Below are 57671 nucleotides of genomic sequence, written 5' to 3'. Positions count from 1 at the left end.
GGCGCAAAGGACAAGACCACCGGCAAGCGGGTCACCACCTTCCGCGTGGACAACACCCTCTACGGCTACAACGACGGCGGCGCTGTCCGGCACCGCGGCGAGTACAACCTCGACCGTGACAACGACGGCATCGCCTGCGAAAAGCGCTAACCGGACCTTTGCGCCGGGGCCCCGCCTGTCGGCCCGCGGCGACGCTCCAGCCCAGTTCTTGGCACCGTCACAGGTGCACTCCGCGCCAACCCGGGCTACACCTGGCTGCCGGAGTGCTGCGGGAGGTTACAACTGGGCGGGAACGTCGGCCGCCGTGCTGCGGGAGCGTCACGTGCGCCGCCGGAGCTGCGGGAGCCGGAGGCTAGCCTGCGGCTTCGACCTTGTCGATCGCCGTCAGGGCGCTTTCCATCGTCCCGGCGAGGTCGCTGGCCGGGGCGGGCTTAGCAAACAGGTACCCCTGCAGCGAGTCGCAGCCCAGATCCATCAGGTACTTGGCCTGCGCCGGCGTCTCGATGCCCTCGGCCGTGACCTTCAGTCCGAGGTTTTGCGCGGCGTTGATCATGGTGCGGAAGAACGGCAGGTGTTCCTTGCCCGTCTTGATCATCGCCACGAAGGAACGGTCGATCTTGACCTTGTCCAGCGGCAGTTCCTTAAGCCGGCCCAACGTTGAGTAACCCGTGCCGAAGTCGTCCATCGCGATCCGGACGCCGGCCTCGCGCAGCTGTGCCAACTGCCGGAGCACGTCCGAATCGGCGTCGAAGAACACGCTCTCGGTCAGTTCGAGCATGAGCTGGCGCGGGTCCACCCCGGTGGAGGCGACAATGCCCAGCACGTCGGTGGCGAAGTCCCGGTGCTGGAACTGCAGGCCGGAGACATTCACGGCCACGCTGTACGCGGCGTCGCCGGCCAGCCAGGGCCGGATCTCGGCACAGGCGCGGCGCATGACCTCGTCGCCGATCTCGCGGATCAGGCCGCTCTGTTCGGCCACCGGCAGGAACTGGTTGGGCGGCACCAGCTTGCCGTGCCGCTCCCAGCGCGCGAAGGCCTCGAACTGCACCACGGCGCCGAGCCCGGGGGACACCACCGGCTGGTAGTGGACCGAGATCTGCCCCAGTTCCACCGCCTGCCGCAGGCCGGTCTCGCCCTGGGCTTTGTTGGCGGCCGTGTTCAGCATCTCCGGCCGGAACTGCAGCCAGGTGTTCTTCCCCGCCGCCTTGGCCGCCGTCATGGCCGAATCCGCCTGCCGCAGCAGTTCAGCGCCGTCGTGGGTCTCCGGCGTCTTGGCCGCCAGTCCCATGCTGACCGCGGGCCGCACCAGCGATCCGCCGATCCGTGCCGGGACGTACAGGGACTCGGAAATCCGTTTCGCCACGGCTCCGGCATTGAGGCACTCGGTCAGCAGCACCACGAATTCGTCGCCGCCCAGCCTGGCCACGGTGTCGTGCGGCCGGACGCAGTTGCGCAGCCGGCTGGCCACCTCCACGAGCAGCTCGTCCGCGGCGGAACGGCCCAGCATGTCGTTGTAGCTCTTGAAATCGTCCACGTTGATCAGCAGCACGTCCACCGGGTCCGGCCGGCGCAGCGCCGCGGCGAGGCGCTCGTTGAACAGGGTCCCGTTCGGCAGCCCGGTCAGCGTGTCCCGCAGCACGGCCGCCTTGAGCTGGTCGTCGTGCTCCGCGGGAGTGAGACGGGGAAGCACGCCGGTGGTGCCGGGCACCAGTTCTGCCTCCAGCGAGCCGAATGTCCGACGGCGGGGAGCGGCTGCCGCCGCGGCGGCACCCGCCGTGGCTCCGCCGTCGTGCGGGGTTGCGGGTGGTGTGGCGCCGGGGCGGGCCGGGACTCCCGGGCGCACGGAGACTGCGACGGTCCCGGCCGTGCCGGGCGCTGCCGGAAGCGCGGCGCAGGTGATTTGGACCGGGAACTCGGAGGCGTCGCCGCGGCGGCCCGCGCCGGTGAAGGGCGTCCGCCCGGCGCCGCCTTCCAGTCCGGCGAGGACCTTGTGGAAGTCCTCCCGTGCCGACTCGGCAAGCAGCATGCTGTAGTCGGCGCCCAGCAGTTGCGCCCGGGAATAGCCGAAGAGCTGCTCCGCGGCAGTGTTCAGGAAAGCGATGGATCCATCCGGGCCAAGCAGCAAGAGGGCGTCAGGGCTGTGCTCCAGCACTGTCTGTGCAAACGCTGCGTCCATGATGTGTACTGCCCCCAAAAGCGATGGATCTGTGAATGGTTCCGCGCACCGCCGGGAACCGGATTGGGTTCGCCGCGGCCGCGCCTGCTGAAATCATATGTGGTCGCTAGCACAGTCTCATGCCGCCCCGACAGTAATCGTGAAAGCGTGCGAATATGTCGTCCGGTCGCCCAGACAAGGGGCCGAACTAGAGCGCCACTGCCGGCTCCTGTAGGGCCGTGATGGCCTCCGCGGACTGTGCGACGGCCGCCGCCCGGCGTGCCCCGGGCACAGGGCGGGAGAAGAGGTAGCCCTGCAGGGCGTCGCACTCGTGTTCCATCAGGTACCGTGCCTGGGTGGGCGTCTCGATGCCCTCCGCCGTCACCCGCAGGCCCAGGCTGTGGGCCATGTGGATCATGGACGTCAGGATGGGAAGCCGCTCCTCGCCGGTGTGCAGCATGGACACGAACGACTTGTCGATCTTGACCGCGTCCACCGGAAGCTCCTGCAGGCGGCCCAGCGAGGAGTAGCCGGTGCCGAAGTCGTCCAGCGCCACCCGGATGCCCGCGGCGCGCAGGGTGATCAGCTGCTGGATGACGTGGGAGTCGGCGTCGAAGAACACGCTTTCGGTGACCTCCAGGACCAGCTGGTGCGGATCCACCCGGCTCCATGCGGCGATGTCCAGCACCCGCTCGGCGAAGTCCTTGTGCTGCAGCTGCACGCCGGAGACGTTGACGGCCAGGGTCCGCCCGGGGTCCTCCGCCAGCCAGGACTGCAGCTCGGTGCAGCTTTGCCGGAGCACCTCGGCCCCGATGTCGCGGATCAGGCCGCTGCGCTCCGCGGTCTGGATGAAGGCGTCCGGCGCCATCAGCACCCCGTCGCGTTCCCAGCGGGCCAGGGCCTCAAACTGGATCACCTCGCGGCGGTTCGTGGAGATTACGGGCTGGTAGAAGACGGTGATCTGGCCGAGTTCGACGGCGCGGCGCAGCCCCGCGGTCAGCTGCGTGCGTTCCAGCAAGGTGGCCAGCATCTCCGGCTGGAAGTGCACGTAGCAGTTCTTGCCTGCCTCCTTGGCGGCGTACATGGCCACATCGGCCTGCCGCAACAGCTCGGAGGAAGACATGTCCTCGGTGCCGCGCGTCGCCACGCCCAGGCTCAGCCCCGGGCGCATCAGGGTGCCCTCGATGGAGACCGGGGCGTTCAGCGTGGCCACGATCCGCTGCGCGACCGCGTCCGAATCGCCGCAGCCGACCAGCAGCACCACGAATTCGTCGCCGCCCAGGCGGGCCACGGTGCCGTGCGGGCCCACGCAGTTTTGCAGCCGGCGGGAAATCTCCACCAGCATCTGGTCCCCGGCGTGGTGGCCCAGGATGTCGTTGACTTCCTTGAAGTCGTCCAGGTCCAGCAGCAGCACCGCCACCGGTCCGGGGGACTCCAACGCGGCGGTGGCGCGTTCGTTGAACAGCATCCGGTTCGCCAGCCCGGTCAGCGGATCCTGGAACGCGAGGGCCTTCAGCTGATCAGCCTGCTGTGCCAGCTCGTCGAGGGCGCGGCGGGCCTGGTCCTGCGCCACGGTGCGGGAGGTGATGTCGCGGAAGTTCCAGATCCGGCCCACCACCTCATCGGCGACCTTCTGCGGGCGGGAATACAGCTCCACGGTGCGGCCGTCCTGGAACTCGAGGACGTCGTGGCTGTGCAGCTCGTGGTTGGCGTAGAGCTCGGCGACCTTGGCCTTGAAGCAGTCCGGGGCAACCAATTTCTGGGCGATGAATTTGACCAGGGCGTAGGCGTCCTCCTCGGCGAGGATCTCCCGCGGCATGTCCCACAGCCGCAGGTACTGTTCGTTGACGCCGGTGATCTGGCCGGTGTTGGACACCACCACGATGGCGTCCGCCGTCGTCTCCAGCGTCGCGTCCAGGAGCGAGACGGCGCTGCGCCGGCCGGCGTCGTGGTCCTGGCGGTGCGTGGTGTCGCGGACTGCGACCGCCACCGACGTTCCGGCCGGCGTGGTCACGAGCGAGCAGGTGATTTCCAACGGCAGTTCGCGGCCGTCGCGGTGCAGCCCGAGGCCGGGGAAAGGCCTCGTCCCCGACGTCCCTGCGCGGCCGAGCCGGCTCAGAACCCGCAGGAAGCCGCCGCGGTCGTCCTCCACCAGCAGCCGGTTGTGCGCGACGCCGATCAGCTCCTCGCCGGAGTAGCCGAACAGGCGCTCCGCCGCGGGATTCAGATAGGAGATGACCCCCTCCGTGGTGAGTTGCAGCAACGCGTCAGGGCCCTGCGTCAGCAGGGTTTCCGCCAATCCTTGTTCCACGTCGATGCCAGCCCCCGGGCGTTCGTCACTCGAATCCACCGGCAGGGCGGTGGTCATTAAACTTCAAGCATCATAGGGCCATGAGACCCAAATCACAGCACCGACTGCGTTTGGGCGGCAGTGTCGTGGCGCAATGCGGTGATGGTCCGGGCCGACGCCGAGAGCGCAGCGGGCAGACCGGTCGCCGGTTGGGGCCGGGAAAACAGGAAGCCCTGGAGGGAATCGCATCCGCGTCGCATCAGGTACTCGGCCTGTTCCCGGGTCTCGACGCCTTCAGCGGTGACGGTCAGGCCCAGGCCGTGGGCCATGTCGATCATGCAGTTCAGGATGGGGAGCTCCTCGGTACCGGCGTGGATCAAGGCGACGAAGGACTGATCGATCTTGAGCGTGTCCACCGGGAGGTCCTGCAGGCGGCCCAGCGAGGAGTAGCCGGTGCCGAAGTCGTCCAGCGCCACCCGCACCCCGGCGCCACGGAGCTGCACCAGCTGGCGCTGGACCTGGCAGTCGTCGTCGAAGAAGACACTCTCGGTGACCTCCACGACCAGCTGGTGCGGATCCACCCCGCAGGAGCCCGCGGTCGCGAACAGCAGCTCCGGGAAGTTGCCGTGCTGGAGCTGCACACCGGAGACGTTGACGGCGAGGGACCGGGTGGGGTCCGCGGAAAGCCAGGGCTCCAGCTCCGTGCAGCCGCGCAGCAGGACCTCGGTGCCGATTTCGACGATCAGGCCGCTGCGCTCCGCGGCGGGAATGAACTGATGCGGCGGGACGAGGGCACCGTCGCGTTCCCAGCGGGCCAGCGCCTCGACCTTGACAACGGTGCCCAGCCGGGCGGAGACGATTGGCTGGTAATGCACCGCGATCTCCCCGCTGTCGACCGCGGTGCGCAGCCCGGCCTCCAGGTCGGTGCGCTCCAGCAGTGCGGTCATCATTTCCGGGCGGAAGCGCAGGTAGCGGTTCTTGCCGGAGGACTTGGCAGCGTACATGGCGATGTCGGCGCGGCGGAGCAGCTCGGAGGCATCGACGGCGTCTTCGCTGATGGACGCCAGCCCCAGGCTCAGGCTGGGCCGCAGCATGGTGCCATCAATCCAGACCGGCAGCTTGAGGGATTCGACGACCCGCGCGGCGGCCGCGTCGGCGTCGAGCGACCCGACCAGCAGGACCACGAATTCGTCGCCGCCCAGCCGTGCTACAACGTCGTTGGGCCGGACGCAGGCGCGCAGCCGGCGGCCGACCTCGATCAGCATCTGGTCCCCGGCATGGTGGCCGTGGATGTCGTTGACTTCCTTGAAGTCGTCCAGGTCCAGCAGCAGGACGTCGACGGCGGTCCCGTAGGGTCCGGCCAAGGCGTGCGCCAGACGGTCGTTGAAGAGCTGGCGGTTGGAGAGCCCGGTCAGCGGATCCTGGAACGCGAGGGTCTTCAGCTGGCTGGCCTGCTGCGCGAGGTCCGCCATTGCCTGGTTGATCTGGTCCTGGGCTCGCCGGGCCGCGGTGACGTCTCGGAAGCTCCAGACGCGGCCCACCACGCGGTCCTCGACCTTCTGCGGGCGGGAATACCGTTCAAAGGTCCGCCCGTCGCGGAAGCGCAGCACGTCGTGGCTCTCGGCTTCCGGATCGGCGTAGAGGGCCGTGACCTTTGCGAGGAACTGCTCAGGGTCCGTGAGCTGGCCCAGGACGAAGCCCATCACGGACTCGTCGTCGCCGGTGTCCACGAGTTCGCGGGGGATGCCCCACATCGAGAGGAACTGGTTGTTGACGGAGGAGATCCGGCCCTCGGCACTGACCACGAGGATGCCGTCCGCGGTGGATTCCAGTGTGGCTGAGAGCAGGGACATGGCTTCGCGGAGCCGGGCGTCCTCCTCGGGGCGCGCTGAAGTGCTCACGCGGCCGTAACCGGACAAATATGAGACCAACGATGCTGCATTCTGAATCCTCCCCTCAGAAATCATAGGGGGCGAAGAACGGGCCCAGCGCCACGGCGCGGGCGTCCGGCGGGTTGCCGCGCTCCCGCTGGGGCCGGGCCGCTCAGTCCGGGCCGCTGGGTCCGGGCCGCTGGGTCCGGGGGCGCTGGGGCCGGGCCGCTCAGTCGGCGGTGGCCAGTCGGCCGGCGGCGGCCGCGTCCGCGCCAATTCCGGCGTCGGCCCTTCCCAGGCCCCGCACCGTCCACCCCGCCGCGGTCCAGGCGGCGGCGTCGAGGGCGTTCCGGGCGTCCAGCACCGTCCGGCGTCGGACCAGCTCCCCGGCCGCGGTCGGGGAGAGCGAGCGGTAGGCCTCCCACTCGGTCAGCAGCAGCACCAGTTCGGCACCGTCGAGCGCCTGCTCGACGGCGGCCTCGAAGCGCAGCTGCGGATAGCGCAGCCAGGCGTTGTTGATCGCCGCCGGATCGGTGACGGTGACATGCGCCCCCGCTTCGGCCAGTTGCTGGGCCACATCCAGGGCGGGGGAGTCGCGGATGTCGTCGGTGTCCGGTTTGAAGGCCGCCCCGAGCACGGTTACCCGCCGGCCGCCCAGCTGGCCGCCGCACAGCTCCCGGGCAGCCTCCACGGTGCGGGTGCGCTGGCCACGGTTGATGCCGTCCACCGTGGCCATCCAGGCGTCCACCGAGTCCACACCCAACGCGGCGGCCTGCACCCGGAGGGAACGGATGTCCTTGGGCAGGCAGCCGCCGCCAAAGCCGAGGCCGGCATGCAGGTACCGGCCGCCGATCCGCGGATCCAGGCCCATCGCCTCGCCCAGCTCCGTCACGTCCGCGCCGGATGCCTCGCAGAGTTCGGCCATCGCATTGATGAAGCTCAGCTTGGTGGCCAGATACGCGTTCGACGCCGATTTGATCAGCTCAGCGGTCGCGAAGTTGCAGACGAGCCGGGGAATGCCTGCGCAGAGCAGCGGCCCGTACACCGTGTCCAGGGCGGCGGTGACGGCGGCGCCGGCGCTGTTCGGGTGCCGCGCGGATTCCTTGCCGCCCGGCACGCCGTACACCAGCCGGTCCGGCACCAGGGAATCCTTCACCGCCGTGCCCTGGCGCAGGAACTCGGGGTTCCAGCCGAGGAGCACATCCGGGCGCCCGGCCAGCACACCGCGGAGCATGTCCACCGTGCCCACCGGCACGGTGGACTTGCCGACGACGGCGGCACGCGGCGCCAGGAACGGGAGCAACGCTTCGGTGGCGGAGACCAGGTAGCCCAGGTCGGCGCCGTCGGAGGTCTTGGACTGCGGTGTTCCGACGCAGAGAAAATGCAACTGCGCGCCGGCGGCGTCGGCGAAGCTGGTGGAGAAGGCGAGTCGGCCGTTGGCGCGGCCGTCGCGCAGGAGTTCGTCCAGGCCCGGTTCGTAGAACGGGGCGGCGCCGCGGTCCAGCTGGGCCACCTTGGCGGCGTCGACGTCGATCCCCACCACGGTGTGCCCCATCGAGGCCAGGGTGGCGGCGTGCACGGCGCCGAGGTAGCCGCAGCCGATCACAGAAATCTTCACAGGGTTGCTCCTCTGGTGGTTGAACGGGGGCTGGCGGAACCGGTGCGGGTGGGACCGGGGCTGGCGGAACCGGTGCGGACCGCTTCGTAGTGCCGCACGAGCTCCTCGCCCAGCGCGTGCCAGGTCCGGCCCTGCACCGAGGCGTGGGCGGCGGCGGCGAAAGCGCGGCGCTTGGCGTCGTCGCCCGTAAGGTCTGCCACCCGGGACCGGAGCGCTGCGAGATCACCCGGTTCGTAAAGCCAGCCGGTCCGCGAATTCTCCACCAGGTCCAGCGGGCCGCCGCGGCCGGTGGCGACCACCGGGACGCCGGAGGCCATAGCCTCCTGGATGGTCTGGCAGAAGGTCTCGAACTCGCCGGGGTGGACGAACAGATCGAACGAGGCGACGGCCCGCGCCAGTTCCTCGCCGCCGAGGAACCCGGTGAACAGGGCGTCCGGGAGCGCGGCTTCGAGGGTTTCGCGCTGCGGCCCGCCGCCGACGATCACCAGCCGGGTGCCGGGAATATCTGCGAGCACGGCCAGGTCCTCCACTTGTTTCTCGACGGCGAGCCGGCCGACGTAGCCGATGATGCGCTCGCCGCCGGGGGCGACCGAAGCCCGCCACGCGTCGTCGCGCTTCTCCGGGCTGAACCGCCGGGTGTCCACGCCGCGGCGCCACATGTGCACCCGGGGAATGCCGCGGCCCAGGAACTGGTTCAGCGCAAAGGTCGACGGGACCAGGGTGCGGGTGGCGAGCAGGTGGATCTGCTCCACCCGGTTCCAGGCCCAGTTTTCCAGGAACGGGACGCCGTAGCGGCCCGCGTAGCCGGGGACCTCGGTCTGGTAGACGGCGACGCTGGGGATCCCAAGCTGGTGCGCGGCTTGGGCTGCCCGCCAGCCGAGCACGAACGGCGAGGCGAGGTGGACGACGTCGGGGGCGTAGTCGGCAAGGATTCGCTTGACCCGGGCCACACCGCCCAACGCCACCCGTACGTTCGTGTAGCCGGCCAGCGGCACGGACGGGAGCCGGTGCACCCGCGCGCCGTGGACCTCGCCGGGGACTTGGGGGTCCTGCGCGGATGGCGCGATCACCAGCACCTCGTCGCCGCGGTCCTGCAGATGCTCCAGAACCCTCAGGATGGAGTGCGTGACCCCATTCATCTGCGGCAGGAATGATTCGGCGACTAGTGCGATCCTCACGCCTCCACCGTGGCCGCGGCGGCTGACGGCGCGGGGTTCCCGGTGTGGCCTGCGGGGGAAGAGTGGGTTAACAGGCGTGGGTGGGCCGCGGGTTCCGGGGCCTGGCGGGCCCTTCGGTGTCCCACTGTGCATGCCCGTCGGCCGGACGCGTGTCCGGACATCATCCCAATACGCGCGCTCGCTGCCGCGCCGAATGACGATTATCCAAAAATGGCCGCAAACCAGCTGCCCAGGCGGCCGCTTCTGGCAAGTGGATGGTGCCGGAGTGCGCTGGTTCCCGTGGTCCTTCCAGTCCAGGGCCGCCCGTTTGCCGGAGATGGCCGCCAAGCCGGGCCTCGGAGCGGCCATCTCCGGCAAAACGGGCGCGGTTCGCGCTCGGGGCCGGAGTGCCCGGCGCCCAGGAGCTCCCCGGAGCTCCCCGGAGTGCCCGGTGCCCCGGAATGCCCGCAGTGCCAGGTGCCGCGCCGGCCAGCGTCAGCGGCGCGGATCGTGCCGCAGCACGTCCGGGAGTTCGTCCACGTAGACCGTCTGGGGCGGCTCGTAGTAGATGACCAGCACCTCGTCCCCGACGGCGAAGACGCTCTCCTTGTCGAACGGGTGGGCATGGAAGGCACTCGTCCCGCCGCGGAAGGGCAGCATGACCTCCCCGATGGTGCCGGGCCCCACCCGCCCCGTCACCCGGCCGATCCGGCCGGTCAGGCTGCGGTCGACTTCCTTATGCATCCGGGGCTTTCGGTGGCTGCTTGGCTGCCTGCCGTCCATCCTGCCGGCCATCTTTCAATGCCGTCCGCAGCGCGGGAAGGTAGTCGCCGACCTGCGCCAGGATGCCGCCGATCATCCGGTTGATGCCCTCCCCGCCGTTGAGGACGGTGAGCTGCCCGACGTGGGCGAACGGCTCCGCGGCCGCGGCGATGATGGCCGGCATGTTCTCGGCCAGCTGCTGCGAGATGACCGCGTCCTGGTTGGTGCCGAGGGCTTCGCCGCGCGCCTTGATGCCGTCGGCTTCGGCCAGCGCTTTGGCCTTGATCGACGACGCCGTCGCGTCACCGCGGGCCTTCGTGGCGGCGGCCTCGGCTTCACCGGTGACGCGGGTGGCCCCGGCGGCGGCCGCGGCAGCTGTCGCATTGGCCTGCGCCTGGAGCTCGGTGCGCCGGGCGTTGACCTGCGCCTCGAGTTCGGTCCGGCGGGCCAGCGCCTCGGCCGCGCTGATGTCCGCGGATTTCTGCCCCTCGGCCTCGGTGCGCTTGGCGTAAGCCTTGGCGTCGGCGGGCTTGCGGATGGTGGTCTGGAGTTTTTGTTCCTCACGGTCCGCCTCGAGCTTGGCGACCTCGGTTTCCTGCACCACCACCTGCTGCCGCGCGGTGGCCTCGGCCAGCGGTCCGGCCTGGGCGGCGTTGGCCCGGGCCCGTTCGGCGTTGGCCTGCGCCTCCGACTGTTTGATCGCGGAGAGGCTCTGGGCGTCGGCGATTTGCGCGGCCGCCTCCGCCTCCCGCTCGGCCGCCTCACGGTTCCGGGTGGCCTCCGCGATCCGGGCTTCCATCTTTACCTGGGCGATGTGCGGCTTGGCGATGTTCTGGATGTAGCCGGTGGGGTCCTGGAGGTCCTTGATCTGGAGCGAATCCACCACCAGGCCGAGCTTTTCCATCTCCACCCCGCTCGCGCTGCGGACCTGCGAGCCGAGCTTGTCGCGCTCGCGGATGATCTCCTCCACGGTCATGCTGCCAATGATGGAGCGCAAATGTCCCTCGAAGACGTTGTAGACCTGGCTCTGCATCTTGGGCTGCTGGCCGAGGAAGCGGCGCGCAGCGTTCGCGATGAACGGCGGCGCGTCGCCGATCTTGTAGATCACCACGCCCTCGACGATCACCTGGATGCCCTGGGAGGTCACGCAGGAGACCTTGAGCTCCGTCTCGTTCAGGGTCAGGGACAGGGTCCGCACGGTCTGCAGGCCGGGAAACACGAGCGCCCCCTTGCCGGTGACGATCTTGAAGTCCATGCCGTCCCGCGTCTCGAGGGTTCCGCGGGTCAGGCCGGAGATGATCAGGGCCTCGTTCGGTTCGGCCACCTTCCACATCAGCTTGATCGCAATCCAGATCACGGCGACGACGACGAGTGCCCCGGCGAGGACCGCGAGGAACGGGATAAAAGCTGAGAAGTCCGGCATGGAAACTCTTTCAGGTCGTTGGGTCAGGCCAGTCTGGGGTGCTGCCGCCGAATAAGTCCAGCATTTGGCGGAACGGCTGGGGCAAAAGAAAGCTGGTGCGGACACCCATGAAGCTCCAGGCGCCCGCACCAGCAGGTAGTACGAATTTGTTGGATTACTGAGAATCGGTCCTCATTCGCGGCTCCCTTTTCCCGGTGTTCGCTTACCGGGTTTGTGCGTCATCGGCCAGATGCCTCGAGAGCAGCCAGCCGGCGCCAATCATTGCCACGCCCAGCACCATGTGGGTCCAGTTGTCCATGGTGTTGAACGCCAGGAAATTGGCCGCCGACCCCACGCCGACGATCAGCCCGTAAACGCTAAAGACGATGTACAGCAGGCCGAAGCCCATGAGGAAGTTCCGGGCTCCCATGCCGTTGCGGGACATGGTCAAGCCCGCGGCGCCAATGGCCAGCTGAACGATGTTCAGCAGCATGGACACCTGGAACAGGCCAAGGAACATGGCCCTGGAATCTGGCCCGAAGAACCTCAGCTCGCTGTACTGCGTGGTGATGCCCGGGATGAACCCCAGGACACCCACGACAAGAAGGACAATACCCACACCCATGCCGACGTTTTGGACATCAGTCCGTCCGAAATGTACGCCGTGTGCATGTGGGGATGCGGTAGTCATTTTCTGCCTCCAACCACTGATTGCGGACACCTTAAATTTTACGGCGGGGTAGCGGAAAAAGCGCCGCCGCGGGGCCACCTGCGGTGGTGCGCTCGGGGCGCGGCGGGCGGCGGCGGCAACGTTTCCGGCCGGCTGAAATCGGGGGCGCAAGAGCCTGTCGGAACCCGGCGGAAGGCCCCGCGCGTGGCACCATGGAAGACGATGAAACTGCGCGCTGATCAGACCGGGAACCGTGGCCTTCCGATGCCTCTATGGCTGCAGGGGGCGCTGGAGTCCGCGCAGGCCGCCGTGATCTCCGCACTCGTCGTGATCGCACCAATTATCGCGGTCTGGGCCACGGCCGGATTCCGCGAGGGCGGCTTTGAATTCCTCGCCCGGCTGGCCGGCCAGGCCTGGCTGCTGATCCACGGCGTCCCCTTGCTGCTCGAAACCGTCGGCGCCGGAACCGCGGGACGGCCCGAATCCGGCACCCTGTCGCTGATCCCGCTGGGCCTCACGCTCCTCCCGTTCCTGCTCGCCTGGCGCGCGGGGCGGCGGCTGGCCCGCGCCTCCTACACGGACCAGCTCTGGCAGGCGCTGCTCGGCTCCTGGATGATGTACGGCGCCTTCGGATTCGCCACCGGTTTCGTCTGCCGCACCTCCGAGGTCGGTGTCAGCCTCTGGTACGCCTCCATCGTCCCGCTGATCCCCTTCGCGCTCGGCATGGTGATTGGTGCCCGCCGCGAAGCGGGCTCCTGGAGCCGGCTGATCGGCGTCGACGCCGTCGCCTGGCTCTCGCGCACCAGCCAGCACTCGCGCTGGGCAGGCTCCTACCTGGGCTCCGCCGTCAAGGCCGGCTTCGTGGCCGTGATGGCCAGCCTGGCCATGGCTGCCGCCCTCCTCACCGTGGACCTCATCATCCACTGGAACCTCATCATTGCCGTCTACGAGGCGCTCGACGCCGGCCCGGTGGGCGGCGCGGCGCTCACCATCGCGCAGTTGGGCTACCTGCCCAACCTGGCCGTGTTCGCGCTGGCCTGGACTTCCGGCTCCGGGTTCGCGCTCGGCGTCGGATCGCAGGCCGGGCCGCTGGCCACCGCCGTCGGGCCGCTGCCCTCCATCCCGGTGTTCGCCGCACTGCCCGCCGGTGCGCTGGAGTACGGCTTCGTGGCCCTCGTGGTTCCTGCGCTCGCCGGGCTCCTGGCGGGCTGGTGGTTCCTGCGCGAAGGCGAAAACCACTTCGACGAATGGCTCTCCATCAAGGTCAAGGCGCGCTGGTTCACGGCCACCGTCTCCACGCTGGTCCTGGGCGCCATGATCGGCGCCGTGGCAGGTCTGCTCGCGGCGGCGCTGGCTTGGTTGGCCCGCGGTTCCGCCGGCATCGGACGGCTCACGGACATCGGCCCGGACCCCCTGACGACGGCGTTGTTCGTGGCAGCTGAAACGGGCATCGGCGTCGTGATCGGCTACGCGGCCGGGCCGTGGCTGGAACGACGGCAGAAACTGCACGAAGCGGATCTGGAACTGGCCGCCGAAGCCGATTAAACGGCGACGTTCCGGGCCTGGCGGGTGGCCGGCGCTAGCGCAGCTGCGTGGGCAGCGAATTCTCCAGCTGGGTCCGGCACGCCGAGGCAGCCTGCTGGGTCAGGGCATGGCGGGCGCACTGCTGGTAGTCCCGGATCTGGTTGAAGAACACCGCGGAGGCCAGCACCATCAGCACCATGACCGCGGAGACCACCAAACCGGAGATGGTGCCGAACAGCACCAGGCGGGATTCCTTGAGCTTCGCCGCACGCACGAGCAGTACGATGCCGAGCACCAGTGCGGCCGCGGTAAGGATTGCGGTGAGCCAGAGGTAGCTGACGTCCAGCTGGAAGACGAAGAACGCCCCAAGCACCGTGACGATAAACGCGCGGAACAGGTTGTGCGTCCGGAGCAGCGATGCCTTGGCCGCTTCGCTCCGGGGATTCTGTCCCCGCTGGGCTCCGCCGGGGTCCTGGGGGGAATTCATATTTTCCAGCGTACGCGAGTGGCCCCATAAGCTAAGTCAATGCGCATAGTTGTCCTCGTCTCAGGCACCGGCTCCAATCTCCAGGCAGTCATCGACGCCGTCAGGGCCGGCGAGCTGGACGTGGAACTCGCCGCCGTTGGCGCCGACCGGCCCGGAACGTACGGGGTGGAGCGCTCCGCGGCCGCCGGGATCCCGACCTTCGTGGTGGATTTCAAGGCCTACCCGGACCGGGCCGCGTGGAATGCCGCGCTGACCGAAGCCGTTGCCGCCTACCGGCCCGACGTCGTCGTGTCCTCCGGGTTCATGCGGATTGTCAGTGCCGACTTCATCGACGCGTTCGGCGGCAAGTACCTGAACACCCACCCGGCGCTGCTGCCGGCCTTCCCCGGCGCGCACGGCGTCCGCGACGCCCTGGCCTACGGCGTGAAGGTCACCGGGTGCACGGTGCACTGGGCGGACGCGGGCGTCGACACCGGCCCGATCATCGCCCAGGAAGCCGTGAGCGTGGACGACGGCGACACCGAGGACACCCTGCACGAGCGCATCAAGACGGTAGAGCGGCGGTTGCTGGTGTCGACCCTGAAGTCGCTCGCCGCGGGAGCTAAGACCCCCAACTAGCTCGCAGTTGTTGTCGTTTTGAGCCCTCAAAACGACAACAACTGCGAGGCAGTTGGGCCCTCCCGACGCGGCGCCGACAGCCGTTTTTCGACGGGGAAATACCCAACCAAGTAGTCGGCTCGACAAAAGCGAGTACTCCGCGAATAAGTCGGGTAGTGACTGGCGAAAATCGGGTATCTCGCCGCCGGTTGAGGGGCCGTCCGGGGCCATAGTCTGACGCAGTCTCATTCGTCTCTTGCGTCCCTGGGGGTCCATCGTGTCACAGTTCAGCTTTGCCAAAACCAGCCCGAAGGTTCTCTGCCTTACTGCGGCGCTCGTCCTCGGAACGGGCGCCGTTTCTGCCGCCTATGCCGCTTCGACGACGTCCGGCACCGGCGAAATCAGCGGCTGCTACAACATCAACAACGGCGGCCAGCTCCGGGTGCTGGCAGCCGGCCAAACGTGCGATTTGAAGAAGGAAACCGCCATCTCCTGGAACATGCAGGGGATCCAGGGCATTGCCGGCCCGCAGGGGATCCCAGGGATCGCCGGCCCGCAGGGGATCCAGGGGCTCGTAGGCGAGGCCGGCGCCACCGGCGCCACCGGCGCCATGGGAGCCACCGGAGCCCAGGGCGAGAAGGGCGACAAGGGTGATACCGGCGCCACCGGAGCCCAGGGTGAGAAGGGCGACAAGGGTGATACCGGCGAGGCCGGCGCCATGGGAGCCACCGGAGCCCAGGGCGAGAAGGGCGACACCGGCGAGACCGGTGCCCAGGGCATCCAGGGCGAGAAGGGCGAGACCGGAGCTACCGGTGCCGTCGGTGCAACAGGCGCCACCGGGCTGCAGGGCGAAAAGGGCGACACCGGAGCCATCGGCCCCGTTGGACCGGCCGGTGCCAGGGGGGCCACAGGTGCGACCGGAGCCACCGGAGCCACCGGAGCCACCGGGGCGGCCGCGTCGACCAGCGTGACTGTCGAGTCGAACAGCGGCTCAACGCTCGTGGTTCAGGTCAACTGCCCGGCCGGCAGGACCGCCGTCTCGGGCGGCTACTCGCTGGGCTCCACCACCGGCAACAACGGCGCTGTTGTCAGCCAGCCCGTCATGACCGGCGGGACGCCTACCGGCTGGACCGTAACGCAGCGGACAACTACGGCCATGACGGTCTACGCGACCTGCATCCAGTAGCCACACCCCCCGAATGCCCTATCACTTGTGGTGCTTCTGAGACCCTCAGGACAACCAAAAGGGATAGGGCATTTCGGCGTTCCGGGCCGGCGGGGGAGCGGCGGCGGGAAAGCTACTCCAGACGGCGCTGCTTGGTTTCCGGGGCAAAGAACGCCATCCACAGCACCGAGATCAACACCAGGCCGCCGGCCAGGGCGAAGGACGTGGCCAGCCCCAGTTCAGGCCACAGGAACGTGGCGAAGATCAACGGCCCGAACCCGGCGCCGAGCCGGGAGAACGTCGAGGCCCAGCCGAAGCCCGAGCCGCGCAGCTCGGTCGGGTAGAGCTCCGACACGTAGGCGTACAGCACCGGGATCGCCACCTGCACCACGAAGCCGAACACCAGCAGCCAGAACACGGCCGCCGTCGGGATGTCCACGACGACGGCGACAATCACCAGGGTCAGCGCCGACAGCGGGCCGGTGATGGCAAGGATCCACTTGCGGCCCGTCCGCTCCACCAGCAGCGCGGCGACCACCACGCCCAGCAGGCCGACGGCGGCCATCGACGCCGTCGTCAGGAACGCCTTGTACTCCTCGAAGCCGGCGCCGATCAGGATCCGGGGCATCCAGGTCAACGACAGGTAATAGACCAGCAGGATGCTGAAGAACAAAGCCCAGGCCGCCGTCGTAATCTTCCAATTGAACTGCCAGAGCGCGCGCAACTGGGTCCAGGCGCTGCCGGCGGAAAGCCGGGGCGCGTCCTGGGGTTCGGGCAGGCTGTAGACCCGGGCCTCGGCGCCGGTGGCCGCGACCAGGTCGTCGATCACCCTGGCGGCTTCCTCGCGGCGGCCCTTGCGGATCAGGAACAGCGGCGACTCCGGGACGCTGCGCCGGATCCAGAACACCAGCAGCGCGGGCAGCACCATGATCAGCATGGTCAGCCGCCAGTCGGCGAAGGCGGCGATCAGCCCGGCCGAGACGAACCCGCACAGCGCCGCACCGATCGGCCACCAGCCATCCATCGCGGTGAGGACCCGGCCGCGCTGCTTGCGGGGCGTGAACTCGCCCACCAGTGCGTAGTCCACCGGGATGCAACCGCCCAGGCCGAAGCCCGCCATGAACCGGAACGCCACGAACCAGAGGAAGTCGGGGGAGAAGGCGCCCAGCACCGTGAACACCGAGAAGATCAACAAGGTGGCGGTGAAAGCCTTCTTGCGCCCGATCGTGTCCGCGATGGTGCCCCAGACAAAGGCGCCCACGGCCATGCCGATCAGGTTGGAGGTGCCGATCCAGGCCGCGTCGCCAGCGGTCAGGGACCAGTGCTTTGACAGCAACGGAATGAGGATCCCGTTCAGCGTGACGTCCCAGGCGTCGAACATGAAGCCCAGGCCGCCGATCAGGAAAATCCGGCCCTGGACCTTCCACCGCCACGGCAGTTCCTGGACCACCTGTTCGCCGCTGGGCACAGTGGTGTAAGTATTCATCTCGCCTCCTGGGAAAACTCTACGTCCCGGCGCGCGCCAGCGGTGAAGCTTCACACTCGGGCGCGCTGGCTCCCGGCGGGGATGCAGAGAGCCATGACGCGATAAACTGGCCGCATCCCCACCACCCGCGGCCGCGCCGCGATATAAGACGGAGACTTTTGTGAGCTTTACGCAGCTTGAGCGTGTATCCATCGACCGTGTTCCCATCCGCCGGGCCCTCATCTCGGTCTACGACAAGACCGGTCTGGAGGAGCTCGCCAAGGGCCTGCACGAAGCCGGCGTCAAGATCGTCTCCACCGGTTCCACCGCCAAGAAGATCGCCGCCGCCGGAATCCCGGTGCAGGAAGTCGAAGAAGTCACCGGCTCCCCGGAAATGCTGGACGGCCGCGTCAAGACCCTGCACCCGCGCGTGCACGGCGGCATCCTCGCCGACCGCCGCGTCCCGGCGCACATGAAGACGCTCGAGGACATGTCGATCGAGCCGTTCGACCTCGTCGTCGTGAACCTCTACCCCTTCGTGGAGACCGTAAAGTCCGGCGCCGCGCAGGACGACGTCGTCGAGCAGATCGACATCGGCGGCCCCGCGATGGTGCGGTCGGCCGCGAAGAACCACGCCGCCGTCGCGATCGTGGTGGACCCGGCCTCCTACGGTTCCGTCGTGGAGGCGGCCTCCTCGGGCGGCTTCGACCTGAAGACCCGACGCCGGCTCGCCGCCAAGGCGTTCGCGCACACCGCGTCCTACGACACCGCCGTGGCCACCTGGACCGCCAGCCAGTTCCTGGATGAAGACGGCGACGGCGTGATCGACTGGCCCGCCTACGCCGGCCTGGCCCTGGAACGCTCCGAGGTCCTCCGCTACGGCGAAAACCCGCACCAGCAGGCCGCGCTGTATGTGGACAAGGCTGCCCCGGCCGGTATCGCCCAGGCCGACCAGCTGCACGGCAAGGCGATGAGCTACAACAACTTCGTCGACGCCGACGCCGCCCTGCGCGCCGCGTTCGACTTTGCCGAGCCCGCCGTTGCGATCATCAAGCACGCCAACCCCTGCGGCGTTGCCGTGGGTTCCGCCGCCGCGGCGGACCCGATCGCCGACGCCCACGCCAAAGCCCACGCCTGCGATCCGGTGTCCGCGTTCGGCGGCGTGATCGCGGCCAACCGCACCGTCACCGCCGGCATGGCCCGGACCGTGGCCGGGATCTTCACCGAGGTCGTCATCGCGCCGGGCTTTGAGGACGAGGCCGTGGAGATCCTTTCCAAGAAGAAGAACATCCGCCTCCTGACCCTGCCCGAGGGCTACGGCCGCTACCCGACCGAGTTCCGCCAGGTCTCCGGCGGCATGCTGGTCCAGGCCACGGACAAGGTCGACGCCGAGGGCGACAACCCGGCCAACTGGACGCTCGCTGCGGGAGAGGCCGCCGACGCCGCCACCCTGGCCGACCTCGCCTTCGCCTGGACGGCCTGCCGCGCGGCCAAGTCCAACGCGATCCTGCTCGCCGCCGACGGTGCCGCCGTCGGGATCGGCATGGGACAGGTCAACCGGCTCGACTCCTGCCGTCTCGCCGTCGAGCGGGCCAACACCCTGGGTGTCACGGTGGAGTCCGATGTGGAAGGTGCCGGCGGGGCATCTAACACCGATGCCGCCGGCGCTCCGGAACGGGCCCGCGGCGCCGTTGCAGCCTCGGACGCGTTCTTCCCGTTCGCCGACGGCCTGCAGATCCTGATCGACGCCGGCGTCCGCGCCGTCGTGCAGCCCGGCGGATCCGTCCGCGATGAGGAAGTCATCGCCGCAGCCAACGCCGCCGGCATCACGATGTACTTCACCGGAGCTCGGCACTTCTTCCACTAGGGGACATGCTCAACTGCTGCCACCAAGAATGGACATGCCCTTCCTTTCCGGGAGGGCATGTCCATTTTTGTGCTGTCTTTGGTGTGCTTCGGGGTCCAGGGAGCTGAGGCCGCGGGACATGCTCATCCTGCGCGCCAAGGAGCGGGCATATGCGGATTATGTCCACTGGCCGGCGCGTGCGGCGGGCATGTCCACTCGGAGCGCCAAGGAGCATCGCCGACGGGCATGTCCATCCTTCGCAGTTCGGACCGGGCAAGACCTCCAGGCCTGACGGACATGCCCATCCTTGGAACCCACGAATGGACACATAGGGGTTATGTCCGGCGGGTGGTCTGAGCGATAGGCATGTCCCTCGGGTGGTCTGAGCGATGGGCATGTCCCTCGGGTGGTCTGAGCGATGGGCATGTCCGGTGGGAGGCCAGGCTCAGGAACCAGCACACAGCAACGCGGGGTCACTTGCCGCCCTGTCGAGGGGGAGGGTGGCAAGTGACCCCGCGTTGCCCTATTCCTTTCCTAGGGTGTGGGCGTATTGGGGGTGGGGTTCTTAGGCGGCTGCGGCGGTGCTGTAGGCCTGCTGGATCACCGAGCCCCAGTACGGGCCGTACATCACGGTGGAGCGGCTGCCGTAGCCGTAGCTGTTGATGGAGTTCTGGTAGCCGGAGGAGCTGGTACCGATGAACCAGGGGCCGCCGGACGATCCACCGGTCATGTCGCAAGGGATGCCCTGGGCGTTGAACTGGGGATTGTTGGGATCATCGGAGGCCGGGCCGGTGCAGCTCTTCAACGACTGGCCGTCGAAGGGCGCCGCGGCCGGGTAGCCGTAGGACTTGTAGGTGAGGCCGCGCGCTGCGTTGAACTGGACGCCGGAGGCGCCGACGACGTCGGACAGGTTCTGTCCGTTCAGCGGGGACACGACGGCGAATCCGGTGTCGTACTGCATGTCGCCGGCCGAGCTCCACTGGGTCGTGGTGTAGAGGGCCTTGGCAGCCCACTTGCCGTACGGGGCGGCGCCGTTGAGGTACGCGGGGACGAAGACGAAGTTGGTGGCGAAGGCCCCCGGACCCTCGTTGACGCAGTGTCCGGCGGTGGAGACGGTGCTCTTGTTGGTGGAGGTTACCGAGTTGCCGGAGCAGACGTAGTTGCTGCCGCCCATCGTGAAGAACACTTTGCCGATGTTGGAGATCGGCGACTCGTCGGCGTGCAGGGTGGTCTTGCCCTTGGCGGCCTTGCCGGAGATCTGCGTGCTGGCACCCTTCTCCACGGTGGCGGCGGAGGACTTGTTCCCGCGGGCCAGAGCCTTGTCCGCCAGCACGTCGCCCGGAATGGCCGACTTCATACGCTCGGGCGTCCAGTAGTCGGCGGCCCGCGAGCCGTCGACGGACTGGCTGGCCACCTGGGGAGCCTTCTTGTCCTGCGCCGCAACGGTCGAGGCGGTGGCGCCGCCGGCCGCGCAGATGGCCAGGAGGGCCGCGGCGGAGAGGCTGAAGAGGCTGGTGGCCAGAGTCTTGGGTGTTCTCATGGGTGTCCTAACCGGGAGGAATGCGGGGCGGCCTGCGGGTGCGGGCCGCTGTGATGGGTTAGAAACTACGTCAACTTGACGAACATGTAAAGAACTTTGTCAACAACTGTCACAGCAGATTCGCGCAGGGTTAGGCCGGCTGCACGAGTCACGGGGGCGCCGGAGCCCGTCCCGGATAGGCGCCAATGGGGCCACCTCGGGTAAGTTAGAGCCGTTGAGATAACACAAGATTTCCGGATATCCGCAGACTTTCAGGGAGACGCCCGAGCAATGGCCAAGATTATCTATACCCACACCGACGAAGCGCCGATGCTGGCCACCTATTCGTTCTTGCCGATTGTCGAGGCATTCGCGTCGACGGCCGGTGTGGAAGTGGAGACCCGCGACATTTCGCTAGCCGGCCGCATCATCGCCGTCTTCGGCGACTACCTCACCGAAGAGCAGCGCGTCAGCGACGCCCTGGCTGAACTGGGCGCGCTCGCCAAAAAGCCCGAGGCCAACATCATTAAGCTGCCCAACATCAGCGCCTCCGTGCCGCAGCTGAAGGCCGCCATCGCCGAGCTCCAGGGCCAGGGCTACGCCCTGCCGGACTACCCGGACAACCCGGCCTCGGACGAGGAGACGGACATCCGCTCCCGCTACGACAAGATCAAGGGCTCCGCCGTGAACCCGGTCCTGCGCGAAGGCAACTCCGACCGCCGTGCGCCGCTCTCGGTCAAGAACTACGCCCGGAAGAACCCGCACAGCATGGGCGCCTGGACCCCGGAGTCCAAGACCAACGTCGCCCACATGGATGCCGACGACTTCCGCTCTAACGAGAAGTCCGTGGTCATTGAGGCGGATACCAACCTCAAGGTCCAGCTGGTCAAGGAAGACGGCACGGTCAAGGTCCTGAAGCGGGCGTTCCCCGTGCTGGCCGGCGAAGTCATCGACGGCACCGTGATGCGGGCCGCCGCCCTGGACACCTTCCTCGCCGCCCAGGTTGCCCGGGCCAAGGAAGAAGGCGTGCTCTTCTCCGCACACCTGAAGGCCACCATGATGAAGGTCTCCGACCCGATCATCTTCGGCCACGTCGTCAAGGCCTACTTCTCGGACCTCTTTGCCACCTACGGCGATCAGATCGCCGCGGCCGGCCTGAGCCCCAACAATGGCCTCGCCTCCATCCTCAACGGCCTCGAGGACCTCCCGGAAGAGATCCGCGGCGACGTCGAAGCCGCCATCCAGAAGGGCCTCAACGACGGCCCCGAGCTGGCGATGGTCGACTCGGACAAGGGCATCACCAACCTGCACGTTCCCTCCGACGTCATCGTCGATGCCTCGATGCCGGCCATGATCCGCAGCTCCGGCCACATGTGGGGCCGCGATGGCCAGGAGGCCGACACCCTCGCCGTCCTCCCGGACAGCAGCTACGCCGGGATCTACCAGGTCGTCATCGACGACTGCCGCGCCAACGGCGCCTTCGACCCGACCACCATGGGTACGGTCCCGAACGTCGGGCTGATGGCCCAGGCCGCCGAGGAATACGGCAGCCACGACAAGACCTTCGAGATCCAGGCCGCCGGCACCGTCCAGGTGGTCGACGACGCCGGCACCGTCCTGATCGAACACCAGGTTGCCCCCGGTGACATCTGGCGCGCCTGCCAGACCAAGGACGTGCCGATCCGCGACTGGGTCAAGCTCGCCGTCACCCGCGCCCGCGCCTCCGCCACCCCGGCCGTGTTCTGGCTGGACAAGGGCCGCGCGCACGACGCCCGGATGATCGCCAAGGTCGAGGAATACCTCAAGGACCACGACACCGAGGGCCTGCAGCTCGAAATCATGTCCCCGGACGAGGCCACGGCCTTCACCCTGGCCCGACTGCGCAAGGGCGAGGACACGATCTCGGTCACCGGCAACGTGCTCCGCGACTACCTCACGGACCTGTTCCCGATCCTTGAGCTCGGCACCAGCGCCAAGATGCTCTCGATCGTTCCGCTGATCAACGGCGGCGGCCTGTTCGAGACCGGCGCCGGCGGCTCGGCCCCGAAGCACGTCCAGCAGCTGCTCAAGGAAAACCACCTGCGCTGGGACAGCCTGGGCGAGTTCCTTGCCCTCGCCGTGAGCTTCGAGCACCTGGCAACCTCCACGGGCAACGCCCGCGCGCAGGTCCTCGCGGACACCCTAGACCGCGCCACCGGCACGTTCCTGCTGGAGGACAAGTCCCCGAAGCGCAAGGCCGGCGAGCTGGACAACCGCGGCAGCCACTTCTACCTGGCCAAGTTCTGGGCCGACGAGCTGGCACGCCAGAGCGACGACACCGAGCTGGCCGCGGCCTTCGCCGCCGTCTCGGACGCCCTGGCCGCCAACGAGGAAACCATCGTTGGCGAACTGCTTTCGGTCCAGGGATCCCCGGTGGACATCGGCGGCTACTACCGTCCGGACGAAGCCAAGGTCTCCGCCGTGATGCGGCCCTCGGCCAAGTTCAGCGAAGTGCTGTCCCTGCTGGGCTAGCCCGCACAACGCGAACGGCGCACCGGGAGTTCCCGGTGCGCCGTTCGGCGTTTAAGCAACCGGCCGGTCCATGTCCGGCCGACGACGGCGGTGCGTCCCGCCGTCGTCGGACCGTGGCGGCCGGCGAGTGCCTAGCGGTCGGAGATCCTCCGGTCGCCGCCGGCCTCGCTGGCCGGTTCGGTTGCCAGATCCGGGTCCGCGTCCAGCGGCGCTCCGGTCCCCAGCACGTCGTACTCCGGGTCGGTCACCGGCGTCAGCCCGCCCGCTTCCCCGCTGTTGACCCGTTCGCGCCACGCGCCGGTCTCAAAGTCGCGGCCCTCAATGAACTTCTTGAACCGCTGCAGGTCCGCCCCCACCTGCCGGGAGTCCAGCCCGACCGCAGCGCCGATTTTCTCGGCTGCAGTGCCGGGCTCCCAACTGAGTTCGACGTCGACCCGGGTCTCCGCCGGTCCCAGCTCCGCGAAGCGCACGGTGCCGGCGTTTCGGGGGCTGTCCAGGCTTTCCCAGGACACCTGCCGGTCGGGGTCCTGGCTGGTGATCCTGGCGTCGTAGTCGCGCTTGACCCCGCCGATGCTGGTCTGGAAGTGGACGGTGGTGTCATCGAGCTGCTGGACGGCGTCGACGCCGCTCATAAACTGCGGGAAGTCTTCGAACTGGGTCCACTGGTTGTAGGCCTGGCTCAGGGGGACGTTGACGGCGATGGATTCCTGGACTGTTGCCATGCTTGCTTTCACTCCTTCGGCTGGCAGGCTGCGGCCTGCGCGTCGTTGCAAGGGACGGATACAAGGTTGGTACAAGTGCTCGGACAGCGGTTGGGTCAGTCAGGCCGTTTCCGGCCTGACTGACCAAGCTAGCCGGATCCGGCTAATTGTGAAAGTCCGCGCGCCGTCAGTGGCCGCCCTTGCCCTTGCCCTTGGGCTTGCTCTTCACTACGGGGACAGGCGCCACGGGAGCCGGCGCCGCCGCTGCCTGGGCCGCGGCGGCCGCCTTCGCGGCTGCTGCTGCCGCCGCTGCCTTGGCTGCCGCCGCAGCCTTGTCGGCTGCTGCCTTCTTGGCCGCCGCCGCATCCCGGGCGGCTTTTTCGGCCGCCGCCTGCTTGGCCGTGAGGTCGGCGCGCACGGCATCGATGGCCGCCTTGATGCTTTGGTGGCGTTTGAAGGACACTTGTCCGTCCGCTGCCGCCGCGTCGAGCCTGGCCGTCAGTTCGTCCAGCAGTTTCAATGCGCCGGCGGAGTCGTTGGTGGCTGCGGCCTCGGTCACCGCCAGGACCTGGGACTGGAGCTGACGTGCAGCCGTGCCGTCCAGCTCGGGAGGAGCGCCGCATCCGGTGAGCGACCCTGCGATCAGGGCAGCGGTGAGCAGCGGACCGGCTATGGCCAGGTTCCACCGCGGTTTGCCAGTGGCATTCATGGTTGCACGCTCTTCTGCAGTTGCTTCAGGTGCTCGCCCAAATCGCCGGAGACGGCCGGATAGGGCACGACGGCGGGCGGCTGGGGGACAGTGAGGGAGACGGCGACGGCGGCTGCCGCTAGGAGCGCCACCAAGGCGAGGACGACGGCGATCCTCGTGCGGAGTCGGGCCTGCCGGAAGCGTGCGAGCGGGCGGGCCAGCACGCCTGCGCGGCGCGCCGGGGCGTCGTCTGGGGTCAGTGCGTGGTGCCGGCGGGTTCCGGGCCTGATGCCCGGGGCCTGGCCGGCCGAGCCCGCCGCTGTGTTTTGGACAGGGTCCTGAGCTGTGTCCTGGACAAAGTCCCGAACTCCCGTCGCCGAGCGCGGCGGCCTGGCGGGCGGTGCGGGCAGTACCCTGGTCCGTTCTTCGGCCAGCAGGCCCGGCAAGGAGTCGGGGGAGACCAGGGCCTGGCGCAGCGCAGCCTCCAGGTCGGCCGCCGCGGGGCGGTCCAGGGGGTCCAGTGCGGTCATGGCCCGGATCAGCTGGGCCCACTCGGCCGGCACCGCGTCAGGAACAACGGGGGCGCGGTGCAACCGGGCCACTGCCGACTCGACGGCGCTTCCCGGGTACTCCACGGAGCCCTTGATGCACTCCAGCAGGACCAGTCCCAGCGAGTAGATGTCGCTGGCCGGGCCCATGTCGGCGCCGCGGGCCTGCTCCGGACTCAGGTAGGCGGCCGTTCCCACCATCGTTCCGGTGGCGGTGAGCCTGGTCCCGTCGACGATCCTGGCAATGCCAAAATCGGTCAGCTTTGGCCGCAGCGGTTCTCCGGGTCGGACCTGCACCAGCAGGACGTTGGCCGGCTTGATGTCGCGGTGGATGATTCCGAGGGAGTGGACGTAGGCGAGGGCATCCGCGAGTCCCGCGCCGATCACGGCAAGCTCGTCGTAAGGGACCGCGCTGTGCCGGATCCGGCTCCGGAGGTCCTGGCCCTCCACCAGTTCCATGGTCAGGAAGGGCCTGGGCTCGTCCGGGATCCGGGTGTCCGTGCCGGCGTCGAAGAGCGTTACGAGGCTCGGATGGTTCAGTGTGGCCAGGAGTTCGATCTCGGCCTGCTGGCGCTTGAGCTCATCGGCCTCCGCGGATTGCGGGGCGAAGAGCTTGAGCGCGACGTCCCGGCCCAGGTTCTCGTCCCGGGCAGAGTACACGGACGCCATGCCGCCCCGGCCGATCACTTCGCCCAGACGGTAGCGGCCGCTCAGGATCTCGGTCGTGACCTCACTGGGTAAAGCGTCCACGATGTTCCCCGTCTTTCGTCCTGGCGCCGCGGTGGCGTCCCTAAAGAATAATACGGGTGCGGGTATCGGGTTCCGGCACGGGCCGCATCGTTCAGCTGTCGTCTGTGGTGGCGGTTTCACCTTTCTCGCGAAGGGAGGGGGTGCCGCCGGAGCCTGCGAGGCCGTTGAATCCCCCAGCGGACCCAACGACTTCGCTCCGGCGGCAATAGACCTGGACGGGAGCGGCCACGCGTTACGGTGGCCGTCCCGCGGGCGGAGCTTGCGCCGGCGTCGGGCGCAGCAGCCGGCGTGGGCATTGCCGCAGGGATGCGCGATGGGTGGGGGCCGGACCGGACGCGAGGAGCGCTGAGACGGCGCGCCTAGGCGAAGCGTTGGTGCCGGGTATCCGGTCGCGGACGGTGGTGTCCATGGGGAAATCTCCTGAATGACTGGTGGCGGGCGTGCGTGGCAGCCCGAAGGACCGTGCTCTGCGCAGGAAAGTGGCAGAGGACGGCCCTACTAGTCAGGAGAAGATCCGGGATCGGCGGCGACAGCAGGATGGACGTGCTGTAGCGGGCCGCTGATGGGGTCGGTGCCCATTGGTGGGATGAGGAAGAACGCGCTTGGCGTCCACGCAGCAGCGCCGGAAGGCCCGCTGGACGTGGAACCGCTGCCGGACCCCGACCCTGGGGTCGGCGGGAGCGCAGCGGGGGCAGGCAGCCCGGTGTCGCCGCCACGGGGCCGGGGCGCGTCATTGCCGCCCGTGGGCGCCGCGGGGGCACCGTCTCCGGTCGACCGGGGGCTCGCAGGAGTTCGGTTTCCTGCCGCCAAGGCACCCGGCAGGCTGCCGCGGGCCGGGACGTCCGGCAGGGTCAGGGAGGGAACGTAGCCGTAGCCCGCCGCAGGGTAAACGGCCTGAAGGCCGCGCGGCCGGTCCACAGCCGCCGGGCTTTGCTTCAGCAAAGGATCAGCGCTTGCCGGGGTAACTGCGGCGGTCTTCCGTGGCGGGACAAGCGGTGCAGGGCTGGCCCCGACCTGGCCCGGGACGACCACGGGGACGACTACCGGCACCGGTACCACCGCAGGCGGGGTGGCCGGAGGTACCGTGCCGGGGACGGATCCGCTCACTGGGGGCGCTGGCTCGGGCGCGGAGGGGACAGCCGGGAGGTCTCCGGCGCCGGTGTCGGGAGCGGTGACCGGAACAGCCGGGTCCGTGACCGGTGCCGGATCACTGGAAGGGGCGGGGGCGGGCTCTCCGGGCGGGACCGGCGCGGGAGCCGGGGCGGGCTCGGCCGGGGGACTGGCGACCGGCTCACTCACCGGTGGGACGGGGTCCGGATTCTCGGTAACCTGGGAGACCGGTTCGGGCTGGGCAACAGGCAACAGCGGTTGCGGGACGACAGGAGGCGCGTCGGGCGCCGCAAGCGGCACAACGGGTTGCACGACGGCGGGCTCCGCGACAACTGGCGCCGGGACAGCCGGCACAGGTACAGCCGGAGGCGAAACCGGAGCCGGGGTGACGGCAGGCGCAGTCGGGGCTGGAGCCGACGGTGCCGGGCTTACGGGTGCTATCGGGTCATCGGCCTTCGGGAATTGGATCATGGTCACGACGGCCGAACCGGGGGCGGGTGGAACTGCGCTGGAGACCTTGAGTTCGTCGGCGTTGGCCGTGGCGGCGGAGAGCGCCAGCCAGGACAGTCCGGCTCCCAAGGCCAGCAGCCCCCGTCGCAGGAAGCGGCGCGCACGGGGACGGCTGGCTGCAGATTCCATGCGCAACACACCTCCCCGAAATCCATCGACGATTGGCCTACAGAGTAAGTCCGGGGGCCGGGGCGAGTCCATAGTCCACGGCAAACTTGGGCCCGCAAAGCCCGGAAATCCAGGGTCAGCGCACGTCGTTCGGGTAGCTCACTCCCAGCTGGGCGCGGACGCCGTCGAACAGCCGCATGGTGTTGAGGGAGTCCTCCAAGGGCATCACCGGACTCTCGGTGAGGCCCTGCTGGATGCATCGGGTGACCTCGCGGAGTTCGTAGCTGTAGCCGCGCCCCACAACGCTGAACTGTTCGGTGCGAGGCTCCTCGAAGCCGACCCGCACGACGAGTTCCGTAGGGTTGTTGACCGAGCTCAGGCTCTGCAGGAACCCCTGGCTCCCGGCCACCGTGGCGGCGCGCGGCCCATGGGCCAGAAGCGAGGAGGTCAGCTGCGCCTGGGCCCCGTGGTGATAGCCCAGGGTCAGCGCGTTTTGGGCGTCCACGCCGTCGTCGTTGATCCAGCCGGTGGCACTGACCGTCTGCGGGAAACCCAGCGTGCCCAGCGCCCACAGCAGCGGATAGATGGTGATGTCCAGCAGGGCTCCGCCGCCGTCCCTGGGAGCCCACAGCCGGGAGGTGGGGGAGTAGGGGGCCGGGAAGCCCAGGTCCGCGCCGACCCACTTGACCTCGCCGATCTCACCCGAAGCAGCGATCTCGAAGGCCCGCTGCATGCTGGGCAGGAACCGGCTCCACATTGCTTCCATCAGGAACAGGCCCTTGTCCCGCGCCAGCTCCACGAGCTCGGCCGCCTCCCGGGCGTTGACGGTAAGGGCCTTCTCGCACAACACATGCTTGCCGGCCCGCAGGGCCGCCAATGCGATTTCGTGGTGGTGGGCGTGCGGCGTGGCGACATAGACGACGTCGACGGCGTCATTGGCCAGCAGCCGGTCGTAGCCGGCCACGCCGTCGTGGTCCCCGTAAGCGCGGGCAAAGCCATAGTCGGCCGCGAACGCGTCGGCCGCTGCCTGGCTGCGCGAGCTCACCGCGTAGAGCTCCGCGTCCGGGAGGAGTTCGAGGTCCCTGGTGACGGCGGCGGCGATCCCGCCGGTGGCGACCACACCCCACCGCAGCCGGGCGCCGGTGGCCGTCCGCGGGTCCTGGTCGGGTTGGTTGGACAGCCACGGCTTCGCGATAGGGGCAGACATGCTGCCATCTTCTCACCCGGCTGCGGGAGGGGCGGGTGTTTGGCGGCGCGAGCTGCGGGAGGGGCGCGGTTTTGGGGTACAAAAAGGCCCCGGCCCTCCCGCAGTGAACTGGTCACTGCGGGAGAACCGGGGCCCGGTTTTAGAGCGTCAGACTACTTGGTGATCGGTCCGAGTACCGGATCGTCGACGTAAGCGGTCTTAACGTTTTCCTTGGTCACGATGACCGGCTCCAGCAGGTAGGCCGGGACGGTCTTGACCTTGTTGTTGTAGGACTTGTCATCGTTGATCTCAGGCGTCTTGCCGGCCTGGATGTCCTTGACCATGGTGATCGCGTGCTCGACGAGCTTGCGGGTGTCCTTGTTGATGGTGGAGTACTGCTCACCGGCCATGATGGACTTCACGGACTCAACTTCGGAGTCCTGCCCGGTGACGACCGGCAACGGCTTGCCTGCGGCCTTGACCGAGGTCAGGATGGCGCGGGCCAGCGTGTCGTTCGGGGACAGCACGCCGTCCACGGAGGCGCTGCCGTAGGTGCCGGCGAGCAGGGTGTCCATACGGCGCTGGGCGTTCTCAGCCTTCCAGCCCTGGGTGACGGCCTGTTCGAAGGTCTTCTGGCCCGACTTGACCACCAGGGTGCCGTCGTCGATCTTCGGCTGGAGCACCTTCATGGCGCCGTCGAAGAAGACCTTCGCGTTGGCGTCGTCGGGGGATCCGGCGAACAGTTCGATGTTGTACGGGCCCGAGGGCTTCTTGGCCTTCATGCCGTCCAGCAGGGCCTGGCCCTGCAGCTCGCCAACCTTGAAGTTGTCGTATGCCACGTAGTAGTCCACGTTGGGGGTGTTCAGGAGCAGACGGTCGTACGCGATGATGGTGGCGCCGGCGTCCTTGGCCTGCTTGAGCTGGGTACCCAGCTGGGCGCCGTCGATGGCACCCACGATGATGACCTTGGCACCCTTGGTGACCATGGCGCTGATCTGGTTCTGCTGTTCCGAGACGCCGCCGTTGGCGAACTGCACATCTGCCTTGAAACCGGCACCCTTGAGGCCGTCGTTGAACAGCTTCTCCGCCAGCACCCAGTTTTCACTGGTCTTCTGGGGGAGTGCGACGCCGATCGAGGAGTCCTTGGGGAACGCCTCGGCGCCGCTGCTCGCGCCACCGGACGTTCCGCTGTCGGAACGGCCGCAGGCTGTCAGCGCCAGTGCCGCAATAGCAGCGATCGCTGCTGCCTTTCCTGCTTTACCAATCATTTGCATTGCTTGGTTCACTTTCTATAGATGGTGTTCGGAGAATCAGGGGTATCGGGGCCAAGAAACCGGTCAGGCTTCCTTGGCAATGACCTCTTTGGTGGAGGTGGTTTCGTCGGGCTTGATCTCGTTGCCGCGGCCGAAGTTCTTCATCATCATGCCGATGATCGACCGCTTGCCCTGGGACTTGTTGTAGACGTCGAAGGCGACGGCGATCAGGAGCACGAGGCCCTTGATGATCTGGGTGAGGTCGGCGCCGACGCCGAGCAGCTGCAGGCCGTTGTTCAGCACGGCCATCACGAGGCCACCGACGATCGAGCCGATCACGGTGCCGACGCCGCCGGTGACCGCGGCGCCGCCGATGAAGACGGCAGCGATCGCGTCAAGTTCCCAGCCGACGCCGTCGAACGGGCCCGAGGCGGTGGAGCGGCCGACGAAGATCATGCCGGCGAGGCCGGCCAGGATGGACATGTTCATCATGACCAGGAAGTTGATCTTCTTGGACTGCACGCCGGACAGCTCGGCCGCGTGCCGGTTGCCGCCGACGGCGTAGACGTGGCGGCCCACGATGGTCTTGGAGGAGATGAAGCCATAGACCAGGACCAGTACGGCGAGGATCAGGCCAGGGATCGGGAACGAGGTGCCCGGACGGCCGGTCGCGAACAGGTACGTGGCGTAGAGGATGGCGCCGCAGATCAGGACGAGCTTGGTGACGGTCACCCAGGCTTCGGGAACCTCGGCGCCCAGGGCCTTGGCCTTCCGGCGGGAGCGGATCTCGCTGACGATGACGAATGCCACACCGGCCAGCCCCAGCAGCAGGGTCAGGTTGTTGTAGCCGGTGACCGGCCCGAATTCAGGCAGGTAGCCGGAACCGATGTACTGGAAGTCGGCGGGGACGGGGATGGTGTTGGACTTGCCGACGAACTGGTTGAAGCCGCGGAAGAGCAGCATGCCGGCCAGGGTGACGATGAAGGCCGGGATGCCGACATAGGCGGTCCAGAAGCCCTGCCAGGCGCCGATCAGGACGCCGAGCAGCAAGCCGAACAGGATGCCGAGGTACCACGGGATGCCCCAGTCCTGGATCATCAGGGCGACGCTGACGCCGACGAATGCCGCGACCGACCCTACGGAGAGGTCGATGTGGCCGGCGATGATCACCAGCACCATGCCGATCGCGAGGATCAGGATGTAGGAGTTGCCGTTGAAGAGGTTGATCACGTTGCCCGGGGTGAGGGTGTTTCCCCCGGTGGCGATCTGGAAGAAGACGATCAGTGCAACCAGGGCGAAGATCATGCCGAATTGGCGGGTATTGCCGCCAAAGAGCTTCTTGAGCGCGTTCATTTTGTCAGTCCTTGTTGTCCGGAATGTTCTGGATGGTCCAGAGGGTCAGGCAGTCTTGCGGGCGGAAGTCATGAGTTTCATGAGGCTTTCCTGGCTGGCTTCCTCTTTGTTCAGCACGCCGGTGATGGCGCCTTCGAAGATGGTGTAGATGCGGTCGGAGAGCCCCAACAGTTCAGGAAGCTCCGAGGAGATCACGATGACGCCCTTGCCCTGGTTGGCCAGTTGCTGGATGATCCCGTAAATCTCGTACTTGGCGCCGACGTCGATCCCCCGGGTCGGCTCGTCCAGGATCAGCAGGTCCGGGTCGGTGAACATCCACTTCGCCAGCACCACCTTCTGCTGGTTGCCGCCGGACAACTTGGCGACGCCTTCCTCCACGGACGGCGTCTTGGTGCGCAGCGACTTGCGATACTGCTCGGCGACGGTGAATTCCTTGTCGGCGTCGACGACGTTGTGCTTGCTGATCTTCTTCAGCGCCGCCGAAACCGTGGTGGCCTTGATGTCGTCCAGCAGGTTCAGCCCGAGGGACTTGCGGTCCTCCGTGACGTAGCCGAGGCCCGCGTCGATCGCCTGCTTGACGGTCTTGAGGTGCAGTTCCTTGCCGTCCTTGTAGACCTGGCCGGAGATGAAGCGGCCGTAGGAGCGGCCGAAGAGGGAGCGGGCGAGTTCGGTGCGCCCGGCGCCCATCAGGCCGGCGAAGCCGACGATCTCGCCGCGGCGCACGAAGAAGTTGGAGTTCTTGCAGACCAGGCGGTCCTGGATCTGCGGGTGCCCCACGTTCCAGTTTTTGACCTCGAAGAACGTCTCGCCGATTTTGGGTTCGTGCTCCGGGAACCGGGATTCCAGGGTCCGGCCCACCATGCCCTTGATGATGCGGTCCTCGTCGACGCCGTCAGCCTTGACGTCGAGGGTCTCGATCGACTTGCCGTCGCGGATGATCGTGATGGAGTCGGCGATCTGCTCGATCTCGTTGAGCTTGTGCGAAATGATGATCGAGGTGATGCCCCGGCCCTTCAGGCCCAGGATCAGATCCAGCAGGTGCTGGGAGTCCGATTCGTTCAGGGCCGCGGTGGGCTCGTCGAGGATGAGGAGCTTGACCTTCTTGTTCAGCGCCTTGGCGATCTCGACCAGCTGCTGCTTGCCGACGCCGATTTCCTTGACCGGGGTGTCCGGGTCCTCGCGGAGCCCGACCCGGGCGAGCAGTTCGGTGGAGCGGATCCGTGCCTCGGCCCAGTCGATCACCCCGCGCCTGGTCGGCTCGTTGCCCAGGAAGATGTTCTCCATGATGGACAGCTCCGGGATGAGGGCCAGTTCCTGGTGGATGATCACGATGCCGGCGTGCTCGCTGGCCCGGATGTCCTTGAACTGCTGGACTTCGCTCTGGTAGACGATGTCGCCGGTGTAGCTGCCGTAGGGGTAAACGCCCGAGAGCACCTTCATGAGGGTGGATTTTCCGGCGCCGTTTTCGCCGCAGATGGCGTGGATTTCGCCGGCCTTCACCCGCAGGTTCACCTCGGCCAATGCTTTAACGCCGGGGAACTCTTTGGTGATGGAGCGCATCTCGAGAATTATCGGATCGCTGTGCGTGTTGAGGGACGTCATCTGCCCTTACGCCTCCAATGCATGACTTCGTTGTCCGCCCCTGCAAACCGCAGGGCCGTCTGATGGAAAAGTAAACTGGATCACGCCGTTGTCGTCAAGTCTTTAACGCAACGGCTAGGTAACGGCTGCTTTAGTTTCGCCGTATTCCGGCATGTTGGAAGACCAGCGCGGTGGCGCCAAGGGCCTCGGCACGGTCGCCAAGCGAGGACATCGTCAGGGTGGTGGTTTCACCGATGACGGGGACCGCGTGGCGCACCAGGCCGCGCCGGATCGGGTCCAGCAGCAGTTCGCCGAGCCCCGCCAGCGGGCCTCCCACCACGATCACCTCCGGGTTGATGAGGTTCGCGACGTTGCCCAGCGCGCGGCCGACGGCGAGCCCGGCGTCGTCCACCACCCGGAGCGTTGCCGAGTCCCGGGCGCGTGCCTTGCGCACGATGTCCTCCGGGGTCAGCGGTGCGTCCTCGCCCCGGCCCAGCAGCTCGATCATGGTGGTGGTGGAGGCGATGGTTTCCAGGCAGCCGCGGTTCCCGCAGCGGCAGACGAGGCCGTGCTCGTGGATGGTGGCATGGCCGATTTCGCCGGTGATCCCGACGTTCCCGTAGTACGGCATTCCGTTCAGGATCAGCCCGGCGCCGATGCCCGAGCCGATCTTCAGGAAGAGCAGGTTGCTGATGCCGGTGTGCGGGCCCCACGTCACCTCGGAGAGCGCGCCCAGATTCGCGTCGTTGTCGACGAATACCGGCAGATCCAGCGCTTCCTCAAGGCGTTTGAGGATGTTGATGCCCACCCACTCGGGCAGGATGGCGCCCTGCGCCACAGTGCCGGTACGGCGGTCGATAGGGCCCGGGATGCCGACGCCGGCCCCCACCAGGGCGCTGCGTTCCACGCCGCTATTGGCCAGCAGCCGGTCGAGCACCCCGACGGCGGCGGTGATGCCCTCCTCGGCGTGGTGGCCCAGTGGCAACAGGACCGATTCCTCCGCCACCACGTGGTAGCTGAGCGAGGCCAGGACCACCCGCAGGTGGCGGCGGCCGAAGTCGATGCCGACGGCGACGGCACCGTTGCTGTTGAGCCGGACGTTCAGGGCGCGGCGCCCGGAGCTGGTGATTGGTTCGGTGGACGCCAGCCCCGCGTCCTGCATGATCTTGACGATGTTGGAGACCGTGGCGGTGGAGAGTCCGGTCTGCCGGGCCAGTTCCGCCTGGGTGGAGGGGCCGGCCAGTAGGCATTCAATGATCCGCTGCTGGTTCAGATGTCGAAGCGCGGACTGCGACCCGGGGTTTTTAGTGCGGCTCCTCGTTGAGCGCGTTGGTGAGGGCATGCAATGAAGAGTGCCGCATCCGGGGCTTGTAGTCAAGAAGTTAACGCATGGAGTGCGGCGTAACGGGATTCCGGCGGCGCCGCGGGGTGCCACCCGGCCTGCGCCCCGCCGCAGGGACGTTCCGCCCTGACCGCCCTCCGACCGGGCGGATTTGCACCAGCCCGGCCTTTCCGGGCCGAGGCTAGGCTGGAATAGAGTCCGCGGCAGGCCTGCGGAAAGTCCGGAGAATCTCGAGGTGGTAATGGTGCTGCTGGCCCTGATGCAAGCGAACTCGGCCGTGCTCGACGTGGCGGCGAACGTGGCGGCGGTCGAGGAGGCTGCGCGTGCAGCATCCGCCGAGGGCGCGCAGCTGCTGCTGACGCCGGAACTCTTTCCGGTCGGGTACGCGCCGATCCGGCTGCGTGCGGCCTTTGATCCTGCCACGCTGCCGGCGCTCCGCGCGGCCCTGGCCGGGGTGGCCCGGCGGCACCGGATCGCGCTGGTGTACAGCCTGCCCGCCGTGACGCCGGCAGGGGAGTGGCGGATCTCCGCCACCCTGGTGGATGAGTCCGGCGAGGAGTTGCTCCGCTACGAAAAGGTGCACTTGTTCGGCCCCGATGAACGGGAAGCGTTTGCTGCCGCCCGCGAGGCCCCGGATGTCGTGGAGTTCCACGGGTTCAAGACCTCGCTGGTCATTTGCTACGACATCGAGTTTCCCGAGTCCGCCCGCGCCGCCGCCCTGCGCGGCGCCGAACTGCTGCTGGTGCCCACGGCCCTCGCCGGCGGATTCGACGCCGTGCCGGAGGTGCTGGTCCGGGCCCGGGCGCTGGAGAACCAGCTGACCGTGGCCTACGCCAACCACACCGGCGTGGAGGCGGGCTGCGAGTTCCGGGGCGGCAGCATCGTCGCCGGCCCGGACGGTTCCGTCCTGGCCGCGGCCGGACCCGGCGTGGAGCTGCTGTTCGCCGACGTCGGTGTGCCGGCGGACGCCGCCGAGGACGCCGCGGAGCACGGTGCCGACGCCGCGGTGGCCTATCTGCGCGATCGCCGCCCGGAGCTCTACCGCGCCTGGGGGATCTGAGCGGCGGACGTCCGTCCGGCGAACGTTGAGGCTGCCGGGGAGTCGGTAGCGGCGGCCGCGAAGACAGCCGGGACGGTGGCGCCGGCCCCGGCGTCGGCCAGCTCCGGGCCGCCCAGGTACTGCAGCGCGACCCAGAGCTCCGCGCGGGCCTGGGCCTGGTTGAGATCCAGGCCCAGCAGGTCAGCAATGACGCCGAGGTGCCGGCGGACGCTGTTACGGTGCAGTCCCGTGGCCTTCGCGGTGGCGTCCCAGCTGCCGTTCTCGCCAATCCACGCGCGCAGGATGCCGAGCAGGCTGTCGCGGCGCTCCGGTTCGAGGGCGAGTACGGGTGCCAGCAGGCGCCCGGCCAGCAGGGTGCCGGCCTCGGGGCCGAGCAGGCCCGTCACGGACCAGGTGACGTCGTCCTCCCGCACGCTCCGGCGGCCGGTGAGGACCTGGTTTCGCAGCGAGGTGGCGCGCTGGTGGGCGCCGGCCAGGCCCTCGAAGTCGGTGCCCCCGCCGATCACCAGGCGCCAGCCGAGACGTTCCACCTCGGCGAGCAGCGCGTCGTCGACCCTGAGCCGGGTAATGGCGGCAAAGCCGTAGTCGGTGAGCTCCACGAGTTTGGTGTCGAAGAGCCGGCGCCATTCGAGCAGCTCCCGCACCGGGGCTTCGCCTGTGCGGCGCGGACCGTCCGCCGGCCGGGCGCCCCCGGCGGCGGCGCCGACCCGGACTCCCTGGACGACGCGCAACTGCCCGGACCGGGTGGAGGAAATGCTCTGCGCCAGCAGGTCCTTCAAGCCGGTGACGTGCCGTGCCGTTCCGGAGGCCACGGTCTCCGGATGCAACAGCAACGCCGTGGCCAGCTGGCTCGGGGCCAGGGAACCGCTTGTGCGCTGGCGGACCAGCAGTTCCAGCAGCCCGACGGCGGTGGAGACGACACTGTTCTGGGCCGGGGTCAGCGGTGCGTCCGTGCCGAGGACAAGCGCGCCGAGGTTGGCGTCCCGGGTGCTGCGCAACGGATACCCGAAGACCAGCGAGGAGCCTGCGGCGTCGAATGAATCCATTTCCACCCGGGGACCGCTGCCGGCGAGCAGCCGGGTCAGCAACGGCTGCAAAGCGGCGGAATCGACTCCCGCTGCGGCGCCGGCGCCGGCTTGGAGCCCGGCGGAACCGGCCGCGCCGCGGGCCCGGACTCGTCCGTCCGCGCCGAACAACACGGCCCAGACCGGGACGCGCTGCACGAGGGCCGCGAGGAGTTCATGTTCGGGACGCGCAGACAGGACCGCGCGCATCAGTTGCCGGTTGGTGTCGGCCAGTTGGCGGAAAGTCTTGGCGTTGTCGGATTCGAGGAGCCGGGAGAATTCGAGTCCCAGGGCGGCGAAGGGGAGGCTGCCCGGGATGGACACCAGGGTCAGCCCGTGCCGCCGGCAGGCCGCGACCACAGCGTCCGGCACGGCCTCGAAATAAGGTTCCAAGCCGAAGCCGAGCGCCCCGACCCGGGCCCGGACCAGGCGCTGCACGTAGGCATCCACCGCCGCCTCGCTGCCGCCGACGCCCTCGAAGGGAAGGCCGGCGGTAAGCAGGAACTCGCCGTCGAGCAGGTAGGGGGTCGGGTCGGCCAGCTCGCTCGGCTCGACCCAGCGTAAGCGCTCGTCCCCGTTGCCGGCGTCGTGCAGGACCTCCAGCGCCGGGAGCTGGCGCAGGAACTGCGCCAGCGTGACGAAGCCGAAGCGCTCGGCGTCCTCAGCAGCCACGGCCGGGGCCTTTCCGGCGGCGGCCCGGCGCGCCGTGTCCCGGTGCAATATGTCTCATGACTGAAGACTATAGGTCATTTTGCACAACGGTGAGAGGTGGCTCACAGCCCTAGGGTTGGTCTGGGGAAACCGACCACTACTGAAGATAAGGACGTCAACGATGACTGTGCCAACTCTGCTCGGGGAACGCCCACCGGCCGCCGCCAGCCGCCCCGGGCTCGCCGCCCAGCTCCTGCGCCGCAAGCCGATCGGACAACTGGTCCGCGAGGCCGAAACCGGGCACGGCGGCACGCGGCTGGTCCGCAGCTTCGGTGTGTTGCAGCTGACCATGATCAGCGTCGGCGCCACACTCGGCACGGGCATCCTGGTGATCCTGGGCGAATCGGTCCCGCTGGCCGGCCCGGCCATCTGGATCTCCTTTGCCATCGCCGGCTTGGCGGCCTTGCTCTCGGCCGTGTCGTACGCGGAGATGGCCGGCCTGGTGCCCGCCGCCGGGTCAAGCTACTCCTACACGTACGCCACGATGGGCGAGGGCATGGCCTGGATCTGCGGCTGGTGCCTGGTGCTCGAATACGCTGTCTCCGTGGCCGCCGTCGCGGTCGGTGCGGGCCAGTACGTCAACGAGGCCCTGGCTGTCTTCGGCCTGACGCTTCCGGACACTGTTTCGCAGCCGCCGGGAGCAGGCGGCGTGCTGAACCTGCCCGCGATCGTCATAGTCGTCCTGGCCATGGTGCTCCTGGTCCGCGGCGCCAAGGAAAGCGCCTGGATCAACACCGCGATCGTCCTGGTCAAGGTCGGCATCCTGCTGTTCTTCTGCGCCGTGGCCTTCACCGCCTTCAACGGCGGGCACTTCGAACCCCTGATGCCAATGGGCGCCGCCGGAGTCTCGGCCGCTGCCTCCCGGGTCTTCTTCTCCTACATCGGCTTCGACGCCGCCTCCACGGCGGGCGAGGAAGCCCGCGATCCCAAGCGCGACCTTCCGCGGGCCATCCTGCTCTCCATGCTGATCGTCACCAGCATCTACGTGCTGGTGGCCGTCGCCGCGATCGGCGCCCGGCCCTGGGGCTGGTTCGACGGCACCGAAGCGGCGCTCGTGAAAATCCTGGAGGAAATCACCGGCCAGCCGTGGGTCGGTGTGCTGTTCGCCGTCGGCGCCGTGCTCGCCATCGCCAGCATCGTGCTGACCGTCCTCTACGGACAGACCCGGATCCTGCTGTCCATGTCCCGCGACGGCCTCGTTCCCAAGGTCTTCGGCCGGGTCTCGGCCCGGACCGGGACCCCGGTTGCCGGAACCCTGATCGTGGGCACCGCCGTCGCGCTGACCGCCGGCCTGGTGCCGCTCGGCGCCCTCGCGGATGCCACCAGCATCGGCACCCTCTTCGCGTTCGCGCTGGTCAACGTGGCCGTCATCCACCTGCGGCGCAGCCGGCCGGAACTCACCCGCAGTTTCCGCGTCCCGCTCTTTCCGCTGACACCGGTCCTCGGCGCCATCATGTGCGCCTACCTGATGGCCAACCTCGGTGCCGAGACCTGGGCGGTCTTCGCTGCCTGGATGCTCGTGGGCCTTGCCGCCTACTTCGGCTACGGCCGGAAGAATTCCAGGGTGGCAGCCCTGAGCCACGAGGAATACCGTGAACTATCCGGCCGCCAACCCGCAAACACCACCCCAACCCAGGAAGTGAAGGCAGAGATCTCATGACCACCGCCACCGAACTGCCGCCGCCCGGTCCGGCTTCCACCCCGGCTCATGTCCCGGCCGGGGACGGAGCGCCCGCGGCGCCCATCACCATGCTGAATCCGGATTTCCCGTTCAGCTACGACCACTACCTGGCCCACCCGGACGGCTTGGGCTCCGTGCCGCCCGAACTGTACGGGACCGAAGTCGCCGTCGTCGGGGCCGGCCTGTCCGGGTTGGTGACCGCCTACGAGCTGATGAAGCTGGGCCTGCGGCCGGTGGTCTATGAGGCCGACCGGATCGGCGGCCGGCTGAGGACGGCCAGTTTCCCGTCCGCCCCCGGCGTCGTGGCGGACCTCGGCGGCATGCGTTTCCCGGTCTCGGGCAAGGCTTTCTACCACTACGTCGACCTCCTCGGCCTGCAGACCCAGGAGTTCCCGAATCCGCTGGCGCCGGCGACCTCCAGCACCGTGATCGAGCTCGCGGGCCAGAAGTACTACGCCGAGACCGCCGCGGACCTGCCGCCGTTCTTCCTTGAGGTGGCGGACGCCTGGAAGGCGGCCGTGAACGACGGCGCCGCGTTCGCCGACATGCAGGAGGCCATCCGGGCCCGGGACACGGCCCGAATCAAGGAGCTGTGGAACGCGCTGCTCCCCGAACTGGACGAGCAGACGTTCTACGGCTTCATCGCCGGCAGCGACGCCTTCAAGCAGGCCGGCTTCGCCCACCGCGAGGCGTTCGGCCAGGTGGGCTTCGGCACCGGCGGCTGGGACACCGACTTCCCCAACTCCATCCTCGAAATCCTTCGGGTGGTCTACACCGACGCCGATGATCAGCACCGGCTCATCGCCGGCGGCGCGCAGCGGCTCCCCGAGGCGCTGTGGGAGCACGCGCCGTCGGGCATGGCCCACTGGCCGGACGGCACCTCCCTGGCTTCCCTGCACGCCGGCGCCCCGCGGGGCGCCGTGGACCGCATCGCGCGGGACGGCGACGGGGACTTCCGGGTCCGGGAACGCTGGGGACGCGAGGCGGCGTACCCGGCGGTGGTGACCACGTGCCAGTCGTGGCTGCTGTCGACGCGCATCCACACGGACGAGTCCCTGTTTCCGGCGCAGCTGTGGACCGCGATCGAGCGCTCGCACTACATGCAGTCCTCCAAGACCTTCGTCATGGTCGACCGGCCGTTCTGGAAGGACATCGACGCGGAGAGCGGCCGTGAGGTCCTGTCCATGACGCTGACCGACCGGCTGAACCGGGCCACGTACCTGCTGGACAACGGCCCGGACCAGCCGGCCGTGATCCTGCTGTCCTACACCTGGAACGACGACGCGCTGAAGTGGCTGGCACTCGATGCCGAAGAACGCGTGAAGCTCATGCTGCACTCGCTCGAGCAGATCTACCCGGGCGTCGACATTGCCAGCCACATCGTTGGCCAGCCGATCACCGTCTCATGGGAGGCCGACCCCAACTTCATGGGCGCGTTCAAAGCCAACCTGCCGGGGCACTACCGCTACCAGCAGCGGCTCTTCACCCACTTCAAGCAGGATGCCCTGGCCGCCGAACAGCGCGGCATCTTCCTCGCCGGCGACGACATTTCCTTCACCGCCGGCTGGGCGGAGGGTGCCGTCACCACCGGTTTGAACGCGGTCTGGGGCGTGGTCAACCATCTCGGCGGCCGGAGCGCCCCGGGGAACCCGGGACCGGGAGAGCTGCTCTCCGAACTGGGCCCGATCGCCCTGGACTGAACGGACTGGACGGAGTGGGTCCGGACTGAACGGACTGAACGGCCCGGGTCCAGCCCCCGCGCTGGCACCCGGGCGGTCAGGCGTGCAGTTCGCGGTGGGCGCGGGCTAGCTCCTGGTAGTGGGCGGCGTTGTGCTTGACGCCCTCGAACTCCTCATCGCTCAGTTCGCGGCGGACCTTCGCCGGCACCCCTGCGACGAGTGACCGGGGCGGCACCACGGTGCCTTCCAGGACCACCGCGCCGGCGGCCACGAGCGAGCCGGCGCCGATCACCGCGCCGTTCAGGATGGTGGCGCTCATGCCGATCAGGCAGTCGTCCTCGACCGTGCAGCCGTGCACCACGGCGCTGTGGCCGACACTGACCCGGGCGCCAATGGTGCAGGGGAAGTCCGGGTCCGCGTGCAGCACGACGTTGTCCTGCAGGTTGGTGCCGGCACCCACGGTGATCGCGGCGGTGTCGGCCCGGACCGAGACGCCGTAGAAGGCGCTGGAGTTCTCTGCCAGCGTGGCCCTGCCAATCACCGAGGCGCTCGGGGCAACGAAGGCGGATTCGTGGACGGCCGGGGTGTCACCGGCGAAAGCGTAAACGGGACTCATGCCTCCAGCCTAGGACACCGGCCTCTTGCGGGCAGGGCGGCGCTGAGTAGTATCGGGGCCATTCCAACGCACACCCCTGGAGGTGGCCGAGATGTTCCTGCAGTTGATGAAACGTTTGGAAGGCGCCGATGTGCTCGACCCGGCCGTCCGGGCCGCGGAGCCGCTGGCCTCCCGCCTGATCGCCGACGCCCGGCTCCGGCGCTTCTTCCGCGGCGACGCCACCGGCATCCCGCCGCACGTGATCCTCACCGATGTACCCTTCGGGGCGTGGTTCATGGCGATCTTCCTGGACCTCTTTCCGGACGAGGGCAGCCGACGCGCCGCCCGCCGGCTGGTGGGCCTCGGCCTCCTCGCAGCGGCGCCGACCGGACTCAGCGGCTGGGCGGAATGGGCGCGGGCCGACCCAGCCACGCGGCGCGTCGGCGTCGTCCATGCCGCCTCCAACCTCGCTGCGACGCTGCTCTTCCTGGCGTCTTGGCGCGCGCGGCGCAAGGACCGCCACCGGCTGGGCGTGCGCCTGGCACGGGTGGGCGCCGTCCTGCTGGTTGCGGGCGGCTTCCTGGGCGGCTACATGCGCAGCGTCCGACGCCCCTGACAGACAGACGCTCCCGCGGATCCGGCGGAAATCGGCGGAACGCTCCCGCCACACGTGCGGGAGCGTGTGCTGGAGACGCCGGGGGCGCTGCTCAGGCGGGGGAGCGGAGGACCGTGAAGCCGCGTCCGAGGCCGGGGTGCCCGGGTTCGGGCACGACGACGGCGACCGGCGCCCCGGGTTCCGCCACCCGCCGCAGCTCACGGACGACGTCGTCCCACTCCGACGGCGGCGATCCCGCCAGCGCGTCCACCGCCCAGACGGCGGGGAAGGCTGCATCGGCAAAGGGCAGCGCACGGCCGGTCGCGACGGAGGCGGAGAGCCCCCTGGCCCGGGCGGCATGGATGTTCTCCTCGGAGGCGTCCACGCCGGTGAAGTGGATCCCGGCGCGGACAAAGAGCAGCCCGTCCGCGCCGGAGCCGCAGTCCAGGCCCAGCACGCCGCGCCGGCCCTCGGCCTTGAGGAGGGCGAGAAAACCGGAGAGATTGTCCTGCCGCGTTGATGCCATGGCTCCAGTTAAGGGCGGAGCCGGAGTGAAGACAAGCCCTGGCTGAACGCCCTTAGCTGGACGGCCTTAGCTGAAAACAACGGTCCGGTTGCCGTCCAGCAGCACCCGGTGCTCGGCGTGCCACTGGACGGCCTGGGCGAGCGTGCGGCCCTCGACGTCGCGGCCCATCTGGACAAACTGCTCGGCGGTGCGCCGGTGGTCCACCCGGATGACTTCCTGCTCGATGATCGGCCCCTCGTCCAGGGCTGCGGTGACGTAGTGAGCCGTGGCGCCAATAAGCTTCACGCCGCGGGCATGGGCCTGGTGGTACGGCTTGGCGCCCTTGAAGGACGGCAGGAAGGAATGGTGGATGTTGATGGCCTTGCCGGTGAGCTCCGTGCACAGCTCGTCGGAGAGGATCTGCATGTACCGGGCCAGCACCGTGAGCTCGATGTCGTGCTCGGCCATGAGCTTCCGCAGCGCGTCCTCGGCCTCGACCTTGGTCTCGCGGGTGACGGGGATGTGGTGGAACGGGATGCCGTAGAACTCGGCCAGGCCCGCGAGATCCCGGTGGTTTGAGACGATAGCCGGGATCTCGATCGGCAGGGTGCCGGAACGCTGCAGGAACAGCAGGTCATTGAGGCAGTGCGCCGAGGTGCTCGCCATCAGCAGGGTACGGACCTTCCGCCCGGCCGGGTTAAGGCTCCATTGCATGCCGAAGGCCTGGGCCACCGGTTCAAGCGCGGCGTGCAACTCGGCCGGCGCGGCCGCCGTCGTCGCCTCGACCCGCATGAAGAACGTTCCGGTGCCCTGGCTGCCGTACTGCTGCGAGTCCGTAATATTGCAGCCGGCCACGAGGAGGGCGCCGGCCACGGCGTGCACGATCCCGGGGCGGTCCGGGCAGGAGAGGGTCAGAACGTAGGAGGCAGTCAGCTGGTCTTCAGTCACGAAAGACAGCCTACCCGCGGCTGGGATAGTCTGGACCCGTCGCAACTGGCGTTGGGTGGCTAACCACCAGGGAGCGGCACGCACGCAGACCACGGATCGTACGCCTGGGCCGAGGGTCATGTTTTTCCGGACGGCAGCCACGCTGCCGTCCCGCCGACGGCATCCCCTCAGGGTGCTGCGCCTGCAGTATGGGCCCCGTTTCGGGTGCCCGTAATTTAGCGGCGCCGCGGCGGGCCAGCCGATAACCTGACCTTAAAGCAGTGACCGTTGCCAAGCCAGGAGTTCTTCGTGACTACTTCCCTTAGCCTTTCCTCAGCAGCCGTGAGCAACCAGCCGCTCGCTGAACTCGACCCCGAAATTGCCGCCGTCCTGGCCCAGGAGCTCGGCCGCCAGCGCGGCACCCTGGAAATGATCGCCTCCGAGAACTTCGCGCCGCGCGCCGTGATGGAGGCACAGGGTTCCGTCCTGACCAACAAGTACGCCGAGGGCTACCCGGGACGCCGCTACTACGGCGGCTGCGAGTACGTCGACATCGCCGAGCAGCTCGCGATCGACCGCGTCAAGGAGCTTTTCGGCGCCGAGTTCGCCAACGTCCAGCCGCACTCCGGTGCGCAGGCCAACGCCGCAGCGCTCTCCGCCATGATCACCCCGGGAGATAAGATCCTGGGCCTCTCGCTGGCCCACGGCGGCCACCTCACCCACGGAATGAAGCTGAACTTCTCCGGCAAACTGTACGAGGTCGCCGCCTACCAGGTCGAGGAAGACAACTTCCGGATCGACATGGACAAGCTCCGCGCGCAGGCCATCGCCGAGAAGCCCAAGGTCATTATCGCCGGCTGGTCGGCCTACCCCCGCCACCTCGACTTCGCGGCCTTCCGCTCGATCGCCGACGAGGTCGGCGCGCTGCTCTGGACCGACATGGCGCACTTCGCCGGCCTGGTGGCCGCGGGACTGCACCCGAGCCCGGTCCCGCACTCCGACGTCGTCACCTCCACCGTGCACAAGACCCTCGCCGGTCCCCGCTCCGGCGTGATCCTGGCCAAGCAGGAGTGGGCGAAGAAGATCAACTCCAACGTCTTCCCCGGCCAGCAGGGCGGACCGCTGATGCACGTCATCGCCGCGAAGGCCGTCGCCTTCAAGATCGCCGGCACGGAAGAATTCAAGGAGCGCCAGGAGCGTGTGCTGGAGGGCGCCCGGATCATCGCCGACCGCCTGAACCAGTCCGATCTCTCCGACGCCGGAGTCTCCGTGCTGACCGGAGGCACCGACGTGCACCTGGTCCTCGTGGACCTGCGCAACTCCCAGCTGGACGGACAGCAGGCTGAGGACCTCCTGCACTCGGTCGGCATCACGGTCAACCGAAACGCCGTTCCCTTCGACCCGCGCCCGCCGATGGTCACCTCGGGCCTGCGCATCGGCACTCCGGCCCTGGCCACCCGAGGCTTCGGCGCCAAGGAATTCACCGAGGTCGCGGAGATCATCGCCACCGCGCTCAAGGCGGGTTCCGCGACCGACGTCGAAGCGCTCCAAACCCGCGTGGACAAGCTTGCCGAGGACTTCCCGCTGTACCCGCAGCACGAGCAGTGGTGATCCGATGACCGCCACTGACTCTGTCCCCGCAGGCTCCGCACCGACGCAGGCGAACACCGCCCGGGTCCTGGACGGCAAGGCGACCGCGGCCGCGATCAAGGCCGAGCTTACCGAACGCGTCGCCGCGCTGAAGACGCATGGGATCGTTCCGGGCCTCGGCACCATCCTGGTCGGCTCCGACCCGGGCAGCACCTGGTACGTGGGCGGCAAACACAAGGACTGCGCCGAGGTGGGGATCACCTCGATCCGCCGCGACCTGCCGGAAGAGACCAGCCAGGAGGAGCTGCTGGCCGTGGTGCGGGAGCTCAATGAGAACCCGGAATGCACGGGCTACATCGTCCAGCTGCCGCTGCCGGCGCACATTGACCAGGACGTCATCCTGGAGGCCATGGATCCGGAGAAAGACGCCGACGGCCTGCACCCGATGAATCTGGGCCGGCTCGTGGCTAACGTCAGCGGGCCCATGAAGTCCCCGCTGCCCTGCACGCCCAAGGGCTGCGTGGAACTCCTGACCCGGCACGGCATCGACCTCAACGGCAAACGCGTCCTCGTGGTGGGCCGCGGTGTCACGATCGGCCGCCCGGTGGGCCTCCTGCTCACCCGCAAGGACGTCAACGCCACCGTCATCCTGGCCCACACCGGCACCGTGGACCTGCCCGCCGAACTCCGGCAGGCCGACGTCGTGATCGCTGCGGCCGGCCAGCCGCACATGATCAAGGCAGAGGACCTCAAGCCCGGCGCCATCGTGCTCGACGTCGGCGTCAGCCGCGTCGACGACGGCACCGGCAAGGCCGTGGTGACCGGGGATGTCGAGCCTGCCGCGGCCGACGTCGCCGCCTGGCTGTCGCCGAACCCCGGGGGAGTGGGGCCGATGACCCGCGCCATGCTGCTGGCCAACGTGGTGGAAACCGCGGAACGCCAGCTGGCAAGCGGGCCCGCCGCCTAGGCGTACTGAGCGCGCAGGGCGCCCCTCCTTCGGGAGCGGGCGCCCTGGCCGTTTAAGCCGGACATCACGGATTGGCAAACGTCTGGAATATTTTACGAAGAGACTCTTTCATAGTTTGCCGGGATCGACTACCGTGTTTCGGGTGTCTGAACTTGTCTCGAAAGAATCCCCTGTGAGCAGCCCCGAAGGATCGGGCTCTCCCCAGTACGTCATTACCGCCGAAAACCTCACCAAGAAGTACGGTGACATCACCGCCGTCGACGGCATCTCCTTCCGCGTGCCCGCCGGCGAAGCCTTCGGACTGCTCGGGCCCAACGGCGCCGGCAAGTCCACCACCATGAAGATGATCGGCGGAGTTTCGCAGCGCACCTCCGGCAGCCTCAGCATCATGGGCCTGGACCCGGAGCAGCACGGCCCCGAAGTCCGCGCCCACCTCGGCGTGGTGCCGCAGCAGGACAACCTGGATGAGGAACTGAAGGTCCGGGACAATCTGCTGGTCTACGGCCGCTACTTCGGCCTGCCGATGAGCTACCTCAAACCCAAGGCGGACGAACTGCTCGAGTTCGCGCAGCTGACGGACAAGGCCAAATCCAAGGTCGACGCGCTCTCCGGGGGCATGAAGCGCCGCCTCACGATCGCCCGTTCCCTGATCAACGAACCGCGGATCCTGCTCCTGGACGAGCCCACCACCGGGCTTGACCCGCAGGCCCGGCACATCCTCTGGGACCGGCTGTTCCGGCTCAAAGAGCAGGGCGTCACCCTGATCCTCACCACCCACTACATGGACGAGGCCGAGCAGCTCTGCGACCGCCTGATCGTGGTGGACAAGGGCAAAATCATGGCCGAAGGGTCCCCGGCGAGCCTGATCCGCGAATACTCCACCCGCGAAGTCCTGGAGCTGCGCTTCGGCTCCGAGCGCAACGCCACGGTCGGCTCCGAGCTCGAAGGCATCGGCGAACGGATCGAGACCCTGCCGGACCGCGTGCTCATTTACGCCCATGACGGCGAGGCCGCCCTGGAGCAGGTGTCCGCCCGGGGACTGCACCCGGTCACCTCGCTGGTCCGCCGTTCCTCGCTGGAAGACGTCTTCCTGCGCCTGACCGGCCGGAGCCTCGTTGACTAATTCAATTAACGCCGCGGCGGGGACGACGGCACCGCCCGCCCTGCGCGCTCATTCGCCGGCCGTCTCGGCAGCCCGCGCCCGCCGCTGGGGCGCCTTCTACTACGCCGAGCAGGTCCTGCGGGTCATGAAGGGCTACGGCTGGACCATCGTCATGTACGGCGTCGGCCAGCCGGTGGCCTACCTCTTCGCCATGGGCGTGGGCCTGGCCACGCTGGTGGACACGAACTCCACGGCGGCCTTCGGCGGCGTCAGCTACCTGGCCTTCATCGCGCCCGCCCTGCTAATTTCCGCCGCCGTGATGACCGCCGCCAACGAGTTCACCTTCCCGGTGTTGGACGGCTTCAAATGGCGCCGGGTCTACTACGGTCCGCACGCCTCGCCGCTGACCCCGGAGCAGATCGCGGCCGGGCAGATCATTGCCGTCACGGTGCGGTTCGTGCTGCAGTCCGCCATCTACTTCGGCGTCGTCGCACTCTTCGGTGCGTCCCCGGGCGCCTGGGGCTGGGTCTCGATCCTGGTGGCCACGCTGGCCGGGCTGTCCTTCGGTCTGCCGCTGATGGCCTACGCGGCCACCATCAAGAACGACAGGGGCCAGTTCGCCATGGTCATGCGCTTCATTGTGATGCCGCTGTTCCTTTTCTCCGGGACCTTCTTCCCGCTGGACACCCTGCCCCTGGCGGTCCGCTGGATCGGCTGGATCTCGCCGATCTGGCACGGCACCGAACTGGGCCGCGTCTTCAGCTACGGCTATCAGGAAGCGCCGCTGCTCACCGTGGTCCACGTCGTCTTCCTGCTCGGCCTCGCCGTTCTCGGCTGGGTCCTGACCCGGCGCCAGTTCGCCAAAAGGATGGCATCATGAGCGTGCTCGCCGGACACCGCGATCCGGGAAACCAGGCGGGCGGCCAGAGCGTCACCGAGGCCGCCCGCAACCGCCGCTTCGGGCCGCTTTACTCGCGCAACGTGCGCGCCGTCGTCGCCCGCGGGCTGATGGCCACCAAGAGCAGCAACTGGATGGTCATGGTCTCCGGATTCTTCGAACCGGTGCTGTACCTGATCTCGATGGGCGTGGGGCTGGGCGCGATCGTCGGCGCGGTTCAGGGTCCCGGCGGGCAGCAGATCTCGTACGCGGCCTACATCGCCCCGGCCCTGCTGGCGGTCTCGGCGATGAACGGCGCCGTCTACGACTCCACCTGGAACGTTTTCTTCAAGATGAACTTCGCGAAGCTGTACCAGGGCATGCTCTACACCTCCCTGGGACCGATCGACGTCGCGATGGGCGAAATTTTCCTCGCCCTGCTCCGCGGACTCATGTACGCCACCGGCTTCACCGCCGTGATGGGCGTGATGGGCCTGATCACCACGCCGTGGGCCATCCTGATGATCCCGGCGTCGGTGCTGATCGCGTTCGGTTTCGCGAGCTTCGGCATGGGCATCACCAGCTTCATGAAGACCTTCCAGCAGATGGACTGGATCAACTTCGTGATGCTGCCGATGTTCCTCTTCAGCGCCACCTTCTACCCGTTGAGCGTGTACCCGCAGTGGATCCAGTGGCTGATCCAGGCGATGCCGCTGTGGCACGGGGTGGAGCTGCTGCGCCAGATCAGCGTCGGCGTGTTCACCCCCGCCACCGCGGTGCACATCGGCTACTACCTCGCCATGATCGTGCTCGGCGTGGCGTTGACCACCGGCCGGCTCCGCAAACTGTTCCTGAAGTGACACAACCGGTCGTCACAGGCCCGGCGCAAAGGAGAACCCCATGATCGGCAAATGGCACGCCCTCGTCATCGACTGCGAGCAGCCGGACACGGCCGCGACCTTCTACCAGCAGCTGCTCGGCATGGTCCGGGTGGACGAGGATGCGGACTGGATCACGATCGGCGACGCGGCCGACCGCCCCGCGCTCGCTTTCCAGCGGGTCCAGCGGCTGGTCCGGCCGCAGTGGCCGGACGCGGACCACCCGCAGCAGATGCACGTGGACGTGATGGTGGGGGACCTCGACGCCGCGGAGGACGAGGTGCTGAAGCTCGGCGCCACGAACCTGTTCGCCGGCGGAGAGTCCTTCCGGGTCTACTCGGACCCCAGCGGGCACCCGTTTTGCCTGGTGCTGTCCTGACGGCGAAGTGACGGCGTAGTTCCCCCGCGCCGTTCGCCCGGGGTGGAAGCGCAACCCCGGGTCCGGCCGGTTTGCGATAATAGGCACATGCGATCTCTGGACAACCCTTCTGCCAAGCCGTCCGCGTTCAACGCGGCCACCGGAAAATTCTCGATGTTCCGCATCGGCGGTCTCGGGATGACGGTCTTCATCATCGCGTTCCTGGTGGCCGTCATCTTCGCGGCGAACCAGAACGACGTCGTGGGCTGGGTTGTCGCGGTCATCGCCGCCTTTTGGCTCGCTCTGGCGTCGTTCGTGGTGTTCAGCATCCAGCGGGCTGCCAAGAAAGCCGGCGCCAAGCTGAACGAGGCGCAGAACGCGTTCAACTCCGCGGTGGGCCGGGCGCCGTCGTCCGGCAGCGCCGACCACGGCGGCACCCGCCTTGTCGGCGACCGCCGCGGAGCGGACGAGGTCCGCGACATGAAGCTGGACCACTCCTTCAAGATTGTCCAGGTGCAGGTCCGCGTGGTGGAGCAGGAACAGGCCAAGGGCGGCGCCGCAGACCAGGACACCATTCGCCGGGCGCTGGAAACCATCGAGATCACGGCCACCAATGCACGGGACATGATCAAGTCCGCGGATGGCACCGACCAGCCGGTCCACGGAACCATCATCGACTAGAGTGGAACGGGTGAGCTCGGCATTGAAGAAGGACCACCTTCGCATCGCATCGGTTAACGTCAACGGCCTCCGCGCCGCCTACAAAAAAGGCATGGCGGAATGGCTGGCGCCGCGTGAGGTCGATATCCTCTGCCTCCAGGAAGTGCGCGCGCCTGATGCGATCGTCCACGAGCTCCTCGGCGAGGGCTGGCACATCCTGCACGCCGAGGCCGAGGCCAAAGGCCGGGCCGGCGTCGCCATTGCCTCCCGCACCGAGCCCGTCGCCACCCGTTCCGGCATCGGCGACGACTACTTCGCGACGGCTGGCCGCTGGGTGGAAGCCGACTACATTGTCCGCGACGCCGCGGGCCAGGCCTCGCAGCTGACCGTGGCCAGCGCCTACGTGCACTCCGGCGAGGCCGGCACCCCGAAGCAGGATGACAAGTTCCGTTTCCTGGACGTGATGGCAAACCGGCTGCCGGAGCTGGCCAAGCACAGCGACCATGCCCTGGTGGTGGGCGACCTCAACGTCGGCCACACCGAGCTGGACATCAAGAACTGGAAGGGCAACGTCAAACGTGCCGGCTTCCTGCCCGAGGAGCGTGCCTACTTCGACCGCTTCTTCGGCGAGGAAATCGGCTGGAAGGATGTTCACAGGGGCCTGGCGGGTAGCGTCGACGGCCCCTACACTTGGTGGTCGCAGAGGGGACAGGCCTTCGACAACGACACCGGCTGGCGCATTGATTACCACATGGCCACGCCCGCTCTCGCCGCCGCGGCGGTGTCAGCAGTTGTTGACCGGGCGCCGTCCTGGGACACACGCTTCTCCGACCACGCCCCGCTGGTAGTGGACTACCGGCTCTAGTCTTAAGGTTCCTCCCATGACCTCTCCTTCAAACGCGTCGACTCTGGCCGGCGTCGACGCCGGCGTCGCACTGGACGCCGTCGTCTCACCCGCCGGACAGGCTCCGGCGGTTCCCGGTGCCAGGCACCGCATTCTCTCCGGCATGCAGCCCTCCGCCGACTCGCTGCACCTCGGCAACTACCTCGGTGCCCTCGTCAACTGGGTCAGGATGCAGGACGAATACGACGCCGTCTTCTTCATCCCGGACCTGCACGCGATCACGGTGCCGCAGGATCCTGCCGAGCTGGCCCACCGCACCCGCGTCACCGCCGCGCAGTACATTGCCGGCGGCGTCGACGTGGACAAGTGCACGCTCTTCGTCCAGTCCCAGGTCCCGGAACACGCCCAGCTGGCCTGGGTGCTCAACTGCATCACCGGCTTCGGCGAGGCCTCCCGGATGACCCAGTTCAAGGACAAGGCCCTGAAACAGGGCTCGGACCAGGCCAGCGTCGGACTCTTCACCTACCCGATCCTGCAGGCCGCGGACATCCTGCTCTACCAGCCGCACGGCGTGCCGGTGGGGGAGGACCAGCGCCAGCACGTGGAGCTGAGCCGCGACCTCGCGCAGCGCTTCAACACCCGCTTCGGTGAGACCTTCACGGTGCCCCAGCCCTTCATCCAGAAGGAGTCGGCCAAGATCTACGACCTGCAGCACCCGACGGCGAAGATGTCGAAGTCCGCGGAGTCGCCGGCCGGCCTGATCAACCTGCTGGACGACCCCAAGGTGATCGCCAAGCGGATCAAATCCGCCGTGACGGACGCGGAAACCGAAATCCGCTTCGACCGCGAGAACAAGCCCGGCGTCTCCAACCTGCTGACGATCTACTCGGCCATCAGCGGGCAGAGCGTGGAGCAACTCGTCGCCGCGTATGAGGGCAAGATGTACGGCCACCTCAAGGTGGACCTCGCCGAGGTGGTCACGGAACACCTGAGCCCGATCCGGGACCGGGCGAACCAGTTGCTGGACGATCCTGCGGAGCTGGACCGGCTGCTCGCCCTGGGCGCGGACAAAGCCCGGGAGATCGCCTCGGTCACCCTCCGGGACGTCTACGCCAAGGTCGGCTTCCTGCCCTACGCCGGAGCACGGGGAGTCCACTAGCGCAATGTCCTCTGCCAGCAAAGTCACCGCCAACGACACCGGGCGCGCCGTCCACCACAGCGCACGCAAGGGTTCAGGCGCCGCACCCCACCAAAGTGCGGCGGCCGGCAACGGACAGACCCCGGATGAGGGCATCAGCATCGGCGTCATCCTCGGTTTCCCGCGGGAGATCGCCGAGGAACTGCAGCGTTGGCGGGCCTCCTTCGGGGACCCGATGGCCGCGTCCATACCGGCGCACATAACCCTGGTCACCACCACCATGACGCAGGACTGGGAAGCAACCCGCAACCACGTCCGCGAGGTGGCGCGGGGGCAGGAGCCGTTCACCGTGACGATCGCCGGCACCGGGTCCTTCCGCCCGGTATCGCCGGTGGTCTACCTGAACGTCGAGGCCGGTTTCGGCGAGTGCGTCAGGCTGCACCAGCAGCTCCAGACCGGGCCGCTGGAGCGCGAACTGCCGTTTGCCTACCACCCGCACGTCACCGTGGCCCACGACGTGGCCCCGGAAAGCCTCGACGAGGCCGAGACGGCGCTGAAGAATTACAGGGCCAGCTTCCCGGTGGCTAGCATGGGACTTTACGAGCACGACGACAACGGCATCTGGCAGCTACGGGAAGAGCTTGACTTTGGCACCGAACCTGACGACCACCGAGGCGCGGCCGGCGCAACAGGCGCCCGCTGAACCTCCGCTTCCCACCGACCTCGCCCAGCTGAGGCTGGAAGTCATCCGGAAAAGGGTGGACTGGGGCAAGGCTCGGCGCTCCGCCGGCGGAGGCCTGGCCGCGCCGCTGGCCATGGTCCAGTGGCTGCTCGCCCGGCTCAACGTGTTCCGGCCGATGCGGGCCTTCCGGCATTACAACCTGCAGCACGGCCCGCTGATGAGCGCCGGCATCGGCTTCAACATGTTCTTCTCCATCACCGGCCTGCTGGCCACCGGCTTTTCGATCGCCGGGCTGTTGCTGCGCGGCCAGCCGGCGCTGCTGGACAAGGTCATCGGCAGCGTCGCCACCAGTGCCCCCGGACTGCTCAAGGTCGGCGGCCGGGAGGGGCTGGTGGACCCGCAGGAGCTGCTGAACCCCAGCGGCCTCGGCTGGACGGCGGTGATCGCCGCCGTCGTCACCGTGGTGACCTCGCTGGGCTGGATTGCCGGCCTGCGTGACGGCCTGCGCGGCGTGCTGCGGCTTCCCCCGCTCAAGGTCAACCCGGTCCTGTTGAAACTGCGCGACACCGGCACCCTCCTGCTGCTCGGCGTCGCCCTGGTGATCAGCGCCGGTGCCTCGCTCGTGTTCGGCACCGCCGCCGGCTGGGTGGCCGAACAGCTCCACCTGGACCCGCTGGTGGCCGGCCCGCTGACCACGTCCATCAAGATCGCGGTGCCGCTGGTTCTGGGCTGGGTGACCGCGCTGATCATGTTCCGGCTCGCCGGCGGGCTCAAACTGCAGCGCCGGGCCCTGCTGGAAGGCACCATCCTGGCCGCGGTGGGCACCAGCGTCCTCCAGATCTTCAGCGCCGAACTCCTCGCCAGCGCCGGCCGGAACCCTATCCTCGCGCCCTTCGCCATCATCATCGGCCTGCTCATCTGGTTCAACCTGGTCAGCCAGGTCTACCTCGTCTCGGCCGCGTGGTCAGCGATCCGCGAAGAGGACGTCACAACCGCCCCGTCCGCCAGGACTGCCGGCTGGGGTGCACGCCAGGTCCAGCCCGGGAAGACGCCGGCCGAGCAGCGGGAGCGACGCCGCCCGGCGGCTAGCTTCCGGCGTCGAGGTACTGATCGGCCCACGCCGAAATAATCCTGGCGGCGCGGGCTGCCTGGCCCTTGCCGGTGAGCAGGTGGTCGGAGCCCTCGAGCGAGACGAAGCTGCGCGGGTGCCGCGCGGTCTGGAAGATGCTGCTGGCATTGTCGATGCCCACCGTGTTGTCGGTGGGGGAGTGCAGCACCATCAGGGGCTTGTGCAGCCGCCGAATGCAATCGGTCAGGTCCGCGTTTTCCAGGTCCTCGACGAAATGCCGGCGGATCTCCACCCGCTTGCCGCCGAGGTCCACCTCGGCGCTGCCCTCGCTCAGGATGCGGTCCAGCGCGGCGTCAAAGACATGCGCGACGTGCTTGGGCGAGAACGGTGCGCCTACCGTGGCGACGGCGTCGAGTTCCGGGATGCTCCCGGCGGCCGCCAGCACCGCGGCCCCGCCGAACGAGTGACCCACGAGCAGCGAGACGGCGCGGCCGGAGTCGCGCATGAACTCGGCCGCCCGGACGGTGTCCGCCACCTTGTGGCTGAAGGACCCCTCGGACCAGAGCCCCGCGGACTCGCCCAGGCCGAGATTGTCGAAGCGGAGCATGCCCACCCCGTTGTCCGCCAGCGCCTTGCACATCCGTGAGGCCGAGGGGCTGTCCTTGCCCAGCGTGAAGCCGTGGGAGAACACGCCCCAGCCTTTTACCGGACCCTCGGGGAGGTCGATGACGCCGGAGAGCAGCTCGCCGGTGGAACCTTCGAAGGACACTTTTTCGGAGCGGGACACGGGGGCCCTTTCATTTAGGGGGCTTACGACGGCGGCGCCCCCACCGGAGGGTGGGAGGCGCCGTCGTCGTTGGAGCTGGTGGCAGGTGTGCGCTAGATCTTGCGGGCCAGGATGGCCTGCTTGACCTCGGCGATTGCCTGCGTGACCTGGATGCCGCGCGGGCAGGCCTCGGTGCAGTTGAAGGTGGTGCGGCAGCGCCACACGCCTTCCTTGTCGTTGAGGATCTCCAGGCGCATGTCGCCGGCGTCATCACGGGAATCGAAGATGAAGCGGTGCGCGTTGACGATCGCGGCCGGGCCGAAGTACTGGCCGTCGGTCCAGAACACCGGGCAGGACGAGGTGCACGCGGCGCACAGGATGCACTTGGTGGTGTCGTCGAACCGTTCGCGGTCCTCGGCGGACTGCAGGCGTTCCTTGGTCGGCTCGTGGCCGCGGTTGATCAGGAAGGGCATGACTTCGCGGAAGGACTGGAAGAACGGCTCCATGTCCACGATCAGGTCCTTTTCCACCGGCAGGCCCTTGATCGGCTCGACCGTGATGGGCTTGGAGGTGTCCAGGTCCTTGAGCAGGGTCTTGCAGGCGAGGCGGTTGCGGCCGTTGATGCGCATGGCATCGGAACCGCAGACGCCGTGGGCGCAGGACCGGCGGAAGGAGACGCTGCCGTCAATCTCCCACTTGACCTTGTGCAGGGCGTCCAGGACACGGTCCGTGCCGTACATGGTGACGTGGAAGTCGTCCCAGGTGGACTCGTCGGAGACCTCCGGGTTGTAGCGGCGCACCCGCAGGTGGACGTCGAAGGACGGGATGTCCCCGCCGCCGCCGACGCCGGCGGGCAGTTCGATCTTGGAGGCTGGCTCAGCGAGTTCAGCGGTCATCTTAGTACTTCCTCACCATCGGCTCGTAGCGCGTAAAGACCACCGGTTTGGTGGCAAGCCGGATGCCGGCAATCGACTCGGCGGAACCGTCCGCCGGTGCGTGGTCATCCTTGTACGCCATGGAGTGCTTCATGAATTTTTCGTCGTCGCGCTCGGGGAAGTCCTCGCGGAAGTGTCCGCCGCGGGATTCCTCGCGGTGCAGGGCCGCCACGGTCATGACCTTGGCGAGCTCCAGCAGGAAGCCCAGTTCCACGGCCTCGAGCAGGTCCAGGTTGAAGCGCTTGCCCTTGTCCTGGACGTTGATGCGCTGGTACCGCTCCTCGAAGGACGCGATGTCCTTCAGGACCTGGTTGAGCGTCTCGGCGGTGCGAAACACCTGCATGTTGGCGTCCATGGTGTCCTGCAGTTCCTTGCGGATCTGGGCCACCTTTTCGGTGCCGTCAGAGGTGCGGACGTGCTCCAGCAGGTTCAGCGTGTAGGCCTCGGGATCCGCGGGCAGTTCCACGAAGTCCGCGGTCTTGGCGTATTCGGCGGCGGCGATGCCCGCGCGCTTGCCGAAGACGTTGATGTCCAGCAGCGAGTTGGTGCCCAGCCGGTTGGAACCGTGCACCGAGACGCAGGCAACCTCGCCCGCCGCGTAGAGGCCCGGGACGACGGTGTCGTTGTCCTGCAGGACCTCGGCGCTGATGTTGGTGGGGATGCCGCCCATGGCGTAGTGCGCCGTCGGGAAGACCGGAACCGGCTCCGTGTACGGCTCCACACCCAGGTAGGTGCGGGCAAACTCGGTGATGTCCGGGAGCTTGGCGTCGATGTGCGCCGGCTCGAGGTGCGTCAGGTCAAGCAGGACGTAGTCCTTGTTCGGGCCGCAGCCGCGGCCTTCACGGACTTCGTTGGCCATGGAGCGGGCCACGATGTCGCGCGGGGCGAGGTCCTTGATGGTGGGTGCATAGCGCTCCATGAAGCGCTCACCCTCGGAGTTGCGCAGGATCGCGCCTTCGCCGCGGGCGGCCTCGGAGAGCAGGATGCCCAGGCCGGCCAGGCCGGTCGGGTGGAACTGGAAGAACTCCATGTCCTCCAGCGGGATGCCGCGGCGGAACGCGATGCCCATGCCGTCACCGGTGAGGGTGTGCGCGTTGGAGGTGGTCTTGAAGACCTTGCCGGCGCCGCCCGAGGCGAACACCACGGACTTGGCCTGGAAGACGTGCAGTTCGCCGGAGGCGAGGTCGTAGGACACGACGCCGGCAACGCGCTTCTGCTTGTACGCCGTGCCGTCCTCGCGGACTGCGTCTTCCTCGACGGTGAGCAGGTCGAGGACGTAGTACTCGTTGTAGAACTCGACGTTGTGCTTGACGCAGTTTTGGTACAGCGTCTGCAGGATCATGTGGCCGGTGCGGTCCGCGGCGTAGCAGGCACGGCGGACCGGAGCCTTGCCGTGGTCGCGGGTGTGGCCGCCGAAGCGGCGCTGGTCGATCCGGCCCTCGGGCGTGCGGTTGAACGGCAGGCCCATCTTCTCAAGGTCCAGGACGGCGTCGATCGCTTCCTTCGCCATGACCTCGGCGGCGTCCTGGTCCACCAGGTAGTCGCCGCCCTTGATGGTGTCGAAGGTGTGCCACTCCCAGTTGTCTTCCTCGACGTTGGCCAGGGCTGCACACATGCCGCCCTGTGCCGCGCCGGTGTGGGAGCGCGTGGGGTAAAGCTTGGTCAGTACTGCTGTTCGCGCACGCTGACCGGATTCGATCGCGGCGCGCATGCCAGCGCCACCGGCACCGACAATGACGACGTCGTACTTATGGACCTGCATACCAGATGCTCTTTCTCTCAAAATTCGCTGTAAAACACCGCCGGCGGAGCCTGCGCAGTGAAGTCTCGTGATCCCTGTGTCCCGCGCGGGCAGGCAAGGATCAGCGCCCGGAGGCCCGGGCCGCTACGGAGCGGGGCAGAACCCGCCGGGCAGCTGCACGCCGTCGACCACTGGGCACGGGTTGAAGGTGAAGATCACCAGCGTGCCGAGGATGATGATGGCTGCGGCCGCGGCGTAGAGCACGATCTTCAGCCAGAGACGCGTCGCGTCCTTTTCGGCGTAGTCGTTGATGATGGTGCGCACGCCGTTGGTGCCGTGCAGCATGGCGAGCCACAGCATGGCCAGGTCCCAGACCTGCCAGAACGGGTCGGCCCACTTGCCGGCCACGAAGCCGAAGTCGATCGCGTGGATGCCTTCGCCCACCAGCAGGTTGACGGTCAGGTGGCCGAAGATGAGGACCACGAGGACGACGCCGGAAAGCCGCATGAAGAGCCATGCCAGCATTTCGAAGTTGCCCTTGGACGAACCGCTGCGGCGGTACTGCGGCGCAATCTTGCCGCTGCGCGGACTCTGAATGGTTGCACTCATGGCTTAGTGACCTCCGAGGGCGAGGGACAGGTGGCGGATGGAGAAGCCGACCATGACGACGACCCAGAGGGCCAGGACCGTCCACAGCATCTGGCGCTGGTACTTCGCGCCCTTCTTCCAGAAGTCGACGGCGATGATCCGCAGGCCGTTGAAGGCGTGGAATACGATCGCTGCGACGAGGCCCGTTTCACCCAGGGCCATAAGGGGGTTCTTGTAGGCACCGATCACGGCGGTGTAGGCCTCGGGGGACACACGCACCAATGAGGTGTCCAGCACGTGGACCAACAAGAAGAAAAAGATCACTACACCGGTAACGCGGTGTCCAACCCAGGACCACATGCCTTCACGGCCGCGGTACAAGGTGCCAGCTGGTTTTGTCGGCACTGAATAAACCTCCCTGCAACACAGCGGCGCTGGCATGGGATCCACGCGGGGGGAACGCCTGCTGCGAGAGCACTCGTAAGCTCAA

49 protein-coding genes and 1 riboswitch (1 of these 50 running past the window's edge) are annotated in these 57671 nt (G+C 68.1%); of the genes, 21 read left to right on the top strand and 28 right to left on the bottom strand.

From position 1 onward, the window contains the following. Positions 1-150, top strand: partial view of an excalibur calcium-binding domain-containing protein gene (locus tag AC1DH3_RS11870; RefSeq protein ID WP_476909385.1) — the final stretch only. Its footprint begins 153 nt before the window's first position; only the last 150 of its 303 coding nucleotides appear in the window; the start codon falls outside the window, past its left edge; the stop codon is at positions 148-150. 202 nt (positions 151-352) lie between these two features. Here the strand turns inward: AC1DH3_RS11870 and AC1DH3_RS11865 are convergent, their stop codons facing one another. The 8 genes from AC1DH3_RS11865 to AC1DH3_RS11830 form a co-directional block, all read right to left on the bottom strand. Beyond that, positions 353-2176, bottom strand: coding sequence for a putative bifunctional diguanylate cyclase/phosphodiesterase (locus AC1DH3_RS11865; RefSeq protein WP_441418557.1), 1824 nt, complete (start codon positions 2174-2176; stop codon positions 353-355). A gap of 187 nt (positions 2177-2363) precedes the next feature. Further along, positions 2364-4523, bottom strand: coding sequence for a putative bifunctional diguanylate cyclase/phosphodiesterase (locus tag AC1DH3_RS11860; RefSeq protein ID WP_476909384.1), 2160 nt, complete (start codon positions 4521-4523; stop codon positions 2364-2366). A gap of 35 nt (positions 4524-4558) precedes the next feature. After that, a complete protein-coding gene (locus AC1DH3_RS11855; RefSeq protein WP_476909383.1) occupies positions 4559-6346 on the bottom strand; it encodes a putative bifunctional diguanylate cyclase/phosphodiesterase in 1788 nt (595 codons plus the stop codon). 199 nt (positions 6347-6545) lie between these two features. Then, positions 6546-7934, bottom strand: a complete 1389-nt coding sequence (locus tag AC1DH3_RS11850; protein WP_476909382.1) for a UDP-glucose dehydrogenase family protein — start codon at positions 7932-7934, stop codon at positions 6546-6548. Further along, positions 7931-9112 (bottom strand): glycosyltransferase family 4 protein, encoded by a 1182-nt coding sequence (locus AC1DH3_RS11845; protein WP_476909381.1) that lies wholly within the window; start codon positions 9110-9112, stop codon positions 7931-7933. Before AC1DH3_RS11845 ends, AC1DH3_RS11850 begins: the two co-directional genes overlap by 4 nt. A 474-nt stretch (positions 9113-9586) precedes the next feature. Then, on the bottom strand, positions 9587-9835 hold the full coding sequence (locus AC1DH3_RS11840) for a hypothetical protein (RefSeq protein WP_441418552.1): 249 nt from the start codon (positions 9833-9835) through the stop codon (positions 9587-9589). After that, positions 9828-11276, bottom strand: a complete 1449-nt coding sequence (locus AC1DH3_RS11835; RefSeq protein ID WP_476893280.1) for a flotillin family protein — start codon at positions 11274-11276, stop codon at positions 9828-9830. The genes AC1DH3_RS11840 and AC1DH3_RS11835 overlap by 8 nt, the downstream gene beginning before the upstream one ends. Positions 11277-11478: 202 nt before the next feature. Then, entirely contained in the window at positions 11479-11946 is a 468-nt protein-coding gene (locus AC1DH3_RS11830) for a DUF4383 domain-containing protein (RefSeq protein WP_441418550.1), read from the bottom strand. A gap of 201 nt (positions 11947-12147) precedes the next feature. Between AC1DH3_RS11830 and AC1DH3_RS11825 the strand changes: the two genes are divergently transcribed. After that, positions 12148-13470: a cell division protein PerM gene (locus tag AC1DH3_RS11825; RefSeq protein ID WP_476909394.1), complete on the top strand. Its 1323-nt coding sequence runs from the start codon at positions 12148-12150 to the stop codon at positions 13468-13470. A 34-nt stretch (positions 13471-13504) separates the two neighbouring features. Here AC1DH3_RS11825 and AC1DH3_RS11820 read toward each other — a convergent pair whose 3' ends face one another. Beyond that, a complete protein-coding gene (locus tag AC1DH3_RS11820; RefSeq protein WP_441418549.1) occupies positions 13505-13936 on the bottom strand; it encodes a hypothetical protein in 432 nt (143 codons plus the stop codon). Between the two features lie 39 nt (positions 13937-13975). Between AC1DH3_RS11820 and purN the strand changes: the two genes are divergently transcribed. Further along, positions 13976-14554 (top strand): phosphoribosylglycinamide formyltransferase, encoded by a 579-nt coding sequence (purN, locus tag AC1DH3_RS11815; protein ID WP_476909380.1) that lies wholly within the window; start codon positions 13976-13978, stop codon positions 14552-14554. Between the two features lie 256 nt (positions 14555-14810). Beyond that, complete coding sequence (locus tag AC1DH3_RS11810) at positions 14811-15719, top strand: hypothetical protein (RefSeq protein WP_476909379.1); 909 nt, start codon at positions 14811-14813, stop codon at positions 15717-15719. Between the two features lie 112 nt (positions 15720-15831). Here the strand turns inward: AC1DH3_RS11810 and AC1DH3_RS11805 are convergent, their stop codons facing one another. Next, on the bottom strand, positions 15832-17184 hold the full coding sequence (locus AC1DH3_RS11805; protein WP_441418546.1) for an MFS transporter: 1353 nt from the start codon (positions 17182-17184) through the stop codon (positions 15832-15834). 160 nt (positions 17185-17344) lie between these two features. Between AC1DH3_RS11805 and purH the strand changes: the two genes are divergently transcribed. Beyond that, on the top strand, positions 17345-19030 hold the full coding sequence (purH, locus tag AC1DH3_RS11800) for a bifunctional phosphoribosylaminoimidazolecarboxamide formyltransferase/IMP cyclohydrolase (protein ID WP_476909378.1): 1686 nt from the start codon (positions 17345-17347) through the stop codon (positions 19028-19030). A 544-nt stretch (positions 19031-19574) separates the two neighbouring features. On the opposite strand, the gene AC1DH3_RS11795 is transcribed toward purH, so the two are convergent. After that, a complete protein-coding gene (locus tag AC1DH3_RS11795; protein WP_476909377.1) occupies positions 19575-20549 on the bottom strand; it encodes a trypsin-like serine peptidase in 975 nt (324 codons plus the stop codon). 270 nt (positions 20550-20819) lie between these two features. Here AC1DH3_RS11795 and AC1DH3_RS11790 point away from each other — a divergent pair, with 270 nt between their 5' ends. Then, a complete protein-coding gene (locus AC1DH3_RS11790) occupies positions 20820-23039 on the top strand; it encodes an NADP-dependent isocitrate dehydrogenase (RefSeq protein ID WP_476909376.1) in 2220 nt (739 codons plus the stop codon). A 131-nt stretch (positions 23040-23170) separates the two neighbouring features. Here the strand turns inward: AC1DH3_RS11790 and AC1DH3_RS11785 are convergent, their stop codons facing one another. From AC1DH3_RS11785 to AC1DH3_RS11750, 8 genes are all read right to left on the bottom strand, one after another. Then, positions 23171-23761, bottom strand: coding sequence for an SRPBCC family protein (locus tag AC1DH3_RS11785; RefSeq protein ID WP_476909375.1), 591 nt, complete (start codon positions 23759-23761; stop codon positions 23171-23173). A gap of 166 nt (positions 23762-23927) precedes the next feature. Further along, on the bottom strand, positions 23928-24449 hold the full coding sequence (locus tag AC1DH3_RS11780) for a mucin-associated surface protein (protein ID WP_476909374.1): 522 nt from the start codon (positions 24447-24449) through the stop codon (positions 23928-23930). Continuing rightward, positions 24446-25729 (bottom strand): serine/threonine-protein kinase, encoded by a 1284-nt coding sequence (locus tag AC1DH3_RS11775; RefSeq protein ID WP_476909393.1) that lies wholly within the window; start codon positions 25727-25729, stop codon positions 24446-24448. The genes AC1DH3_RS11780 and AC1DH3_RS11775 overlap by 4 nt, the downstream gene beginning before the upstream one ends. Before the next feature lie 1861 nt (positions 25730-27590). After that, the gene (locus AC1DH3_RS11770) at positions 27591-28661 is read right to left on the bottom strand and encodes a Gfo/Idh/MocA family protein (protein ID WP_476909373.1); all 1071 of its coding nucleotides are present in this window, start codon (positions 28659-28661) and stop codon (positions 27591-27593) included. A 152-nt stretch (positions 28662-28813) separates the two neighbouring features. Beyond that, positions 28814-29914 (bottom strand): substrate-binding domain-containing protein, encoded by a 1101-nt coding sequence (locus tag AC1DH3_RS11765; RefSeq protein ID WP_441418539.1) that lies wholly within the window; start codon positions 29912-29914, stop codon positions 28814-28816. Positions 29915-29977: 63 nt separating this feature from the next. Then, the gene (gene mmsB / locus AC1DH3_RS11760) at positions 29978-31246 is read right to left on the bottom strand and encodes a multiple monosaccharide ABC transporter permease (RefSeq protein ID WP_441418538.1); all 1269 of its coding nucleotides are present in this window, start codon (positions 31244-31246) and stop codon (positions 29978-29980) included. A gap of 45 nt (positions 31247-31291) precedes the next feature. After that, positions 31292-32848: a multiple monosaccharide ABC transporter ATP-binding protein gene (gene mmsA, locus AC1DH3_RS11755; RefSeq protein ID WP_175323572.1), complete on the bottom strand. Its 1557-nt coding sequence runs from the start codon at positions 32846-32848 to the stop codon at positions 31292-31294. 130 nt (positions 32849-32978) lie between these two features. Beyond that, positions 32979-34169, bottom strand: coding sequence for an ROK family transcriptional regulator (locus AC1DH3_RS11750; RefSeq protein ID WP_441418537.1), 1191 nt, complete (start codon positions 34167-34169; stop codon positions 32979-32981). A gap of 241 nt (positions 34170-34410) precedes the next feature. On the opposite strand from AC1DH3_RS11750, the gene AC1DH3_RS11745 reads away from it, so the two are divergent. Then, positions 34411-35229 carry a nitrilase-related carbon-nitrogen hydrolase gene (locus AC1DH3_RS11745; protein ID WP_441418574.1) on the top strand — a complete coding sequence of 273 codons (819 nt, stop codon included), beginning with the start codon at positions 34411-34413 and terminating at the stop codon, positions 35227-35229. Here the strand turns inward: AC1DH3_RS11745 and AC1DH3_RS11740 are convergent. After that, positions 35208-36965 carry a PucR family transcriptional regulator gene (locus AC1DH3_RS11740; RefSeq protein WP_441418536.1) on the bottom strand — a complete coding sequence of 586 codons (1758 nt, stop codon included), beginning with the start codon at positions 36963-36965 and terminating at the stop codon, positions 35208-35210. The two genes, AC1DH3_RS11745 and AC1DH3_RS11740, sit on opposite strands and share 22 nt — an antisense overlap. Positions 36966-37125: 160 nt before the next feature. Between AC1DH3_RS11740 and AC1DH3_RS11735 the strand changes: the two genes are divergently transcribed. Beyond that, positions 37126-38664, top strand: a complete 1539-nt coding sequence (locus AC1DH3_RS11735; protein ID WP_441418535.1) for an amino acid permease — start codon at positions 37126-37128, stop codon at positions 38662-38664. Beyond that, positions 38661-40385, top strand: a complete 1725-nt coding sequence (locus AC1DH3_RS11730) for a flavin monoamine oxidase family protein (RefSeq protein WP_441418534.1) — start codon at positions 38661-38663, stop codon at positions 40383-40385. Before AC1DH3_RS11735 ends, AC1DH3_RS11730 begins: the two co-directional genes overlap by 4 nt. A 76-nt stretch (positions 40386-40461) precedes the next feature. On the opposite strand, the gene AC1DH3_RS11725 is transcribed toward AC1DH3_RS11730, so the two are convergent. Beyond that, the gene (locus AC1DH3_RS11725; RefSeq protein ID WP_441418533.1) at positions 40462-40980 is read right to left on the bottom strand and encodes a gamma carbonic anhydrase family protein; all 519 of its coding nucleotides are present in this window, start codon (positions 40978-40980) and stop codon (positions 40462-40464) included. A 106-nt stretch (positions 40981-41086) separates the two neighbouring features. Between AC1DH3_RS11725 and AC1DH3_RS11720 the strand changes: the two genes are divergently transcribed. Continuing rightward, positions 41087-41575, top strand: a complete 489-nt coding sequence (locus AC1DH3_RS11720; protein ID WP_441418532.1) for a DUF2231 domain-containing protein — start codon at positions 41087-41089, stop codon at positions 41573-41575. Positions 41576-41666: 91 nt separating this feature from the next. Here AC1DH3_RS11720 and AC1DH3_RS11715 read toward each other — a convergent pair whose 3' ends face one another. Both AC1DH3_RS11715 and purU read right to left on the bottom strand, forming a co-directional pair. Next, positions 41667-42080 carry a class I SAM-dependent methyltransferase gene (locus AC1DH3_RS11715; RefSeq protein WP_441418531.1) on the bottom strand — a complete coding sequence of 138 codons (414 nt, stop codon included), beginning with the start codon at positions 42078-42080 and terminating at the stop codon, positions 41667-41669. A gap of 66 nt (positions 42081-42146) precedes the next feature. After that, the gene (purU, locus tag AC1DH3_RS11710) at positions 42147-43007 is read right to left on the bottom strand and encodes a formyltetrahydrofolate deformylase (protein WP_441418530.1); all 861 of its coding nucleotides are present in this window, start codon (positions 43005-43007) and stop codon (positions 42147-42149) included. Positions 43008-43038: 31 nt separating this feature from the next. Then, a riboswitch (ZMP/ZTP riboswitch) is annotated at positions 43039-43124 on the top strand. Positions 43125-43295: 171 nt separating this feature from the next. Here purU and glyA point away from each other — a divergent pair. The 11 genes from glyA to AC1DH3_RS11655 all read left to right on the top strand — a co-directional run bounded on the left by glyA (position 43296) and on the right by AC1DH3_RS11655 (position 53211). Next, the gene (glyA, locus tag AC1DH3_RS11705; RefSeq protein ID WP_441418529.1) at positions 43296-44597 is read left to right on the top strand and encodes a serine hydroxymethyltransferase; all 1302 of its coding nucleotides are present in this window, start codon (positions 43296-43298) and stop codon (positions 44595-44597) included. 4 nt (positions 44598-44601) lie between these two features. Beyond that, a complete protein-coding gene (locus AC1DH3_RS11700; RefSeq protein WP_441418528.1) occupies positions 44602-45543 on the top strand; it encodes a bifunctional methylenetetrahydrofolate dehydrogenase/methenyltetrahydrofolate cyclohydrolase in 942 nt (313 codons plus the stop codon). Between the two features lie 172 nt (positions 45544-45715). After that, positions 45716-46666 (top strand): ABC transporter ATP-binding protein, encoded by a 951-nt coding sequence (locus AC1DH3_RS11695; RefSeq protein WP_441418527.1) that lies wholly within the window; start codon positions 45716-45718, stop codon positions 46664-46666. After that, positions 46659-47525, top strand: coding sequence for an ABC transporter permease (locus AC1DH3_RS11690; RefSeq protein WP_441418526.1), 867 nt, complete (start codon positions 46659-46661; stop codon positions 47523-47525). The genes AC1DH3_RS11695 and AC1DH3_RS11690 overlap by 8 nt, the downstream gene beginning before the upstream one ends. Beyond that, positions 47522-48382, top strand: coding sequence for an ABC transporter permease (locus AC1DH3_RS11685; protein ID WP_441418525.1), 861 nt, complete (start codon positions 47522-47524; stop codon positions 48380-48382). The genes AC1DH3_RS11690 and AC1DH3_RS11685 overlap by 4 nt, the downstream gene beginning before the upstream one ends. 40 nt (positions 48383-48422) lie before the next feature. Continuing rightward, positions 48423-48779: a VOC family protein gene (locus AC1DH3_RS11680; RefSeq protein ID WP_441418524.1), complete on the top strand. Its 357-nt coding sequence runs from the start codon at positions 48423-48425 to the stop codon at positions 48777-48779. Positions 48780-48866: 87 nt separating this feature from the next. Beyond that, a complete protein-coding gene (locus AC1DH3_RS11675; protein ID WP_441418523.1) occupies positions 48867-49439 on the top strand; it encodes a hypothetical protein in 573 nt (190 codons plus the stop codon). A gap of 10 nt (positions 49440-49449) precedes the next feature. After that, entirely contained in the window at positions 49450-50283 is an 834-nt protein-coding gene (locus tag AC1DH3_RS11670; protein WP_441418522.1) for an exodeoxyribonuclease III, read from the top strand. A gap of 16 nt (positions 50284-50299) precedes the next feature. Beyond that, positions 50300-51421, top strand: coding sequence for a tryptophan--tRNA ligase (gene trpS, locus AC1DH3_RS11665; protein WP_441418521.1), 1122 nt, complete (start codon positions 50300-50302; stop codon positions 51419-51421). A gap of 4 nt (positions 51422-51425) precedes the next feature. Further along, positions 51426-52103 (top strand): 2'-5' RNA ligase family protein, encoded by a 678-nt coding sequence (locus AC1DH3_RS11660; RefSeq protein ID WP_441418520.1) that lies wholly within the window; start codon positions 51426-51428, stop codon positions 52101-52103. Continuing rightward, positions 52048-53211 carry a YihY/virulence factor BrkB family protein gene (locus AC1DH3_RS11655; RefSeq protein WP_476909392.1) on the top strand — a complete coding sequence of 388 codons (1164 nt, stop codon included), beginning with the start codon at positions 52048-52050 and terminating at the stop codon, positions 53209-53211. The genes AC1DH3_RS11660 and AC1DH3_RS11655 overlap by 56 nt, the downstream gene beginning before the upstream one ends. On the opposite strand, the gene AC1DH3_RS11650 is transcribed toward AC1DH3_RS11655, so the two are convergent. The 5 genes from AC1DH3_RS11650 to sdhC all read right to left on the bottom strand — a co-directional run bounded on the left by AC1DH3_RS11650 (position 53168) and on the right by sdhC (position 57586). Next, a complete protein-coding gene (locus AC1DH3_RS11650; protein WP_476893268.1) occupies positions 53168-53938 on the bottom strand; it encodes an alpha/beta hydrolase family protein in 771 nt (256 codons plus the stop codon). The two genes, AC1DH3_RS11655 and AC1DH3_RS11650, sit on opposite strands and share 44 nt — an antisense overlap. A gap of 92 nt (positions 53939-54030) precedes the next feature. Beyond that, the gene (locus tag AC1DH3_RS11645) at positions 54031-54813 is read right to left on the bottom strand and encodes a succinate dehydrogenase iron-sulfur subunit (protein WP_138770016.1); all 783 of its coding nucleotides are present in this window, start codon (positions 54811-54813) and stop codon (positions 54031-54033) included. Between the two features lies 1 nt (position 54814). After that, the gene (gene sdhA / locus AC1DH3_RS11640) at positions 54815-56614 is read right to left on the bottom strand and encodes a succinate dehydrogenase flavoprotein subunit (protein ID WP_441418517.1); all 1800 of its coding nucleotides are present in this window, start codon (positions 56612-56614) and stop codon (positions 54815-54817) included. 123 nt (positions 56615-56737) lie between these two features. Continuing rightward, on the bottom strand, positions 56738-57202 hold the full coding sequence (locus AC1DH3_RS11635; protein WP_175323591.1) for a succinate dehydrogenase hydrophobic membrane anchor subunit: 465 nt from the start codon (positions 57200-57202) through the stop codon (positions 56738-56740). A 3-nt stretch (positions 57203-57205) separates the two neighbouring features. Then, positions 57206-57586 carry a succinate dehydrogenase, cytochrome b556 subunit gene (gene sdhC / locus AC1DH3_RS11630; protein ID WP_082575171.1) on the bottom strand — a complete coding sequence of 127 codons (381 nt, stop codon included), beginning with the start codon at positions 57584-57586 and terminating at the stop codon, positions 57206-57208. Positions 57587-57671 lie beyond the last annotated feature (85 nt).

It is taken from the genome of Arthrobacter sp. 05L428 (assembly GCF_056397665.1).
This window is presented reverse-complemented; position numbering and strand designations above follow the sequence as displayed.

Coding starts and splice junctions, on each gene's coding strand:
- AC1DH3_RS11865 (WP_441418557.1), bottom strand. CDS start 2,176: ATGGACGCAGCGTTTGCACAGACAGTGCTGGAGCACAGCCCTGACGCC.
- AC1DH3_RS11860 (WP_476909384.1), bottom strand. CDS start 4,523: ATGACCACCGCCCTGCCGGTGGATTCGAGTGACGAACGCCCGGGGGCT.
- AC1DH3_RS11840 (WP_441418552.1), bottom strand. CDS start 9,835: ATGCATAAGGAAGTCGACCGCAGCCTGACCGGCCGGATCGGCCGGGTG.
- AC1DH3_RS11835 (WP_476893280.1), bottom strand. CDS start 11,276: ATGCCGGACTTCTCAGCTTTTATCCCGTTCCTCGCGGTCCTCGCCGGG.
- AC1DH3_RS11830 (WP_441418550.1), bottom strand. CDS start 11,946: ATGACTACCGCATCCCCACATGCACACGGCGTACATTTCGGACGGACT.
- AC1DH3_RS11825 (WP_476909394.1), top strand. CDS start 12,148: ATGAAACTGCGCGCTGATCAGACCGGGAACCGTGGCCTTCCGATGCCT.
- AC1DH3_RS11820 (WP_441418549.1), bottom strand. CDS start 13,936: ATGAATTCCCCCCAGGACCCCGGCGGAGCCCAGCGGGGACAGAATCCC.
- purN (WP_476909380.1), top strand. CDS start 13,976: ATGCGCATAGTTGTCCTCGTCTCAGGCACCGGCTCCAATCTCCAGGCA.
- AC1DH3_RS11805 (WP_441418546.1), bottom strand. CDS start 17,184: ATGAATACTTACACCACTGTGCCCAGCGGCGAACAGGTGGTCCAGGAA.
- AC1DH3_RS11795 (WP_476909377.1), bottom strand. CDS start 20,549: ATGAGAACACCCAAGACTCTGGCCACCAGCCTCTTCAGCCTCTCCGCC.
- AC1DH3_RS11790 (WP_476909376.1), top strand. CDS start 20,820: ATGGCCAAGATTATCTATACCCACACCGACGAAGCGCCGATGCTGGCC.
- AC1DH3_RS11785 (WP_476909375.1), bottom strand. CDS start 23,761: ATGGCAACAGTCCAGGAATCCATCGCCGTCAACGTCCCCCTGAGCCAG.
- AC1DH3_RS11780 (WP_476909374.1), bottom strand. CDS start 24,449: ATGAATGCCACTGGCAAACCGCGGTGGAACCTGGCCATAGCCGGTCCG.
- AC1DH3_RS11770 (WP_476909373.1), bottom strand. CDS start 28,661: ATGTCTGCCCCTATCGCGAAGCCGTGGCTGTCCAACCAACCCGACCAG.
- AC1DH3_RS11765 (WP_441418539.1), bottom strand. CDS start 29,914: ATGCAAATGATTGGTAAAGCAGGAAAGGCAGCAGCGATCGCTGCTATT.
- mmsB (WP_441418538.1), bottom strand. CDS start 31,246: ATGAACGCGCTCAAGAAGCTCTTTGGCGGCAATACCCGCCAATTCGGC.
- mmsA (WP_175323572.1), bottom strand. CDS start 32,848: ATGACGTCCCTCAACACGCACAGCGATCCGATAATTCTCGAGATGCGC.
- AC1DH3_RS11750 (WP_441418537.1), bottom strand. CDS start 34,169: ATGCCCTCACCAACGCGCTCAACGAGGAGCCGCACTAAAAACCCCGGG.
- AC1DH3_RS11745 (WP_441418574.1), top strand. CDS start 34,411: ATGGTGCTGCTGGCCCTGATGCAAGCGAACTCGGCCGTGCTCGACGTG.
- AC1DH3_RS11735 (WP_441418535.1), top strand. CDS start 37,126: ATGACTGTGCCAACTCTGCTCGGGGAACGCCCACCGGCCGCCGCCAGC.
- AC1DH3_RS11730 (WP_441418534.1), top strand. CDS start 38,661: ATGACCACCGCCACCGAACTGCCGCCGCCCGGTCCGGCTTCCACCCCG.
- AC1DH3_RS11725 (WP_441418533.1), bottom strand. CDS start 40,980: ATGAGTCCCGTTTACGCTTTCGCCGGTGACACCCCGGCCGTCCACGAA.
- AC1DH3_RS11720 (WP_441418532.1), top strand. CDS start 41,087: ATGAAACGTTTGGAAGGCGCCGATGTGCTCGACCCGGCCGTCCGGGCC.
- AC1DH3_RS11715 (WP_441418531.1), bottom strand. CDS start 42,080: ATGGCATCAACGCGGCAGGACAATCTCTCCGGTTTTCTCGCCCTCCTC.
- AC1DH3_RS11700 (WP_441418528.1), top strand. CDS start 44,602: ATGACCGCCACTGACTCTGTCCCCGCAGGCTCCGCACCGACGCAGGCG.
- AC1DH3_RS11685 (WP_441418525.1), top strand. CDS start 47,522: ATGAGCGTGCTCGCCGGACACCGCGATCCGGGAAACCAGGCGGGCGGC.
- AC1DH3_RS11680 (WP_441418524.1), top strand. CDS start 48,423: ATGATCGGCAAATGGCACGCCCTCGTCATCGACTGCGAGCAGCCGGAC.
- AC1DH3_RS11675 (WP_441418523.1), top strand. CDS start 48,867: ATGCGATCTCTGGACAACCCTTCTGCCAAGCCGTCCGCGTTCAACGCG.
- trpS (WP_441418521.1), top strand. CDS start 50,300: ATGACCTCTCCTTCAAACGCGTCGACTCTGGCCGGCGTCGACGCCGGC.
- AC1DH3_RS11660 (WP_441418520.1), top strand. CDS start 51,426: ATGTCCTCTGCCAGCAAAGTCACCGCCAACGACACCGGGCGCGCCGTC.
- AC1DH3_RS11645 (WP_138770016.1), bottom strand. CDS start 54,813: ATGACCGCTGAACTCGCTGAGCCAGCCTCCAAGATCGAACTGCCCGCC.
- sdhA (WP_441418517.1), bottom strand. CDS start 56,614: ATGCAGGTCCATAAGTACGACGTCGTCATTGTCGGTGCCGGTGGCGCT.
- AC1DH3_RS11635 (WP_175323591.1), bottom strand. CDS start 57,202: ATGAGTGCAACCATTCAGAGTCCGCGCAGCGGCAAGATTGCGCCGCAG.